63 protein-coding genes and 1 riboswitch (1 of these 64 only partly in view) are annotated in these 56580 nt (G+C 45.5%); of the genes, 46 read left to right on the forward strand and 17 right to left on the reverse strand.

What is annotated here, in order from left to right; all coding sequences use genetic code 11:
- Positions 1-168 precede the first annotated feature (168 nt).
- A complete protein-coding gene (locus A8708_RS21580; protein ID WP_068667252.1) occupies positions 169-486 on the reverse strand; it encodes a hypothetical protein in 318 nt (105 codons plus the stop codon).
- A gap of 319 nt (positions 487-805) precedes the next feature.
- On the opposite strand from A8708_RS21580, the gene A8708_RS21585 reads away from it, so the two are divergent.
- The 13 genes from A8708_RS21585 (at position 806) to A8708_RS21640 (ending at position 14344) form a co-directional block, all read left to right on the forward strand.
- Positions 806-1186, forward strand: coding sequence for a hypothetical protein (locus A8708_RS21585; RefSeq protein ID WP_068667254.1), 381 nt, complete (start codon positions 806-808; stop codon positions 1184-1186).
- 8 nt (positions 1187-1194) lie between these two features.
- Complete coding sequence (locus tag A8708_RS21590) at positions 1195-2733, forward strand: sensor histidine kinase (RefSeq protein ID WP_068667256.1); 1539 nt, start codon at positions 1195-1197, stop codon at positions 2731-2733.
- On the forward strand, positions 2730-4298 hold the full coding sequence (locus A8708_RS21595) for a DUF3369 domain-containing protein (RefSeq protein ID WP_068667258.1): 1569 nt from the start codon (positions 2730-2732) through the stop codon (positions 4296-4298). Before A8708_RS21590 ends, A8708_RS21595 begins: the two co-directional genes overlap by 4 nt.
- 81 nt (positions 4299-4379) lie before the next feature.
- Entirely contained in the window at positions 4380-4520 is a 141-nt protein-coding gene (locus A8708_RS35910) for a hypothetical protein (protein WP_167355910.1), read from the forward strand.
- A gap of 270 nt (positions 4521-4790) precedes the next feature.
- Positions 4791-5642: a patatin-like phospholipase family protein gene (locus A8708_RS21600; RefSeq protein ID WP_068667260.1), complete on the forward strand. Its 852-nt coding sequence runs from the start codon at positions 4791-4793 to the stop codon at positions 5640-5642.
- A gap of 351 nt (positions 5643-5993) precedes the next feature.
- A complete protein-coding gene (locus A8708_RS21605) occupies positions 5994-7544 on the forward strand; it encodes an ABC transporter ATP-binding protein (RefSeq protein WP_167355911.1) in 1551 nt (516 codons plus the stop codon).
- Positions 7541-8590, forward strand: a complete 1050-nt coding sequence (locus tag A8708_RS21610; protein WP_082927687.1) for an ABC transporter permease — start codon at positions 7541-7543, stop codon at positions 8588-8590. Before A8708_RS21605 ends, A8708_RS21610 begins: the two co-directional genes overlap by 4 nt.
- On the forward strand, positions 8587-9501 hold the full coding sequence (locus A8708_RS21615; RefSeq protein ID WP_068667264.1) for an ABC transporter permease: 915 nt from the start codon (positions 8587-8589) through the stop codon (positions 9499-9501). Before A8708_RS21610 ends, A8708_RS21615 begins: the two co-directional genes overlap by 4 nt.
- 70 nt (positions 9502-9571) lie before the next feature.
- Complete coding sequence (locus A8708_RS21620) at positions 9572-10711, forward strand: BMP family ABC transporter substrate-binding protein (protein ID WP_068667266.1); 1140 nt, start codon at positions 9572-9574, stop codon at positions 10709-10711.
- 38 nt (positions 10712-10749) lie between these two features.
- Positions 10750-11433 (forward strand): biuret amidohydrolase, encoded by a 684-nt coding sequence (gene biuH / locus A8708_RS21625; RefSeq protein WP_068667268.1) that lies wholly within the window; start codon positions 10750-10752, stop codon positions 11431-11433.
- Positions 11434-11523: 90 nt separating this feature from the next.
- Positions 11524-11979 carry a cupin domain-containing protein gene (locus tag A8708_RS21630; protein ID WP_068667270.1) on the forward strand — a complete coding sequence of 152 codons (456 nt, stop codon included), beginning with the start codon at positions 11524-11526 and terminating at the stop codon, positions 11977-11979.
- The gene (locus A8708_RS21635) at positions 11972-12652 is read left to right on the forward strand and encodes a cysteine hydrolase family protein (RefSeq protein ID WP_068667272.1); all 681 of its coding nucleotides are present in this window, start codon (positions 11972-11974) and stop codon (positions 12650-12652) included. Before A8708_RS21630 ends, A8708_RS21635 begins: the two co-directional genes overlap by 8 nt.
- Positions 12653-12667: 15 nt before the next feature.
- Positions 12668-14344 (forward strand): PucR family transcriptional regulator, encoded by a 1677-nt coding sequence (locus A8708_RS21640; protein WP_082927688.1) that lies wholly within the window; start codon positions 12668-12670, stop codon positions 14342-14344.
- 18 nt (positions 14345-14362) lie between these two features.
- Here the strand turns inward: A8708_RS21640 and A8708_RS21645 are convergent, their stop codons facing one another.
- The 3 genes from A8708_RS21645 to A8708_RS21655 are packed head-to-tail and all read right to left on the reverse strand — an operon-like array spanning position 14363 to position 17982.
- On the reverse strand, positions 14363-15451 hold the full coding sequence (locus tag A8708_RS21645; RefSeq protein ID WP_068667277.1) for a GerAB/ArcD/ProY family transporter: 1089 nt from the start codon (positions 15449-15451) through the stop codon (positions 14363-14365).
- Positions 15451-16509: a Ger(x)C family spore germination protein gene (locus tag A8708_RS21650; RefSeq protein ID WP_068667279.1), complete on the reverse strand. Its 1059-nt coding sequence runs from the start codon at positions 16507-16509 to the stop codon at positions 15451-15453. Before A8708_RS21650 ends, A8708_RS21645 begins: the two co-directional genes overlap by 1 nt.
- Positions 16510-16533: 24 nt before the next feature.
- A complete protein-coding gene (locus A8708_RS21655) occupies positions 16534-17982 on the reverse strand; it encodes a spore germination protein (RefSeq protein WP_239696789.1) in 1449 nt (482 codons plus the stop codon).
- Positions 17983-18137: 155 nt separating this feature from the next.
- Positions 18138-18246: riboswitch (TPP riboswitch) on the forward strand.
- Between the two features lie 182 nt (positions 18247-18428).
- Here A8708_RS21655 and A8708_RS21660 point away from each other — a divergent pair.
- The 6 genes from A8708_RS21660 (at position 18429) to A8708_RS21685 (ending at position 22756) form a co-directional block, all read left to right on the forward strand.
- Positions 18429-19445, forward strand: a complete 1017-nt coding sequence (locus A8708_RS21660; protein ID WP_068667282.1) for an ABC transporter substrate-binding protein — start codon at positions 18429-18431, stop codon at positions 19443-19445.
- Between the two features lie 29 nt (positions 19446-19474).
- Positions 19475-19765, forward strand: a complete 291-nt coding sequence (locus tag A8708_RS21665) for a thiamine-binding protein (RefSeq protein ID WP_068667284.1) — start codon at positions 19475-19477, stop codon at positions 19763-19765.
- Positions 19765-20532, forward strand: a complete 768-nt coding sequence (locus A8708_RS21670; protein WP_068667286.1) for an ABC transporter permease — start codon at positions 19765-19767, stop codon at positions 20530-20532. The genes A8708_RS21665 and A8708_RS21670 overlap by 1 nt, the downstream gene beginning before the upstream one ends.
- An 18-nt stretch (positions 20533-20550) precedes the next feature.
- Entirely contained in the window at positions 20551-21327 is a 777-nt protein-coding gene (locus tag A8708_RS21675) for an ABC transporter ATP-binding protein (protein ID WP_068667288.1), read from the forward strand.
- Positions 21314-22114 carry a TatD family hydrolase gene (locus A8708_RS21680; protein WP_068667290.1) on the forward strand — a complete coding sequence of 267 codons (801 nt, stop codon included), beginning with the start codon at positions 21314-21316 and terminating at the stop codon, positions 22112-22114. The genes A8708_RS21675 and A8708_RS21680 overlap by 14 nt, the downstream gene beginning before the upstream one ends.
- 81 nt (positions 22115-22195) lie before the next feature.
- Positions 22196-22756: a DNA-3-methyladenine glycosylase I gene (locus A8708_RS21685; protein ID WP_068667291.1), complete on the forward strand. Its 561-nt coding sequence runs from the start codon at positions 22196-22198 to the stop codon at positions 22754-22756.
- Positions 22757-22820: 64 nt separating this feature from the next.
- On the opposite strand, the gene A8708_RS21690 is transcribed toward A8708_RS21685, so the two are convergent.
- The 3 genes from A8708_RS21690 to A8708_RS21700 form a co-directional block, all read right to left on the reverse strand.
- A complete protein-coding gene (locus A8708_RS21690) occupies positions 22821-23126 on the reverse strand; it encodes a hypothetical protein (RefSeq protein ID WP_239696790.1) in 306 nt (101 codons plus the stop codon).
- 134 nt (positions 23127-23260) lie between these two features.
- Positions 23261-24247 (reverse strand): YpdA family putative bacillithiol disulfide reductase, encoded by a 987-nt coding sequence (locus A8708_RS21695; protein WP_068667293.1) that lies wholly within the window; start codon positions 24245-24247, stop codon positions 23261-23263.
- 163 nt (positions 24248-24410) lie between these two features.
- The gene (locus A8708_RS21700; RefSeq protein ID WP_068667294.1) at positions 24411-24590 is read right to left on the reverse strand and encodes a hypothetical protein; all 180 of its coding nucleotides are present in this window, start codon (positions 24588-24590) and stop codon (positions 24411-24413) included.
- A gap of 170 nt (positions 24591-24760) precedes the next feature.
- Here A8708_RS21700 and A8708_RS21705 point away from each other — a divergent pair, with 170 nt between their 5' ends.
- Genes A8708_RS21705 through A8708_RS21715 form a run of 3 tightly spaced genes read left to right on the forward strand, consistent with a single transcriptional unit; the run spans position 24761 to position 26018 of the window.
- Positions 24761-25069, forward strand: coding sequence for a Dabb family protein (locus tag A8708_RS21705; protein WP_068667296.1), 309 nt, complete (start codon positions 24761-24763; stop codon positions 25067-25069).
- 15 nt (positions 25070-25084) lie between these two features.
- Positions 25085-25339, forward strand: coding sequence for a DUF2164 family protein (locus tag A8708_RS21710; protein WP_068667298.1), 255 nt, complete (start codon positions 25085-25087; stop codon positions 25337-25339).
- Between the two features lie 40 nt (positions 25340-25379).
- Entirely contained in the window at positions 25380-26018 is a 639-nt protein-coding gene (locus A8708_RS21715) for an NUDIX hydrolase (protein WP_068667300.1), read from the forward strand.
- Positions 26019-26073: 55 nt separating this feature from the next.
- Here A8708_RS21715 and A8708_RS35570 read toward each other — a convergent pair whose 3' ends face one another.
- The gene (locus A8708_RS35570) at positions 26074-26238 is read right to left on the reverse strand and encodes a hypothetical protein (RefSeq protein WP_157264941.1); all 165 of its coding nucleotides are present in this window, start codon (positions 26236-26238) and stop codon (positions 26074-26076) included.
- A 14-nt stretch (positions 26239-26252) separates the two neighbouring features.
- On the reverse strand, positions 26253-26507 hold the full coding sequence (locus A8708_RS21720) for a YpbS family protein (RefSeq protein WP_068667302.1): 255 nt from the start codon (positions 26505-26507) through the stop codon (positions 26253-26255).
- 162 nt (positions 26508-26669) lie between these two features.
- Between A8708_RS21720 and hrpB the strand changes: the two genes are divergently transcribed.
- Genes hrpB through A8708_RS21735 form a run of 3 tightly spaced genes read left to right on the forward strand, consistent with a single transcriptional unit; the run spans position 26670 to position 30165 of the window.
- Positions 26670-29156, forward strand: coding sequence for an ATP-dependent helicase HrpB (gene hrpB / locus A8708_RS21725; protein WP_068667304.1), 2487 nt, complete (start codon positions 26670-26672; stop codon positions 29154-29156).
- A gap of 33 nt (positions 29157-29189) precedes the next feature.
- Positions 29190-29909 (forward strand): hypothetical protein, encoded by a 720-nt coding sequence (locus A8708_RS21730; protein ID WP_068667306.1) that lies wholly within the window; start codon positions 29190-29192, stop codon positions 29907-29909.
- Positions 29902-30165 carry a hypothetical protein gene (locus A8708_RS21735; protein WP_157264943.1) on the forward strand — a complete coding sequence of 88 codons (264 nt, stop codon included), beginning with the start codon at positions 29902-29904 and terminating at the stop codon, positions 30163-30165. Before A8708_RS21730 ends, A8708_RS21735 begins: the two co-directional genes overlap by 8 nt.
- 321 nt (positions 30166-30486) lie before the next feature.
- On the opposite strand, the gene fabF is transcribed toward A8708_RS21735, so the two are convergent.
- Entirely contained in the window at positions 30487-31722 is a 1236-nt protein-coding gene (gene fabF, locus A8708_RS21740) for a beta-ketoacyl-ACP synthase II (RefSeq protein WP_068667310.1), read from the reverse strand.
- A gap of 112 nt (positions 31723-31834) precedes the next feature.
- On the opposite strand from fabF, the gene A8708_RS21745 reads away from it, so the two are divergent.
- From A8708_RS21745 to A8708_RS21760, 5 genes are all read left to right on the forward strand, one after another.
- On the forward strand, positions 31835-32677 hold the full coding sequence (locus A8708_RS21745; protein WP_068667312.1) for a helix-turn-helix transcriptional regulator: 843 nt from the start codon (positions 31835-31837) through the stop codon (positions 32675-32677).
- Between the two features lie 220 nt (positions 32678-32897).
- Positions 32898-33896 (forward strand): aldose 1-epimerase, encoded by a 999-nt coding sequence (locus A8708_RS21750; protein ID WP_068667314.1) that lies wholly within the window; start codon positions 32898-32900, stop codon positions 33894-33896.
- A gap of 111 nt (positions 33897-34007) precedes the next feature.
- Complete coding sequence (locus A8708_RS35575) at positions 34008-34181, forward strand: hypothetical protein (protein ID WP_157264945.1); 174 nt, start codon at positions 34008-34010, stop codon at positions 34179-34181.
- 88 nt (positions 34182-34269) lie between these two features.
- The gene (locus A8708_RS21755) at positions 34270-34617 is read left to right on the forward strand and encodes an ASCH domain-containing protein (protein ID WP_068667316.1); all 348 of its coding nucleotides are present in this window, start codon (positions 34270-34272) and stop codon (positions 34615-34617) included.
- 89 nt (positions 34618-34706) lie between these two features.
- Complete coding sequence (locus A8708_RS21760) at positions 34707-35126, forward strand: DUF2269 family protein (protein WP_239696791.1); 420 nt, start codon at positions 34707-34709, stop codon at positions 35124-35126.
- A 49-nt stretch (positions 35127-35175) separates the two neighbouring features.
- Here A8708_RS21760 and A8708_RS21765 read toward each other — a convergent pair whose 3' ends face one another.
- The 3 genes from A8708_RS21765 to A8708_RS21775 all read right to left on the reverse strand — a co-directional run bounded on the left by A8708_RS21765 (position 35176) and on the right by A8708_RS21775 (position 37230).
- The gene (locus A8708_RS21765) at positions 35176-35871 is read right to left on the reverse strand and encodes a class I SAM-dependent methyltransferase (protein ID WP_068667320.1); all 696 of its coding nucleotides are present in this window, start codon (positions 35869-35871) and stop codon (positions 35176-35178) included.
- Positions 35872-36020: 149 nt separating this feature from the next.
- Positions 36021-36452 (reverse strand): threonine/serine exporter family protein, encoded by a 432-nt coding sequence (locus tag A8708_RS21770; RefSeq protein ID WP_204787610.1) that lies wholly within the window; start codon positions 36450-36452, stop codon positions 36021-36023.
- Position 36453: 1 nt separating this feature from the next.
- The gene (locus tag A8708_RS21775; RefSeq protein ID WP_068667321.1) at positions 36454-37230 is read right to left on the reverse strand and encodes a threonine/serine exporter family protein; all 777 of its coding nucleotides are present in this window, start codon (positions 37228-37230) and stop codon (positions 36454-36456) included.
- A 212-nt stretch (positions 37231-37442) separates the two neighbouring features.
- On the opposite strand from A8708_RS21775, the gene A8708_RS21780 reads away from it, so the two are divergent.
- From A8708_RS21780 to thrS, 6 genes are all read left to right on the forward strand, one after another.
- Positions 37443-38297 carry an HAD family hydrolase gene (locus A8708_RS21780; RefSeq protein ID WP_068667323.1) on the forward strand — a complete coding sequence of 285 codons (855 nt, stop codon included), beginning with the start codon at positions 37443-37445 and terminating at the stop codon, positions 38295-38297.
- Between the two features lie 60 nt (positions 38298-38357).
- A complete protein-coding gene (locus tag A8708_RS21785) occupies positions 38358-38915 on the forward strand; it encodes a DUF1697 domain-containing protein (protein ID WP_068667325.1) in 558 nt (185 codons plus the stop codon).
- Positions 38916-39165: 250 nt separating this feature from the next.
- A complete protein-coding gene (locus A8708_RS21790; RefSeq protein WP_068667327.1) occupies positions 39166-39918 on the forward strand; it encodes a polysaccharide deacetylase family protein in 753 nt (250 codons plus the stop codon).
- Between the two features lie 173 nt (positions 39919-40091).
- The gene (locus A8708_RS21795; protein WP_068667329.1) at positions 40092-41024 is read left to right on the forward strand and encodes a manganese-dependent inorganic pyrophosphatase; all 933 of its coding nucleotides are present in this window, start codon (positions 40092-40094) and stop codon (positions 41022-41024) included.
- 115 nt (positions 41025-41139) lie between these two features.
- Positions 41140-42123 carry a peptide-methionine (R)-S-oxide reductase MsrB gene (gene msrB, locus A8708_RS21800; RefSeq protein WP_068667331.1) on the forward strand — a complete coding sequence of 328 codons (984 nt, stop codon included), beginning with the start codon at positions 41140-41142 and terminating at the stop codon, positions 42121-42123.
- 402 nt (positions 42124-42525) lie between these two features.
- The gene (thrS, locus tag A8708_RS21805) at positions 42526-44439 is read left to right on the forward strand and encodes a threonine--tRNA ligase (RefSeq protein ID WP_068667333.1); all 1914 of its coding nucleotides are present in this window, start codon (positions 42526-42528) and stop codon (positions 44437-44439) included.
- A gap of 5 nt (positions 44440-44444) precedes the next feature.
- Here thrS and A8708_RS21810 read toward each other — a convergent pair whose 3' ends face one another.
- Positions 44445-45335, reverse strand: a complete 891-nt coding sequence (locus tag A8708_RS21810) for a cation diffusion facilitator family transporter (protein ID WP_068667335.1) — start codon at positions 45333-45335, stop codon at positions 44445-44447.
- A 208-nt stretch (positions 45336-45543) separates the two neighbouring features.
- Here A8708_RS21810 and A8708_RS21815 point away from each other — a divergent pair, with 208 nt between their 5' ends.
- Both A8708_RS21815 and A8708_RS21820 read left to right on the forward strand, forming a co-directional pair.
- A complete protein-coding gene (locus tag A8708_RS21815; RefSeq protein ID WP_068667337.1) occupies positions 45544-45807 on the forward strand; it encodes an HPr family phosphocarrier protein in 264 nt (87 codons plus the stop codon).
- A gap of 148 nt (positions 45808-45955) precedes the next feature.
- Positions 45956-46993: a Gfo/Idh/MocA family protein gene (locus A8708_RS21820; RefSeq protein WP_068667340.1), complete on the forward strand. Its 1038-nt coding sequence runs from the start codon at positions 45956-45958 to the stop codon at positions 46991-46993.
- A gap of 355 nt (positions 46994-47348) precedes the next feature.
- Here the strand turns inward: A8708_RS21820 and A8708_RS21825 are convergent, their stop codons facing one another.
- Together A8708_RS21825 and A8708_RS21830 are read right to left on the reverse strand one after the other, a co-directional pair.
- Entirely contained in the window at positions 47349-48248 is a 900-nt protein-coding gene (locus A8708_RS21825) for a YitT family protein (protein WP_068667342.1), read from the reverse strand.
- Positions 48249-48287: 39 nt separating this feature from the next.
- Positions 48288-48650 (reverse strand): hypothetical protein, encoded by a 363-nt coding sequence (locus A8708_RS21830; protein WP_068667348.1) that lies wholly within the window; start codon positions 48648-48650, stop codon positions 48288-48290.
- A gap of 179 nt (positions 48651-48829) precedes the next feature.
- Between A8708_RS21830 and A8708_RS21835 the strand changes: the two genes are divergently transcribed.
- The 6 genes from A8708_RS21835 (at position 48830) to A8708_RS21860 (ending at position 53430) form a co-directional block, all read left to right on the forward strand.
- Positions 48830-49879, forward strand: coding sequence for a YheC/YheD family protein (locus tag A8708_RS21835; protein WP_068667350.1), 1050 nt, complete (start codon positions 48830-48832; stop codon positions 49877-49879).
- A gap of 57 nt (positions 49880-49936) precedes the next feature.
- Complete coding sequence (locus tag A8708_RS21840; RefSeq protein WP_068667353.1) at positions 49937-50128, forward strand: hypothetical protein; 192 nt, start codon at positions 49937-49939, stop codon at positions 50126-50128.
- A 228-nt stretch (positions 50129-50356) separates the two neighbouring features.
- Positions 50357-50665: a hypothetical protein gene (locus tag A8708_RS21845; protein ID WP_056621264.1), complete on the forward strand. Its 309-nt coding sequence runs from the start codon at positions 50357-50359 to the stop codon at positions 50663-50665.
- Between the two features lie 15 nt (positions 50666-50680).
- On the forward strand, positions 50681-51169 hold the full coding sequence (locus A8708_RS21850; RefSeq protein ID WP_068667355.1) for a hypothetical protein: 489 nt from the start codon (positions 50681-50683) through the stop codon (positions 51167-51169).
- A 95-nt stretch (positions 51170-51264) separates the two neighbouring features.
- Complete coding sequence (gene hisA, locus A8708_RS21855; protein ID WP_068667356.1) at positions 51265-52026, forward strand: phosphoribosylformimino-5-aminoimidazole carboxamide ribotide isomerase; 762 nt, start codon at positions 51265-51267, stop codon at positions 52024-52026.
- Positions 52027-52056: 30 nt separating this feature from the next.
- Positions 52057-53430, forward strand: a complete 1374-nt coding sequence (locus A8708_RS21860) for a PDZ domain-containing protein (RefSeq protein ID WP_068667358.1) — start codon at positions 52057-52059, stop codon at positions 53428-53430.
- 10 nt (positions 53431-53440) lie between these two features.
- On the opposite strand, the gene A8708_RS21865 is transcribed toward A8708_RS21860, so the two are convergent.
- Positions 53441-54319, reverse strand: a complete 879-nt coding sequence (locus tag A8708_RS21865; RefSeq protein WP_239696792.1) for an alpha/beta hydrolase — start codon at positions 54317-54319, stop codon at positions 53441-53443.
- A 93-nt stretch (positions 54320-54412) separates the two neighbouring features.
- Here A8708_RS21865 and A8708_RS21870 point away from each other — a divergent pair, with 93 nt between their 5' ends.
- Positions 54413-55966 carry a tetratricopeptide repeat protein gene (locus A8708_RS21870; protein ID WP_068667360.1) on the forward strand — a complete coding sequence of 518 codons (1554 nt, stop codon included), beginning with the start codon at positions 54413-54415 and terminating at the stop codon, positions 55964-55966.
- 103 nt (positions 55967-56069) lie between these two features.
- Positions 56070-56580, forward strand: the 5' portion of a protein-coding gene (locus A8708_RS21875) for an S-layer homology domain-containing protein (protein ID WP_068667362.1). The gene runs 395 nt beyond the window's last position; the window shows 511 of its 906 coding nt (coding positions 1-511); its start codon is at positions 56070-56072; its stop codon lies beyond the right edge, outside the window.

Consider the following 56580-nt stretch of genomic DNA (forward strand, 5'->3'; position numbering starts at 1 on the left):
CAGAACCAGAACCAGAACCAGAACCAGAACCAGAACCAGAACCAGAACCCCACCCCCGAACCTCCAACCTGAACCCGGATCCCGCCCCCAAAAAAAAAATGAAACAAAAGAGCTAAACGCAATCACGACGCTTAGCTCCTCTGTATAGAAATATTGGGTAATTACGTCTTACCTCACCTGTTTAGGTGTATGAAACTTTACTTGATTGGCTTCAATATCCTGAGCGGCCTGATTGAGTTGCTCGAACGTCTGTTGGATTTGCTGACCAAATTGTTCGTTTGCAAATTCGGCTAGTTGCCTTTGTGCTTGCGTAACTTGTTGATCTGCTTGAACAAGTGCCGCTTGAGCGGATTGAATCGCATGAGGGTTGGCTTCGGTTATGGCGACTTGCAGCTTATGCTGGGCGTCTTGTGCTTGTAGAATGGCGTGATCAGCGGCATCGATGGCATGCTGAACTGGCTGTTGATGCTGATTGGTTCCTGTCATGGGAAACCTCCTTAAGGTTCGTAAAGAGAAGGGAGTAGCAATGAAAAGCGACTTTACTACATTGCACCAATCGTGGGGAAATGATGCGGATTCGGGAAATGAAATTATTTCCTGGGTAAGCGCAAAAAGTGAGCGTTATCATGCGAATTCGACATAAATTGTCAGACAATTTTGAATAAATTAACTATTCTTATGAAAGTTCTTTTATTACACATGTTTCCAAAATAAAAGTGGACAAATTAACTTATTATTCTTAAGCTAAGGAAGATAACTATTTTTTGGCATTAGAGACTAAAAACATCTTCACGGGGGATGACAAATGAACAAAATCAAAGGTTTTTATTTGTTAGCGGCATTAACGATTGCAATTACGGGCTGTGGTAAAGCCAAATCGACAACGTCCAACACATCTTCTTTTACACCTACGTTAGAGGTGGCTTACGTTGTGAAAGATGATGCTGTCACTTTAAGTTTTACGACCGATCTGAAGATATCGAAGGAACACTATGATCAACAACGTGTCGAAGGCGAAGGTCATATTCATATATCGCTAGACAAAGGTGATAAGATTGTTGTTACGGAGAAGCAGAAAGTATTGGATCATTTGAGTAAAGGAACACATGAAGTGAAGATCTCCTTACATAACAATGACCACACGCCTTATGATGTAAGTAAAACAGTCACGTTCGATGTGAAGTAGGTGTGGTAATGGCTTTTCGTCAAAAGAAAATAAGCTTACAGAAACGGATTGTTTTCCTCGTCACAGCTGTAACGGCTGGCATGATTTCGACAATGATGGTGTTCGATACATTTAGCCTCAATCAATCGATTCGCGAAGCCTATGTGAGTCAAATCAGCGGGATGACGATTGCTATTAACGGGCGTTACGAAGAATCGAGATCAATCGCAGATATCCAGCAGATATTCGATTACATTCAATATAAGAATGCTCGTGTTCTGGATATGAAACTGTATGACAAGCAAGGGAAAGTGTTAGCCTCCTCGAACCGTCAAGAAGTTGGGACAATTCTGAATGCAGCAAGAGTTGTGATCCCCAAACAAGACAATACGATTGTAGATCGTGTCCCTATGGCTGAAAATGATAGGCCGATCGTTCGATTAACGGCACCCCTGCAAGAAGACGGCTCGGTTGTCGGGGCGGTTGAAGTTATTTTCGACTCATCGGAAGAAGAACTGCTGCTCAAACATAGAACAAAGCTGATTTTGTTCGTCGGACTTAGTATTGCGATTATACTTTCAATTTTATTATGGTTAATTCTAAGAGTTATTGTTATCCGGCCACTAAGCCGGTTGCGTGAAGCGGCTGTTATTGTGAAGCAAGGTGGAGAACTGCCTAAATTGCAGTTCAAAGCTTCGCCTGAAATTGCTGAAGTTTCAGAAGCCTTCAATGATATGGTCAGTAACTTGGATGATCGCTATCATGAGTTGCAGCAAGCCTTGACTACCTTGCAGGTTACACAAGATCAGCTTGTACATTCAGAGAAAATGGGAGCTCTAGGTAGTTTAGTTGCAGGCGTGTCGCATGAAATCAACACCCCGATTGGGATTGGCGTAACGGCTATAAGCTACTTGGATCAGAAAGCGAAACAATTTCAGGCACTGTATGAAGCGGGGAAAATGAAGAAATCCGATTTGGAGCAATTTCTATCGGTGTCCCATGAGAGTATTGCGATGGTCCAATCTAATTTGGAGCGAGCTTCTTCTTTAGTTAAAAGTTTCAAACAAATCTCAGTGGATCAAAGTGTAGAGATCAAACGAACGTTTCTATTTAAAGAATATGTGGAAGGGATTATCGCGAGTCTGAAGCCTGTGCTCAAGAAAACATATATTAAAATAGACGTTCAATGCGATGATCAACTGCAATTGTATACATACCCTGGTGCCCTATCTCAAATTATTACGAATCTCGTTATGAATTCTCTGAATCACGCTTACGATACGGATGACGATGACGGATGTTTATGTATCCGAGTTCTAGACAATCCCGATCATGTCATGCTTGCCTACTCAGACGATGGGAAAGGGATGTCTGAGGAAGTGTTGGATCATATATTTGATCCATTCTTTACAACCAGCCGTGGACAAGGTGGGACAGGCTTAGGGATGAATATTGTATATAACCTTGTGACAGATTCGTTAAATGGTACGATTCAATGTTCAAGTGTACAAGGACAGGGCAGTTTATTTGTAATTACAATCCCCAAAGAGGAGGAAGCTGAGATATGACAAATGAAGTGGAGTCTGTCGATCAGGATGAGCTTCTTTTTGCCGCTGAGGAAGATAACGTTGCAGCAGCAAATCTAAGGACTGTGGAACACGACCCGTGGATCGTACTAATTGTCGATGATGAGAAGCAAATACATCAAGTAACGAAAATGGTGTTACAAGATCTAGAATTTGCTGGTCGCAAACTGGAGTTTCATAGTGCTTATTCTGCTTTGGAAGCGAAACAACTTCTGAAACAGCAGCCGCAAACGGCTCTTATATTATTAGATGTTGTTATGGAAAATGAAGACGCTGGACTGCATGTCGTCAAGTTCATTCGGGAAGAACTGAATAACCAAGCTGTACGTATTATTTTGCGGACGGGCCAGCCGGGACAAGCTCCTGAACGAACGGTTATCATGGATTATGACATTAATGATTATAAAGAAAAGACGGAGTTAACATCGCAGAAATTGTTTACTACGGTAGTCACGGCACTGCGCTCGTTTCGAGATATCAAAACGATTGAGAAAAGTAGAATTGGCCTAGAAGAAATTATTAAGTCTTCGGCGACCTTGTTTGAATTACAGTCCATGAAGAAATTTGCGTCTGGCGTTCTAACCCAAATGACCTCCATCGTAAATTTACATAAGAATGCGATACATTTCAGTTTTGCAGTCACGAAGGGAATCGAGGACATCTATATTCTTGCAGCTAGCGGCGATTATGCGCAAAATCAAGATGCAAGAGCACGCGATGTGGTTCCTGCCGATGTGCTTGAGGAAATTGAAGCAGCTTTCCATACTCGCAAAAGCAGCTTTGCTGCGGATCGTTTCATCATCTACTTCCAGAGTAAGATGGGCATGGAGAACGTCATATATATAAACGGGTTCAATGCCCTTAGTGAATGGGAGCATTATTTGATTGATATTTATTGTGCGAACGTTTCAGTAGCTTTCGAGAATATTTATTTAAACAATGAGCTCGAGAGTACGCAGCAGGAAATCATTTATACAATGGGCGAGATCACAGAAACCCGCTCACAGGAAACAGGTCATCACGTTAAGCGAGTTGCCGAGTATTCACGCCTACTGGCTCTGAAATACGGCTTGTCTGAGCAGGAAGCTGAAACGATTCGGCTGGCAACGCCGATGCACGATGTAGGCAAAGTTGGGATCCCAGATGCCATCCTCAATAAACCGGGTTCCTTATCCCAAGAAGAATTCGATATCATGAAAACACATTCTAACTTAGGCTACGAAATGCTTAAGCATTCGAATAAAAAGGTGCTGCACGCCGCGGCGATTATCGCTCATCAGCATCATGAGCGATATGATGGGACGGGTTATCCACAAGGGCTAAGTGGGGAAAACATTCACTTGTATGGTCGGATAACAGCCCTAGCTGATGTATTTGATGCGCTGTGTAGTGATCGCGTATATAAGAAAGCATGGGAATTAGATCGCGTTTTGGATTTATTGAAATCTGAACGTGGCAAGCATTTTGACCCTGTCATTGTTGATCTCTTTCTAAGCAATCTGGATGAGTTTATGGTTATCAAGGAATTGTACAAAGAAAATCGTTAATAACCTTAATGATTTCGATTAATTGGCATAAGATAAGGATCTCCTTCTCATACTACGGTTGAGATGATGGAGGTGAAAGGAATGCCAAAAGTAAATCGACCTGATAAAAAAAATAACCAACAAAACGCTGCTCACTTTACCGAAGAGGCAGAGACTCTAAAGAAGCAGAATGCGGCTGAGTTTCCTCCTAGCCTAAATAACATTAGTAAAAACAAATCATAATTATTTCAAAGCTTGTCAACCCTTGTTCTTCGGAGCAGGGGTTTTTGGTAATTATATGAAGATAAATGGGGATTGAGTTTCAGAAAGTTGACGTACACGTTATATTTCGGCAAAAATACGGTTGAACGGTCATTTTCCCTAATTTGACTGAGGAAGTAGGATGAAATCTTCGTCTTCGTCTCATTTTCGAAGAAGGAAGCCCGTTTCTTTTAATTTACAATTCCTGTATGCTAGAAAGGGGCTTGAGACAGACAGAAAGAAGGTGTCACCATGGAAGAGATTGGACTCGTACTGGAAGGCGGAGGTATGCGAGGGGTATACACCGCGGGAGTCTTGGAATACTTTATGGAGCAGAATTTATATTTCCCCTATGTGGTGGGTGTTTCAGCAGGCGCATGCAATGCGGTTTCTTACATTTCTAAACAACCTGGGCGGAATAAGAAAGTCACGATTGACTATGTTGCGGATCACCGTTACTTAAGCTATCGCAATTTATTGCGCAGTAAAAGCATATTTGGTATGGATTTCATTTTTAATGAGCTGCCGAACAGGCTTGTGCCATTCGACTATGACACGTTCTATGCCTCTTCACAGCAATTTGCAATAGGTACAACAGACGCACATACAGGGGAACCGATTTATTTCACGAAACATCAGCTTCAGCAGCAAACAATGCCTATCGTACAAGCTTCAAGTTCGTTGCCGTTTGTAGCTACGCCGATTCATTTTGAAGGTAGAACCTTATTTGATGGCGGATTGGTCGATCCGATTCCTGTTCAGAAATCAGTTGCTGACGGTAATAAGAAGCATATCATTGTATTAACTAAGGAGCTAGGCTACCGTAAACGGCCGTTCAAGCAGCGCTGGTTGGCGAAGAGCTTTTATCCGAAATATAACGGCTTAGTGAATGTGCTTGTGAATCGCAGTGAAATTTATAATAACACCCTAGAAACAATCGAACGTATGGAAGCAGATGGCAGTGCGATCATTATTCGACCTTCAACCAAAGTTGAAGTTGGACGTATGGAGAAGGACCCGCGTAAGCTCGAGAAATTGCATGAACTTGGCTACGAAGATGCGAAGAAGATGGGATCGCAATTAAAGGATTGGTTACTTCATTAGAGGGTGTATACGCGGTGAGCAAAGGTAAACTGAAAGCGACAGTCTTGTTAAACATACGTTTCCTTTACCTCGCTTCGGTGTAACTTGGCAGTTGAGTTTCAAGTAATAGTTTATCCTTTTCCAAATAAATAGACTCGTAATGAATACCACTTTCCGATCATGGAAGGTGGTTTTTTTTGTGTTATATAATATAACGCGTAATTCATCATTCTAGTGCTTTTAACCAATGGAAACCTTATATAATTGGTTTTTCCTACTAACGACATCCATAAATCCATGTAATATAATAAGAAACAACAGAGAAACAGATAAATTATGTTATAAAATATAACACGAATGAAGAGGTGTCGGATGGAGACCAACTTGGAATCAGTTCCTGATGTGCTTTTACTAGAAGCTACGAAATTGGTCAAACGCTTCGGAGAGTTAGTTGCGAGCAATGAGGTCGATCTTCAGGTTATGACAGGGGAAGTGCATGCCATTCTAGGTGAAAATGGGGCTGGAAAGAGTACCTTAATGAAAATGATTTCTGGTGTGTACGAGGTAGACGAAGGGACGATCAAATGGCTTGGTGAAGACGTTAAACTTCATCCGCCAGCGAAAGCGAAGTCTCAGGGCATCGGCATGGTTTACCAGGATTTTCGCCTTGTACCCGCGCTAAGCGTACTTGAGAACATTGCTTTGGCTATTACGGAGAAGGGTATCTTTATGAATCACACGAAAATACGTCAGCAAATTATTGATGTATCAGCACGCTATGGTATTTCAGTAGATCCCGATGCATGGGTGTGGCAGCTGGACTTAGGGGAACGACAACGTGTTGAAATTCTCAAAGTGCTGTTGATGAAAGGAACGCGGCTGATTATTTTTGATGAACCAACAAGTGTATTGACACCAGTTGAGGTGGATGCGTTCTTGCAAATGTTGGATCGCTTACGTAAGGATCAATACGCGGTTTTATTAATCACTCATAAAATTAATGAGGTTATGACCATTGCAGATCGCGTGACGGTTCTTCGTCAGGGATCTGTGCATTTTACAGCAACCAGAGCAGCGAACTTTACAGGTGATCAGCTTGTGGCCAGTATGATGGGGACGAAACAGCTTGTGGAGCTTGAACAGCGGACACCGTTCATAGCCGATGATCAGAAGCTAGACCCTGCGTTGCTTGCACATCAAATGACGATTCAAGATGATCATGGTCAGATGATCGTGGATGGGATGGATATGTCAATTGCGAAAGGAAAGATTGTAGGTATTGCCGGCATTTCTGGAAACGGTCAAAAGGAACTGATTGAGGCACTTTTTGGTCTGAGAGCCCCCACTTCAGGCTCAATCATGGTAAACGGCATTATTCTTACGCATGCACCTGTCAAGGCATATCTCGATGCAGGTATTGCCCTAGTTTCTGAAGATCCGTTGACGGATTCCGTCATTAGCGGATTTACCATTCTAGAGCATATGGTTCTTGCAGGGCTTCCAATGAAACCTAGGGGCTTGGGCATGGACTGGTCGTACATTCGTGCTCAACTGCAAGGGAGAAAAGAAGTGCAAGTACTAGGACTTGCAGATCCTTCGAGGCGGGCTGACCGGTTATCGGGAGGGAACGTGCAACGAATGATCTTGTCCAGAGCGCTTTTGAAGGAGCCTAGCATTCTTCTGGTTAGCTATCCTAGTCGCGGGTTAGATATAGGGACAACACGTTCGATTCAGAATATGCTGATTGAGCTTGCGGATAGTGGAGCTGCGATACTGCTGATTTCGGAAGATCTAGGGGAACTATTTGCACTTTCGGATGAGCTGCTCGTGTTATCCAATGCGAAGATGCATGGGCCGTTTATACCTTCGGAAACCGATGCCTATACGATAGGTCAAATCATGTTGAAGGGGGAGACGGCATGAGTGTGATTTTGCCGCTGAAACAACGATCCTTAAAGGTGAAATGGGGAGTTATTCTTACTCCAACCTTGGTCGTCATTGCACCGCTTTTAGCTTTTGCGATATTTCTGCTTGCTTCAGGTGTTAACCCCATCATGCTGTACGGTACAATGCTTCGTTCGACATTCGGCGATATGTATGGGTTTGGGGAAGTGGTAATCAAAGCCACGCCATTCATTCTAACAGCTCTCGCAGCAGCTCTGCCAGCGAAAGCAGGAATGATCAATGTAGGAGGTGAGGGACAGTTAGCCATAGGCGCACTCACTGTTACCGCGGTTGGCGTGTACCTACTGCCTTCCGTTCCTGGGTGGATTGGCGTCCCTATCCTCGTCATCGTTGGCGCGCTAGGCGGTGCATGTTGGGCTGCGATTGCGGCTGTGGGCAAAGTAAAAGGTAAAATGAATGAAACGATTACAACGTTGCTGTTGAATTATGTGGCTTACTTCACGATTGGTTTCTTCGTGCATAGTCTCCTCAAGGACCCTGCCTCTTTCAATTGGCCATTCTCCAAAGAACTTGCAGGTCAACTTCGTTTATTGACGTTCTCAAGCTCCAGCCGCGTTCATTTTGGCATCGGTATCGCATTCATTCTAGCAGCTGTTGTATGGTTCCTCATTACCCATACCCGGTTAGGGTTCCGAATTCGTGTCGTCGGTGGTAATGTTCTGGCGGCAAGGCGTGCCGGGTTGCAAGATACGAGCATCCAATTCTGGGTTTTGATCGCTGCAGGCGCTTTGGCCGGTATTGCAGGAATGATTGAAATAACTGGGATTGAAGGACGTCTTCGCCCGACCACGGGTGTGAATTACGGCTATCTAGGCTTCTTGGCCTCATGGATGGCTTGGAATCACCCGTTATGGCTGGTTGCCACTTCATTTATCATCGGAATGATTAGTGTTGCTGGCAATTCGCTTGAAATGAATAGTGGACTGCCAGCCTCCTCCGTGCAGATCCTTATGGCCTTTGTCCTATTCGCTATTCTGGCTGTAGGCAGGAGGAAGCAAGCATGAATGTAGTGGATATTGGAACTGGAGCTATTCGAGCAGGAACATCTGTGCTTTATGCGAGCTTAGGCGAATTGATTGCGGAGCGAGCTGGTGTCGTGAACCTTGGAACGGAGGGGTCAATGTTAGGCGGTGCTTTGGGTGCTTTTGCAGTAACCGTATGGAGCGGGAATCCGTGGCTGGGAGCACTAGCAGGTGGACTCTTTGGAGCTGCTCTTGCCCTTATTCACGCCTTTCTGGTTATTTCCCGCAAAGCAAATGCGTTGGCTAGCGGTTTGACTGTCATGTTCTTCGCTATCGGTTTAACCTCCTTCTTGGGGAGGGGCTTCGTGAACAAACAAATCAATGGTTTCGAGCCTATTGCGATTCCGTTTCTATCCAAGATCCCGTTCGTAGGACCGCTCCTATTCCAGCATGATGGGTTAACTTACATCTCGATAATCCTCGTACCTACACTTTGGTATCTCATTTTTAAAACTAGGATCGGTGTTATTCTTCGAGCCACTGGTGAGAGGGAGGAAGTCGTCTACACCTATGGTTTCTCACCAAAGTTAATCCGGTATTGTGCTGTGATGGCAGGGGGCTTTCTTGCAGGGATAGGAGGTGCGCAGCTGTCTACAGCCTACACGCATACCTGGGTTGAGAATATGACCCAAGGAAAGGGAATCGTAGCCGTTGCCCTTGTAATCTTCGCGGCATGGAGGCCAGCCAAAGCGCTGTTGGGAGCCTATTTATTTGGTGGAGCGCAAGCGTTGCAGCTCGTTATTCAACAACAGGGCTATGATATTTCTCCATTTTTGTTATTCATGACACCTTATGTGATAACGTTGCTGGCGTTGTATTTGGTTGCCCGTAAGCAGCGAAGTCAGATGCCAGAAGGTTTGTCCAAAGTATTCACAGGTGCTGGGGGTGGTTGAGCAGCAAGAGTGGCGGGGGCAGGAACAAGTTCCAATAGATAAAAAAATAGAATAGTGGAGGTCTTTAACCATGCGATTATTTGGAAAAAAGTGGGGAATCATGGCTAGTTCACTTGTTGTATCATTGACCCTTGCGGCCTGTAGTTCAACTTCCTCTCCTGCTTCAACAGCAGTGAGCGGGGGAGCGGCAGGTACAGGCGGGAAGGCTGTTGGTTTTATCTTCGTTGGTGCGAAAGATGATTATGGATATAACCAAGCGGCCTATATTGGCAGCCAAGGTGTAGAGAAAGCTTTTCCGGATTTAAAGGTGCTGCGCAGTGAAAATGTCCCCGAAACGGCAGAGGCCGAGCGCGTAATGGAAGAGATGATACGGAACGGAGCGAAAATTATTTTTCCAACCTCGTATGGTCATTTAGATCCGGCTTTGAATGTAGCGAAGCGGCATCCAGACGTGCTGTTCTATCATCAGGGTGGTTTGAAAACAGCTGCTAACCTAGGAACTTACTTTGGGACGATCTGGGAGCCTGTCTATTTAGCAGGGATTGCGGCTGGCAAAATGTCCAAAACCGGCAAGTTGGGCTATATCGTTTCGGTGCCGATTCCTCAGGTATTGCTGAACGTTAACGCCTTTGAGCTCGGTGCGAAATCGGTTAATCCAAGTGCCACCACGACTGTCGTATTCACGGGTAGCTGGTGTGATCCCGCACAGCAAGCGAATGCAGCGAACAGTATGATCGATCAAGGCATTGATGTGTTGTCGCAGCATCAGGATTGTACCAAAACGGTCATTGAAACCGCGGAAAGACGCGGTGCGCTCTCCGTCGGTTATCATGCAGAAGCCTCTGTTCTAGCACCCAAAGGTTGGATTACAGGCTCGATATGGAATTGGTCCGATCTCTATGTGGATATGGTGAAAACAGGTATAGCAGGTACGTTTAAAGGGAGTAAATATGATGGGAAATATCGCGGACAACTCAAAGATAACGTCGTTCAGCTGACCCCTTACGGAAGTGCGGTGCCTGAAGATGTGAAGAAGCTCGTGGACAAAGGCAAAGCGGATCTTGTTGCTGGCACGCTGAATCCATTCAGTGGACCTATTAAAGATCAGAAGGGCGTAGTCAAAATTGAAGCGGGTGCCAAGCTTGAACTTGATAAACTCGAAGCGACGGACTATTTCGTCGAAGGTGTTATTGGCAGTATTCCTAAATAAACAAATCTCTAGAAATTTATGACTAAGGAGTCGATCCCATGAATATTGAAGCCGTACCGTACGCATGGCCCTATGATAATGAGCTGATTCCAGCCCAAATGGCCCTCCTTATCATTGATATGCAGATTGATTTCTGCGGGAAAGGCGGCTATGTGGATCGTATGGGGTACGATCTTTCTTTGACAGCTCGGACGATTGGACCGATCAAAAGGCTGCTAGCTGAAGTACGTGCTATACCTGGTTTCACAGTTATTCATACGAGAGAGGGTCATCGACCTGATCTCTCGGATTTGCCGGCGAATAAGCGCTGGCGAAGCAAGCAAATTGGCGCGGAAATCGGCTCGTCGGGACCTGCAGGAAGAATCCTCATTCGGGGTGAACCTGGGTGGCAAATCATTGATGAGCTTGCTCCTATGGACGGCGAGGTGATCATTGATAAACCGGGCAAAGGGAGCTTCTATGCGACGGATTTGGATTTGATTCTGCGAACCAAAGGTATAACGCACCTAATTTTAACGGGTATTACGACGGATGTGTGTGTACATACGACGATGCGGGATGCGAATGATCGAGGATACGAATGTTTGCTAGTCTCGGATTGCACAGGAGCAACAGACCCTGGGAACCATGAGGCGGCTTTGAAAATGATTACGATGCAAGGCGGCGTATTTGGCGCTGTTGCGCATTCGGAGCAGTTGATAGATGTTTTGAAGAGGCTGTAAGTTGTGTAGATGAATAACGCTAACTGCTCATAGCTAGTTAAATAGAGAAAAAGATAAAAATAATGATGCAACTACGAATGGAGGATATCAATGTTATCACAAGAAACAACGGTTTTACGAGGTGAACCATTGCCATGGACACCGATTGCAGCGCACCCAGAGCTCTATCATCGGGAAATTATGGATGCGGAGATGGCAGATGCTTTAGGCGTCAGAGTTAGCTCCATCTTATGGGAGCGGATTGGTGTAGGCGGTCAAGTGCTGCCTCACTACCATGATGTCGTGGAAGTGATCCATATCACAGTCGGGAAGGTGAAACTGCTGTGTAACGGAGAGTGGGTCAGCTATCAGGCGGGGGATACATTCCATGTTCCAGCGCTAACCATTCATTCTGTAGCCAATGACGATACGCAACCAACGGAGCAAATCAGCATCTTCCTACCCGCAGATGCGAATGTGCCGAGCAATAGCTTTTTTCAAACCTACTTGGTGGATGCCACGGTATATGGTCATCCAACAGTCGCCGAAGCGAAACCGAATGTCTGAGAATGTGAATCTTCCAGCTAAACCATTCTCCTTCCAATGCGACAAGCGCACGACTGCGCTTGTCGTTATTGACATGCAGAATGACTTTTGCTCACCGGGCGGGTTCGGTGAGCTGCTGGGCAATGATATTTCCCAGACACGGGCCATCATCCCGAAGCTGCAGCAGGTGCTGGCAGCTTGTCGCCAACATGGCGTGCTGGTCGTACACACCCGAGAGGGGCATCAGCCCGACCTCTCGGATTGTCCGCCGACGAAGCTGCGGCGCAGCCAGCTTCAAGGAGCAGGCATCGGCGACACGGGGCCGATGGGACGTATCCTCGTGCGCGGCGAGCGCGGGCACGAGATTGTCAGTGAGCTCGCGCCCGCCGAGGGCGAGCTCGTCATTGACAAGTCCGGTAAAGGGGCCTTTTACCGGACGGAACTTGATGCGCTGCTGCAGGCAAGGGGCATCGCATCGCTTGTGCTGACGGGCGTGACCACGCACGTCTGTGTACATACGACGCTTCGCGAAGCGAACGATCGCGGGTATGAGTGTCTCGTCCTGGAGGACGGGACAGCGGCTTTTGATCCCGCGGACCAAGAGGCCGCGATCCGTATGGTGCACCAGCAAGGCGGTATTTTCGGCTGGGTTGGTTGGGCTGATGATTGGATCGTGGCCCTTGAATCAAAGTAAAGGAGGCGGATAAGGATGAGTGCGCAGCAAGCGGGACATGGGTTGGTTTGCCGAGATTTGCTTAGTATGCCGCATCTGGCTGGCGCTAAAGTACTTGCGGGGCATCTTGGCTTACACACGGCGGTTATTCGTGTCAATGTCATGGAAGTTCCTGATGTGATTGACTGGGTCATGCCAGGCGAATTTCTGATCTCAACGGGGTATCCGTTTCGTGATGACCCGAGCGCTTTCGCAGATTTAATTCCTCAACTTGTGGAGAAAGGTGTCGCAGCTTTAGGTATTAAAACTAAACGATTTCTAGATGTCATTCCACCACACGTTCTCGAAGTGGCCGAGCGATACCAATTTCCTATCATTGAATTGCCGCCAAGTACAGTTTTCTCGGAAGTCGTGCGTGAAGTCATGGAACGTGTTCTCGTGCATGAAGCTGCCCAGTTGGCGCTCTTGCAGCAGCGATTCCAGCGATTTTCAGAGCTCCTTTTGGAAGGAAAAGGATTAGAAGAATTGTTAGGACATGTGGAAGTGGAACTTGCGAACCCGATTTTGTTGCTTAGCTCCGTAGGTAAACTTCATGTATCTCTTTCAACTGCGCAGCTAATACAGGAAATGGGTTTGAATAAGCGATCGACGCTGGAACAGCTGCAGCAAATTGGCAAGCAAGGTATGTATTCACTCATGATCGGAGAGCGAGAAGTAAAGATAACTGTAACGAAGATTAAAGAACAGTTAGGTGCAGAATCCTTCCTTTTGCTGCTGGAATGGAACCAGAAATTATCTCCGATTGACACCCTGACATTAGAACGGGTAGGGGTGCTGATTCATTTAGAGATGATGAATATTTACGCAAGGCGAGAAGTAGAAGCGAAATATATAGATCAGTTTCTACAAGACTGGCTCGTTGGCCGTATAGGTACGCGAAGGGATTTGGATATACGTGCGGAAGCATGCGGATGCCCAATTGATCATCAGGGCAATTTCCATGTTGTTCTCGTTCGATGGCTGTCGGCTGCTCCAAACGCGCTCCAACTCAAGCGAATCGTACAACAATTGCGTCAGCAAGAATCGCTGCGGAGCCGTGATTTGCTATACTCGATCATCGATGATCGATTAGTTGTGCTATTAAACTCAGAGATAAGCCTACAGGATAAAGAGCTTAAACAGCGTTTAAGAGCAGCACTGCAAGAAGTGCACAGCACACATTCTCCTTTTGCGTTCTCTTTTTGCTTAGGGAAAATGGTAACATCCGCTGAGGAAGTGAATGAAAGTTATCTACAAGCTTCTAATGTGTATACGATTAGTCATATTTGCGGCATGGCGCAAGAGTGGATTAGTTACGATGATTTGGGGATTTATAAAATCTTGTACCTGCTCCCGCAGGGGCGTGAGTTAACGAAGTTTCGAGAGGAGTGGATTGCTCCTCTAGAAACGTATGATTGGAAGCATCAAAGCTCGTTGATTCATACGCTCTTGACGTATTTTGAACAACATGAAAACGTCCGTAAAACGGCGCAAAAGTTATATACGCATCACAATACGGTTATTTATAGGTTAGAACGGGTGAAAGAACTGCTTGGTGTGGATTTGCAAGATGCAGACGATCGGTTACAATTGCAAATTGCCTTGAAGCTTTATGCCATGGACAATGACATTTTGCTCAGTGATAGGGAAGGATTCAGTATCCAAAAGGTATAGGTTAACTATTCGCTTCAATTAATTATGTACCGTTTTCCTGCGAAACAGATAAAGAATAAAAAGTAAGGGAATATATCCATAGATAAAATAAAATCCAATTTCAGCCACATGTTTTCCTAACCAGTTAATTCTAATGCGATCATGAACGGGTAGCGAGGCCGCATAGAGTGCTATCAATATGAATATGAGTGAGTAGGTTGGTTTGAGCGTGGTGACTCTTTTCATAATTCGGGTACAACTCCAAATGGAGAGACAAAGCGTTGGAATGATAATAAAGAGCCAAACACTAATGAAAATGAATTCAACTCTTGCAACTAGAGAGAACTCAATGACTTTTATCATCACCAAAGTTGGCCAATAGGTGTGCAATAATAGTCCTTGGCTATAATACATGAGCGTGACTATGGTTAATACGGCATATTTAAGCGTACTCATACCGACAGCGGTTTGCGCCCACTTCAAGCTTTTGTCAGGAAATTTTAGAAAAGGGAAATAGATCAGTAACGTTTCGAATCCCATAAACATGATGCCTTGGTATTTAATTGAGGTGAATAACTCTTTACTACTATGCTTGAAAATGGGCAATAGATTATTGATATGTCCGTATTTGATATTAAAATACATAAGTAGTGGTAATAACGATGAGAAAATAACACCGAAAAAACAATAGCCAGCCAAAACTCGAAATCCACCAGAAACGATGTAATAGACGATGAATAGCAGGATAAGGGCCAAAATCCAAGTTCGAAGTGTTGGAAACATCCAAACCTGGAGGATTTCAATATAGCTGCGAAACAACGTAAGTGCCATAATGAAATAGTATCCGACCATCACGAGTGAAACCGCATTTCCTACGTATTTACCAAGTAAGATGCGGTGTAAATCTATGACATCTCTGGCTGGGTTCCCAAGCATCTTAAATATCATCCAGATGATGGCGTGCAAACTAATTCCCGTAACAAGAACGGATATCCAAGTATCGTTTCCGGCAGTTTCAAAAATGAAATGTTGAAAACTTAATACACCAACCCCCACTAGAGAACCATAGATGAGGAAAAATATAAAGAAACCGGAAATCATGTGATTTTCCTTCACTGCATTTTGCACTAATGTCCCACCCCTAGAAATTGGATGTTGATCTCGGTTTGTATTTTAAATTTCAATCTTGGGTACATGTGATCATAAAAATCGTTCTCATTCCAATTCCTCTGATGACTTTCTGTAAGATGTCCGAATCCAATCGGATCTACCCGATTTTTTTGAAAGTTCTCTAGTAGGAGTTTCAGTTCGCTTGTTAAGTGTTTCTCGAATTGCTTTTTCAAATCATGCATATCGTTATTGTTCTCGAATACGTTTAAAGCTGTTGGATAATCTCGAAGTTCAATATTGAGTTTAACCGAGATCATGGCCGTGTCACTTTGCACACTCACTTTTCGTTGCGAGTTTATTATTTTAAAAGAAATTCGTTTGTTTTGATCATCGATGAAGTTGTATGTGCTTGTCATAGCGTTGGTTTTATCATCTTTAAGCAGCTTAATTAGTAATCCTTCTTTACTTGATATCTTAAGTTTTAATTTATCTTGATGAAATACACCTACACCATCCATTTGTAGAATGCCTTTGGGGCTAATAAATAGGATAGGCAAATAAACATCTTGACCATCTCCAAAGTACTGATCTAGAAATAAATGAGCATTGGTAATAGGGGTGTTTCCACTCAACATGTTTTGTTTTATGAGATCGGATAGATAACTAGGTGGATATTTTAAAGTTTCAGATAAAACTTCGCTTGCGTGATCATTCGTAAGAACGATGACAGCGTTATTACTCATAAGGGGATCTCGAATGACGGTACTTGCCAGATTTGAAATGCCATTTATTGCCATGTCGTCACTCATCACGATTGTCCGTAATTGACCGATGGCAATCGGATAATCCGATTGGGCAGTAAATAGGGTTAGCACTTCATTAAATGATTTTGCTTCTCCATTGAGCAGCGATAGACCGACTTTATTGTTATAAGCGTAGTACGTACCACTCACCTTAAACGTATCCTCTTGCAAGTCAAAGCCGATACTCTGAATGAGTTTAATCCGATCGACAATTTGAACTTTTGCACACCCAGATAGGACGAAACATAAGAAGAGAATGAGATATTTATACATGTATGCTAGTTCCTAACTTCTGATTTATTCGTTATTGTAATCATCGCTAATATCGTTAGTTTTGTTAACCTTAAATCGTTTGGCCGAAAGAGGTCGTATATACCCTGGACGGTTAGTCGTTATGTTGAGGGAGGAACGAATAAAGCTATCTCTGTAGTCGTGAGAACGAAATGGGAATACAGGAACGAGATAGGGGGTACCTAAGGATCTTAAGCGCAATAAATGGCCCAGAAGAAGCACCAACCCAATTATCACACCTAACCCTCCCCAAGCTGCAGCTAGGCACATGAAAGGGAATCTCAGAAATCGTATCGTGTTCGCCATTTTGAAGATGGGTGTGGCAAAGGAGGACAATGCTGAAAGCGATACGATGATAATTAAAATAGTACTGGTAAGACCTGCTTGCACGGCTGCTTCACCAAGTACGATACCACCTACAATCCCTAGCGTCTGTCCGACTTTGGTTGGTAATCTAGCCCCAGCTTCTCTTAGCAATTCGACCGTCAATTCCAACAGCAAGACTTCAAAGATCGGTGCGAAGGGGACGTTAGCTCTAGATTCAATAATTGGAGCTAGAAGTGATTGTGGGATAACGGAATAATGAAAAGTTAACACCGCAACATAGACGGGAGAAGCAAGGATGGAAAAGGCAACTCCGAAATATCGTATGCATCGGAAAAAGGAGCCTAAGACCCAGGGCAAGTAATAATCTTCTGGTGAAATGAAGAAATCGAACACAGTGGTAGGTCCAGAGATGACATAAGGAGAACCATTGCTTAAAAGTGCCACTTGGCCATTTAAGAGGTTGAATTTGGTCCTGTCCACGCGTTCGGAAGACATAAATAAGGGAAAGGGTGAATTTGCGTTATCGGTTATGATTTGGTCAATAATAGAACTATCGAATATCACATCGAAATCCAGATCCAAAAGTCTCTGTCTGACCGTATGGACATGCTGAGGGTTGCAAATATCTTCGATGTATACAATCATAACTCTAGTTTGCGATAGTGAGCCTAAGGTATGTTCTTCAAAAAGCAACTTGTCGGATATAATCTCTTTGCGGAGTAGATTGAGGTTCGTATCTATATCTTCGACAAAGCCAACTTTGGGGCCGATTACGCTATATTCATTATCCGCTTCGTTATTACTGCGATAGCCCAATTTAAGATCTGCAAGATGGACTAGAAGCCCTTCATTTAAGTCGGATTCCAACTGAATAAACAGGGAACCTTTGATCAAACATTGTGTAACTTCCTCCAAATTCGATGATACGCTGATCTTCTCTAGTGGAATAAGTTGTTGTAACACAGATAGATTCGTAATTTCTGTTGTTGAGATTTGAAGACGGTGTAAGACTTCTTGTTGGAGTCGATTCTGGTCAACAATAGCATTGCAATACGTGAAATAAATACGTTTACCGTGGATCAAATGAACAGATTGTATCAAATCATGGGATTTAATGGTATCCTTCAAAATAGTGTGTATATGTTGTGGAATTATGAGCATCTCCTCACCATAAAGTACTTCGCCCTTATTATGCTTCTGAATATGGAAAGTATACCCAAAGGGCGGTAAATAGGGATAACTTGCTTATTTATTTAACTAGGGTTATAGTAATGTAAATTGAATAGTAACCATCCGGGAGCTTGAGTAGTCAGGCTGAGAGTGCGGGATATACCGCTGACCGTTCGATCTGATCTAGATAATGCTAGTGCAGAGAATGATTGTACACGACACAAGTGTATGAATGTCAACGTATACGCCGCGAGAGACCATTGGTCCTTAGCGGCTTTTTAGTTTTCTATTAACTCCTGGGGTAATGCCAGCGTAGAATTTGATAGAATTGCACTGGCGCTCCCGGATAACGGGGGCTTTTTCGCATGGTTACATCAAGATCCACAGAGAAGGGGTAGAAGAAGATGAAATGGAACAAAATTGCACCATTGTTGTTAGTTAGCTTTACTGTAGTAATGGCAGGTTGCGGCAACGACACAGGAAAGTCAGTTCAACCGACAGAAGGAAGTAAAAAGCTAACTGACGTAAAGGTTGTCCTAGATTGGACGCCGAATACGAACCACACGGGGTTGTATGTCGCGAAAGATCAAGGATTTTTTGAGCAAGAGGGCTTGAATGTGCAAATTATTGCCCCTGGTGAAAGTGGAGCGGATACGATGATCGCTTCTGGCGCAGCAGAGTTTGGTGTGAGTTATCAAGAGAGCATCACGCAAGGCCGTATTCAAGGCGTACCGTTAGTCTCGATTGCAGCAGTTATTCAACATAATACATCTGGTTTTGCTTCACCGGTTGCGAAGAACATCAAATCACCGAAGGACTTCGAGAACAAATCGTATGGCGGTTGGGGCGCCCCTTCTGAAAGTGCTATGATTGAATCCCTGATGCAATCAGAGAAAGCGGATGCGACAAAGGTGAAAATGGTTAATATCGGTGACGCGGATTATTTTACAGCGGTCAAACGCGATATTGACTTTGCATGGATTTACTATGCTTGGACGGGTGTAGATGCGGAACTGCGTGGTGAGCCGATGAACATGATTTATTTGAACAAATATTCAGATAAACTGGATTATTATACACCCGTATTGGCGACAAATGAGAAGATGATCTCATCGAAGCCAGAAATCGTGAAGGCATTCGTTGCAGCCGCGGCCAAAGGGTATCAATTTGCCATTTCCAAACCTGAAGATGCGGCCAACATATTGATTAAGGCTGTTCCAGATCTAGATCCTAAGCTTGTCGTTGCTAGTCAAAAGTGGTTAAGCCCACGTTATCAGGATGATGCGACACGTTGGGGTGAGCAAAAGAAATCCGTGTGGGAGAACTACGCCACGTGGATGTTGGATCACAAGCTACTAGAGAAAAAGCTGGATGTGGATGCGGCATTTACGAATTCATTTTTACCTGAAAGCAAGAAATAATTCCTAACTCGAAGAGGAGATTGTCAATCATGGCTAATGCACTTGTAAGTATTCAAATTATACCGAAAACAGTAAATGGCGAAGACGTCATTCCCTATGTAGATCGAGCAATTGAAGTGATTGCAAAGTCTGGTGTTAAATATTTCGTTTCGCCTCTGGAAACGACGATGGAAGGTGAGTTGGATCAACTCCTTCTCATTATTCAAGATATGAATACGGCCATGATTGACATGGGCAGCCCGAAAGTCATTTCGCAAGTGAAAATTTATTTCAATCCGTCAGGTGCTTCAATGGACAAATTAACGGAGAAGTACAGATAATGAACATCCGTCGCTGGATTCAAGCAGGATGGCCGCCACTTGTGGTAGTCATCCTTCTGTTGTTTATTTGGCAGTTGGCTGTCTCTTGGGCAGGAACCGCAGATTGGCTGCTTCCAAGTCCGCTGAAAATATGGCGAGACGGTACCACAGATATGTCGCGCGTGTGGATGCATATGTGGGCTACCGTGCGTTTGATGTGCATGGGTTTTAGTATCGGAGCTATTGGCGGTGTTCTAGTTGCCAGCTTACTGCATAGGCTTCCTTTCGTTAAGGCCGGTTTCTATCCGCTGCTGATCTTATCTCAAAATATCCCAGTTATCGCACTGGGACCGCTGTTAATTATTTTATTTGGTTTTGGCCTATTACCTAAGCTTATATTGATCTCACTTGTCTGTTTCTTCCCTGTGACGATGTCGACGTTAGATGGCTTCATGCAGACCGATCGCAGCATGTATAATTACATGCAAATGATTGGTGCATCGAAACGCCAAATTTTCTATAAATTAGAGCTGCCTCATGCTTTGCCATTTCTATTTACGGGGCTCAAAATATCCGCTACTTATAGTGTGATGGGGGCAGTTATTGCTGAATGGCTAGGCGGAAATGTGGGTCTTGGCTATTATATGATCTTACAAAAATCAGCCTTCCGTGCGGATCGGGAATTTGTGGCAATCGGGATCATCGTGATTCTGAGTCTACTCTTTTTCTGGCTCATAGCTGGGCTTGAGAAGCTCATCATTCGTTGGAACGTCAAACGTTCCTCGTAGGAGAGGAAGGCTGTAACTATGAGCAAATTAAAGCTTACAGGGATTCACCATATGTTTCCGAATAAAAAAGGGCAAGTCTCCGTGCTTGCAGATATCCATCTTCATGTCGAGCAAGGTGAGTTCGTGTCCATCATTGGCCCCTCTGGCAGTGGTAAGAGCACTTTATTTCATATCATAGGTGGACTCGTTCAGCCGACTTCGGGTGAAGTGTGGCTGGATAACGAGCAGGTAACAGGGAAAAAAGGGCTTATTTCTTACATGCCGCAGCAACCGGCATTGTTTCCATGGCGCTCTATTGAAGAAAATGTAGCACTAGGTCAGGAAGTAGCCGGCGAGTCGCGCACTGCGGCGATCGCCAAAGCTAGAGAATGGCTGCCTAAAGTTGGACTGGGAGGTTATGAACGAGAATTTCCACATGTCCTGTCAGGTGGGATGCAGCAACGTGTTTCGTTCTTACGCGCCTTGTTAAGTCCGCAGGAGCTTATGTGTTTAGATGAGCCTTTCGGCTCATTAGATGCGTTAACAAGACTTGATATGCAGGCGTGGCTTCTTAACATTTGGGAGCACAATAAACGCTCCATCTTATTTGTCACTCATAGTATCGAGGAGGCACTATTCTTGTCTGATCGTATCTATGTACTCTCCAATAAGCCTGCAAGCATCTTGGAAGAGTTGAAAGTACCATGGGCAAGACCTCGTCAGGAAGCTGTCATGCAAGAATCGGCGTTTATTGCACTAAGACAGCATATACAAGGACTACTGCGACGGGAGAAAACAAACAATGTCAGCTATTGATGCGCATATTCATCTCGATATGTACGACGAAACGTCAGCGAAATTGATACTAGCAGAAATGAAAGCCTCGCAGGTGCTGGCCTTAATCGCGGTATCCCGTCATCTAGATTCCTGTAAAATAACGAATCATTTGAAGTCGCTTGCTCCAGATCGTATATTTGCTGCTTACGGATTTCATCCAGAGCAGGAATTGCCCACGACAGATCAGTTGGAGGCTTTAATTGATTGGATGCATGAGCACATAGATGACATGATCGCAGTTGGTGAAATAGGACTTCCATATTACACACGCCACGAAGTAGAAGCGGCGGGACAATCGTTTGACGTAACATCTTATATTAGGCTGCTGGAGCGTTTCTTGCAGCTTGCTGCCCAGTGGGATAAGCCAGTTGTCCTGCATGCCGTATACGAGGATGCGGATATCGCTTGTGCATTACTAGCCAAATACGGAATTAAGAGGGCGCATTTCCATTGGTTTAAAGGATCTAATGAAACCGTAGAGCGTATGATAGGCGCAGGTTATTATATCTCTATCACGCCAGATGTTCTCTATGAAGAAGAAATTAGAACATTAGTTCGTAATTATCCTTTGGAGCTCATGATGGTAGAAACAGATGGACCTTGGCCATTTGAAGGACCGTTCGCAGGTGAGGAGACACATCCGCGTATGATTCACGCAGTCATTGAACAAATCGCTGAACTGAAGGGGAAAAGCGTGCAAGATACGGCTGCTATTCTATTCCAAAACACCAATCACTTCTACAATCTGCCTGGTGAACTTAAATAAATCCAACTGGACAAGTGTTCGTATAGGATCTATAATGAAATAGAACACATGTTCGATATTTGGATGAGGTGAAGGAATATCATGACAAATCGTTGCGGTTGGGTCAACGAAGACCCTTTATATCAAGATTACCATGACCATGAATGGGGAGTTCCCGTGCATGATGACCGCGTCTTGTTTGAGATGCTGAATTTGGAAGGTGCTCAAGCTGGGTTAAGTTGGTATACGATTTTGAAGAAGCGAGAAAGCTATAGGGAAGCGTTCGATGGTTTTGACCCGCACGTAATTGTGAATTATGATGAGGCGAAGCTGCAGGAATTGCTCTTGAATCCTGGCATCGTGCGTAATCGTTTGAAAATAGCTTCCGTCGTCCAGAATGCCAAAGCCTTTCTTAAGGTGCAAGGCGAGTTCGGCACATTTGATTCGTACATTTGGAGCTTCGTAGGTGGCAAAACCATCAAGAATAACTGGGAAGACAGTCGTCAGTTGCCTGCCAAAACGGATATCTCTGATCGTATGAGTAAGGATTTAAAGAAGCGTGGGTTCAAATTCGTCGGTTCGACGATTTGTTATGCTTATATGCAGGCTGTAGGTATGGTGAATGATCACACGCAAACTTGTTTCTGTTATCAAAGGGACTAGCATGAGGTAAACATAAGGCCATCTGAAGGACGGAAGCGTCCGAATCAGATGGCCTTATTGTGCTTCAATTGGCATGTTGGAGTTGTTTCTCTATTAGATTAACCTTGATCATATGAATCCGTTTGCGGATGTAGAAATCATAGATGGCACCTGTCAATTCCTTTGGTTTAATGCGGTTGTTCGTATCGTTATCTATGATCGTTACCGATCCATCGTCATAAAACTTGAACGTGTAATCGGCATAGTAGGTGTGGGTTTCATCAAGCATCTCATCAATCTGTTCAGGCAAAAGATGGTCAGTGTCACACAATGCCTTATGGTACCAATAATCTCTCTCGATAAAACGAAAATTGTGACTGGGGTTCATCATGTTAACTACCTCCTCATCTAATTGGAACATTTGTTCTTGTTTTCATTATAGCAAACAAGTGTTCGCAATGGAAGAGGAATCTCTGAAAAAAAGGAAATATTTTCATAGAAAGAATGAAAAAAAGCCGTCAATCTCTAAGATTGAAGGCTCTGATCGTTAACAATATGTGCTGTAATGGAAAGTCCGTGCAAGCGGCCGCTTTCAATGAAGATCTCGTTCGCATCATATTTGGAAGAAGCGACTACACCTGCGACATATAGCCCGGGAATGTTCGTTTCCATCGTGTCTGGATTGACCAGGGGTGCGTTCGTTTCTTCATGAAACTGAACACCAATATCCGTAAGCAGCTGTCGATCTGGACGAAATCCGGTTAAGGCAAGTACAAAGTCATTATCCAAAGTGACGTGTTCGCTTCCTTTTCGGACGAGAATAGCTTGTTCGTCTATTCGTTCTACCTGCGAGTCAAACCACATGCGGATGCGTCCTTTATTCACCATGCTTTCAAACAATGGGCGAACCCATGGTTTAATATTGGCTGAAAAATCTTTGCCTCGGTAGACAACAGTTACCTCAGCACCTACGCGGAGTAAATCCATAGCTGCATCCACGGCTGAATTGTTTCCGCCGATAATCGCAACTTTGGCTCCAGCATACGGATGTGCTTCCCTGTAGTAATGCGTCGTTTTGGGAAGTTCCTCACCTGGAATGCCCAGCAAATTAGGGTGATCGAAGTAGCCAGTAGCAACAACGACCTTGTGCGTATTGTAAGTGGCTTTGTTACCAAATTGATCGGACGTAAGGACCTTAAATCCAGAGGCTACTTGCTCAATCCGAACAGCTTCTTCATAAGAGTGTATACGCAACTGCTCTCTGCGAGCGACCTCACGATAATAAACAAGCGCTTCCTGACGGTAGGGTTTGTCGTGTGGAGTCGTAAAGGAATAACCGCCAATCTCTAATAATTCCGGTGTACTGAAAAATTGCAAATACGTAGGATATAAATAAATGGCATTCACGATACAACTTTTTTCTATGAGTAATGGTGACAGACCAGCGCGTTCTAAAGCAACTGCTGCCGATAATCCGCATGGGCCTGCCCCGATGACAATGACTTGTTCCAAATGTGGCAACCTCCTTCAATTCAAGCCTATTAGTCTATAGTAGCTCACGAAATAAGAGATGCCAAGTTTGAATCATCCCGAAAATAAGTCGAATTAACGAAAATAGAGCAGCCTCCGCCTCCTGGAAAGGTACGGAATAACTGCTCTAAACGTATGAAGACGACTATTTTTGATTCAGTTGATTTTCTTCATTATCTTCACTAATATCGTCTTTGGCAAGATTAATGGAAGATGTGCTTGGTGCGTTCTCCAACGTATCATTGACGAAAGCCATATCTTGATTCTCTGCATTCGTATTCGTAGTACCTGTATAGTTGCCTTCATGTTTGTTATTTTCTACCATGGGAGCACTTCCTTTTCATCTGATTTACAGTACTCGGTTAATCTGCGCATAAGAGGAGGATTATATTCCCTTTTTTTAACGTGGTGAGTGAGCAGTGAGAGTCTGTATAGTTCCTTGGGACAAAATCCGCTATAATAAGCGAAGATGAAGAAAAAGGAGAGATGTCAAAGATGAATACGTCTAACATTAAACATATGGTTGTTTTTAAACTCCATGGGGGTAAAAATAACGCAAATGCTGAGCAATTCCTCAAAATCAGCGAGGAAGAGCTAACGACAATACCTGGTGTTGAGCAATTTGAGGTGCTGCGTCAAGTGAGTGCTAAGGCGGATTACGACTATGGTTTCTCTATGGTTTTTGCAAATCAGGCTGCGTACGAAGCTTATAACAATCACCCGGTACATACCCAGTATGTGGCTGAGCGTTGGATGAAAGAAGTCAGCTCCTTCCAAGAAATCGATTTCCAAATTTTCGAGTAAAAGGGAGACGTACAGATGAAAGTACTGAAATTACCCAGGGAAGAGAAAGACGAGCTAATTAGTGATTTGCAGGAACATTTAGATGTCGAGCTAGGGGTAACGGTAGGTCAGATTGCTGCCGAGCAATTAATCGATTACATGATTCAGCAGCTTACAGCTCCTATTTATAATCTTGCCATTGAAGATGCACTGAAAGGTGTTAGAGACCGAATGGCTGTGCTAGAGGACGATCTCTACGCGATGAAAGTTACCAAGCTTACTCGGAGATAACGAAAATTTCTTTGAGCAAGAGCTGCAGATGAGGGAGCGTATGATGAAGAAGTCGGAAGAACAGTTTGATGTGTTTGATGAAAAAAGGAATTGGCTCGGCGTGGCGCCTCGCTCCGAAGTTCATGCCAAGGGACTATGGCATCAGACCTTTCAATGCTGGATTGTCACCTTGAATGACAACGTACCGAAGCTCCTGCTTCAGTTGCGGCATCCTGACAAAGATTTGTTCCCAGATCTTCTGGATATTTCTTGTGCAGGGCATCTCGCTGCTGGTGAAACAGTCGAAGAGGGGACTCGCGAACTCGAGGAAGAGTTAGGGCTCTCCGTTTCATTCGAGGATTTAATCCCCTGTGGTGTATTTGCCGAAGAGGATCTGATTTCGGATACGCTGATAGATCGCGAGTTCTGTCATGTGTTCCTATATCGCTGCGATCAGGCTCTTCGGAGTTATGAACTACAGCCAGATGAGGTGACAGGATTATTCGCTGTGGCTGTTTCGGATTTGAAACAACTCGTTAACGGCGTACGGGCAGAGATTACAGCGACTGGTTTTAAAAGAGGAGTCAATAATGAGTATGAAGATATCGAATGGCCAATTTCGTTAAAAGAAGTGGTACCTCATCCCTCAGCATATTTTGAGCTTCTTTTTCAAAAGTTGAGGGAACAGGGTTGGGAATGAATGAAAAAGAACCGAATCAGTTGATCTGATCGGTTCTTGTCGTGCGTGATGTCCTTTAAGCGAAATAGGCATTCGCAACATAGACATACGCGATGTAACACACGATGGAGAGCCCAATACAGGTGATTCCCCATGCGATTTTTTGCTTAAACAAGAGTAAGAATCCTGCACTGAAAGCGGATCCCATGATAAGCATTGAAATAAAAGTTAGCACACCCATGGAAATGTATCTCCTTACCCTTTGTTTACGTAATCACGAACCATATCCTCAGTAACAAGGGAACGGAGTGGAGAGATACCTTTTTGGGCATGGGCGATAATTTGGGTTGTAACTGCGTTGATGGCATCAACGTTAAATGGCAACCCGCGTTTGCACAGATCAACAGCCGCTTCGATGGCGTGCTCACGCTGTGCATCAAGCTCAGCAAATCGAACGAGATGCAAATGCTGTGCATTCGAATGTTTGGAAATCGCTTCATGTACATTCATGTTAAAGTTCTCCTTTAGTGACTAGATTGTCTTCTAGTATACACGATTGAAAAGCGAAGGAACAGGTTTCCGAACAGAAAACAGATGAACAAATCGTGATCTTTCATTCATTGTGCTAACAATTAATGGCATTAATAAGATAGAGAACTCGGAGTGAACCCCATGAATGTGCTACCTATTACGGCAATACTCCCACAACTAATACATACTTTACAAGAACGCACCTGTGCCATCCTAGTCGCGCAGCCTGGTGCGGGCAAAACAACACAAGTTCCATTAGCCTTATTGGAGGAGGCGTGGTTGCAAGGGCAGAAGATTCTCATGCTCGAGCCAAGAAGACTTGCAGCACGCGCAGCAGCACGATACATGGCTAACCTGTTAGGAGAAGTGGTCGGTCAAACGGTTGGTTATCGGGTGAAAAATGATACACGTGTTGGACCGACTACGCGCATTGAAGTTATTACGGAAGGTGTTTTAACCCGTATGCTGCAGCAGGATCCTGCGCTGGATGGGGTCGGCATCGTCATTTTTGATGAATTTCATGAGCGCAGCTTGCATGCAGACATTGGGCTGGCTTTGAGTCGTCAATCACAAACGCTGCTTCGGGATGACTTAAGGATTCTACTGATGTCAGCAACCTTGGAAGCGCAAGAGATTTCAGCGCTTTTGGACGATGCTCCGATTATTGAGAGTGAAGGGCGAATCTATCCAGTTGATACTCGCTATCTACAACAGAAAGTGATAGGGAGAATAGAACCCGCAGTAGTCGCAAGTATTGGGCAAGCTTTGCAAGCGCATGCTGGAAGTATTCTAGTATTCCTGCCAGGTGCAGCAGAAATCCATCGTGTAGCGAATGGACTGGCAGCGTTGCGATTAGGAGAAGCGGTGCATGTTGCGCCTCTATACGCGAATCTCTCGTTGGAGGATCAAGACCAAGCGCTGGCGGCTGTTCGCACGCCTGGTCATCGCAAGGTCGTGCTCGCTACCTCGATCGCTGAAACCAGCTTGACGGTCGAGGGGATCACGGTCGTAATCGACTGCGGGCTCATGCGTGTACCGCGATTCTCGCCCCGCACCGGTATGACGCGTCTGACGACGGTGCCCGTATCCGTTGCCTCTGCCGATCAACGCAGAGGCAGAGCAGGGCGTCTCGGTCCAGGCGTGTGTTACCGCCTATGGACCGAGACCGAGCAGCGGCAGCTCCCGCCGAGCTCAACGCCCGAGATCCGCGAAGCGGATCTCGCCCCGTTGGCGCTGGATCTCGCCGCCTGGGGCGCGCCAGACCCCGCTGCGCTGGTCTGGCTAGACCCACCGCCTGCCCCTGCGTATCAGCAGGCGCGGGAACTGCTCGTGCAGCTAGGCGCGCTGCACGAGAACGGGGGCCTAACGCCGCACGGCAAGCGTGTCGCGGCGTTAGGCCTGCACCCGCGGCTTGCGCACATGGTGCTGCAAGCCATCCCGCTTGAGCTCGGCGCGCTGGCGTGCGAGCTCGCGGTCATGCTCAGCGAGCGCGATTTCATGCGCGCCGCCGAGAAGGATGCGGATGTGCGCACCCGCATCGAAGAGCTCTGGCGCGCGCTGCGAGGCGACGCGCGCGAGGGTGTGGACCTTGGCTTTTGCCGCCGTATCGCGACGGAGGCCAAGGTCTTGATGCAGTCGCTCGGCGTGCAGCCGAGCGTGAGCTCTGCGGCGGCGAGCGGACTGCTGCTCGCCTTCGCTTACCCCGACCGCGTCGCGCAGCGGCGGTCGGCGGGGCGGTTTACGCTCGCGAACGGCCGCGGGGCCGTGCTGCCGGAGCTGCAGCCTCTCTCGAACGAGCGATATATCGTCGCAGCAGAGCTGGACGATAGCGGAACAGAGAGCCGCATCTATCTTGCGGCTCCTCTACAAGAGGAGGAGCTGTTCACTGCATTTGAAAACCATATCCGCAAGGAGCAAGTGGTAGAATGGGACAGTGCAGTAGGCTCTGTACGAGTGAGAGAGCGGTGGCAGCTAGGTGCGATTACACTCAAAGATAAACCGCTGCATGACCCCGATCCAGACCTAGTTCTTCATACTTTGCTAGAAGGAATACGTTCGGAATCCTTAGATGTCTTGCCCTGGACACGATCAGCGCGTCAATTTCAGGAACGAAGCATCTTTCTACACCATTTTATAGAAAATTGGCCTGATCTTCGGGAAGAAACGTTGCTGACAACCATTGAAACATGGCTAGGTCCACAACTGTACGGGGTCAAAAGTAAAGGCGCATTGAGCCGTCTTAACTTGACAAGCCTATTAGAAGGAATGCTAACATGGGAGCAAAGACGTTCGTTAGACGAATGGGCGCCTACGCACATTCAAGTGCCAAGTGGGTCACGAATTCCCGTTGACTATAGCAACATAGAATCACCGACACTATCTGTCCGGTTGCAAGAGATGTTCGGATTAGCGGATACGCCTCGTATTGCAAAAGGAAGGGTGCCTGTCACGTTGCACTTGTTATCGCCCGCACAGCGGCCGATGCAGGTGACGAAGGATTTGGCTAGCTTTTGGCGGGATGCCTACTTCGAAGTAAAGAAAGATCTCAAGGGCCGTTATCCCAAGCACTACTGGCCGGATGATCCCATGGCAGCCATTCCGACGAACCGTGCAAAACCTAGAACCTGAACCCATGCATACTAGAAAGGAACGGAAGGAGTCATGACCATTCACGATGATACTGCTGAGATCGTTATCTATATGTCAGCTGGTTTTGCAACTGCGTCTAACTTCCTGGATGACTTTGCAGCGAAACTTGTTTGGCGATATGAGCAAGCAGGCAGACGTGTGCGTGTTCATGTGCACTTTCCATACGGTGACTGGGACCGATCAAAGCAAGGTCAGTTGAGCGAGATTGTGCGTGACATGTGGCATAATGCCCATCGCAAGAAATCGGTTCATGGGGGTGAAAGTTTGCTCCAATTGGTCGTTTCTACAATGAGGCAGGGGGAAAAACTGCTTTTCATCGGTCATAGCGCTGGTGCCATAGCCTCTATCTTGGCAGCAAAAGAACTGGAACATCACGGCTGCGATATCCTTGGAGTCATTCAAGTTGGTTCACCGAGATGTGCGATTCCAGCCTCTTTGAAAAACAAAGTGTTATACCTGCATGCTAGGAATCCGCAGAATCAATCTCGCGATCCTATTCCTAGACTGGGAACATGGGGGGGATGGAGCCGAACACGGTTAGGCATCTACGGTTGGAACCGCTCGAAACATGCACCGATTCACCAGCGCATGCTCCCGATCGTCGGGAGTCATGCTGATTATTTTAGAGATCACAATCCCTATATATGGGAACAAGCATCGAATTTACAGACCACCATGAACGCAATTTGGACATGGCTACAAACAATAGAAAAGGATGTTGAACATGATTGAAATTTTGAAAGCAAGTATGGTACATAGCAAAGAAGATGGCTACCTCGGTCATGTGGAATTCAAAGTGGAAGGCCATGAGCATCCTTATGAAATCACGCTTCAAAGCCCAAAAGGCAAAAACGACTGGAGCTATGCCCTTCATTTCCTGCGCGAATCTGGCAAAGAAGAGGATATCGAAGCGGTTGAGGAATTATTAGAGGAAGACGAGTGGTTTGATCTGCTTGTCAACGCTGCGCGAGAAACTGTGGCGAAGTAAATTCACGTTATTGTAGTATGAATAGCAAACAAACAACCGTGCGATCGCACGGTTGTTTGTTTTTGAAACTGCTTTTGCAATGCAACAAAGTGTCCCCCAGATTGATTTCACTGAGACCTCACGGACACCGAGCTAATAATCCTGCTCGACTGCCATACTCCTAACCTCTGGAGTACACTTCACCACATAGCCATGTGACATATTTCAACTAACAATATTTGAAAATTGTCATTTCACATTTGCTGAAAAGAGATTTGCTGTGCGTTCCCTAGTTTCCAGAGCCAGTTTCCTGTTTTCCGTTTCCAATGCCTGTTCATCTCCTCATCCGAACTTCTTGAATAGCAACACGGCATTATGCCCACCGAATCCAAATGAGCTCGACAAGCCGTACTGCAGCTCTGCACGTCGTGCTGCATGAGGTACATAATCCAGATCACACTGTGGATCAGGGTTGTCCAGATTGATGGTTGGAGGGATGAGGTTGTCCTGTAAGGTCTTGATTAGGGCGACGGCCTCGACACCGCCGGCGGCGCCTAGCATGTGGCCGATCATGGATTTGTTGGCGCTGATCGGCACGTTGTATGCGTTACTTCCAAGTAAACGCTTGATGGCCAGTGTCTCGGAGAGATCACCTGCGACGGTGCTTGTCGCATGTGCGTTGATGGTGCTGATCTCCGAGGCGTCGATCCCCGCATCGACCAGCGCTTCGCGCATGGCTCGGTAAGCCCCCGAGCCCTCAGGATCGGTCGCCACGATGTGGTAGGCGTCCGAGGTGGATCCATAGCCGACGATCTCGGCATGGATCCGTGCCCCGCGTCGCTCTGCATGCTCGAGCGACTCCAAGACCAACACGCCGGCTCCTTCGGCGGCGACGAATCCGTCGCGCTGCGCATCGAACGGGCGACTCGCCTGCTCCGGCGCGTCGCAGCGCGTCGACAACGCGGTTGCGTTGCCGAAGCCAGCGAGCGCGAGGTCGGTGACCGTCGCTTCGGCGCCGCCGGCAATCACAGCATCTGCGCCTCCGCGCTGGATGAGCTTAAAGGCCTCGCCAATGGCGTTATTGCCCGTTGCGCAAGCGGTAACGGGAGCCAAGGAAGGCCCTTTGGCGCCGTACAATATGCTAACCTGAGCAGCAGCCATGTTCGCGATCATCATCGGAACAACGGTCGGACTGACTCGGCTTGGCCCTCGCTCAAGCAAAGTCCGATAGTTGTCTAGAATCGTCTGAATGCCGCCGATGCCCGAGCCGATATAGACGCCAATTCGCTCCTCGTTGGAGGCATCAATCACGAGATTAGCGTCTTCGAGGGCTTGCTTAGCAGCTGCAACGGCAAACTGGCAGTAGCGATCCATGCGTCGTACCTCGCGACGTCCAACGGCGGCTTCGGCATCGAAATCCCGAACAACGCCAGCGAAATTCGTTTTGTAATGGGATGTGTCGAAATGCTCAATCGCCGTAATACCAGATTGCCCCTTCGTCAGATTCCCCCAGAATGTATCCACCTGATTTCCTATTGGCGTAATGACGCCCATACCTGTAATAACCACACGATTCATCGCAACGTCCTCCTTTTTTTAATAGAATGTCACACTGCGTATCCTATTACAAGTTACCGTTTATACTGGTATAATGGCTTCTATGATACTAGGTTAAGGAGGAATCACGAGCATGAACACGAAGGAGCGGCTTCAAGAATTATCTAACTTTCTCACGGCACATCGGTCACGTATCCAACCGCAAGAAGTAGGATTATTGGGAGGGAGCAGGCGCCGTACGCCTGGTTTGCGCCGCGAGGAAGTCGCGACAATTGCTGGTGTCAGTACGACATGGTATACCTGGCTGGAACAAGGGAGAGACATCAAAATGTCCGTACAAGTTCTTGATCGCATAGCAATGGCTTTACAACTCAACGAGGATGAGCGGCAGTATTTGTTCAGTTTAGCGTTGGAACAACCAGCGCCAGCAACTTTTGTTGATCAAATACCGACGATAAGTCCAGCTTTGAACCGGATTTTGACGGAGCTACATGATTGTCCCACGATTGTTTCTGATCGCCGGTGTCACATTGTTGGTTGGAATCAAGCTGCTGCGGCTGTCTTTCTAGACTTTGCTAAGCTCCCGGAACTAGAACGTAATATGATTTGGCTACTTTTTACCCGCAAAGAACTGAAATCATTGGCTGTCAATTGGAGTGACTTTGCCAAAGGATTCTTGTCGATGTTTCGTTCATATTATGGTCAATATGTAGGAGATAACTGGTATAGTGAGTTTATTGAGGAATTGAGTGAGCGGAGCAAAGATTTCCGAGCTTTCTGGAATGAAAGTGATGTTAGCACGGCACCAGAAGTTTTCATTGAGTTCCGACACGCCAAGGTTGGGAAAATGTTGTTTGATCTCACAACCTTGCAAGTACAAGGAAGAACGGATCTGAGATGCAGTGTGTACACACCTTCGATCGGATCTGATACGGATACGAAGATTAGGCTCCTGATGAGTAAATTAGGCGAATAACAACTTCACAAGACACGGATATACCGACGGCCTTCGTAGGTTACAATGAGGAGCTTGCGCTGCATCTGTTTGAAGCTGTTGAACGAAATGTCACATTTGTCTATATAAAAGCAATTTACGTCCATTGACTTTTTTTGCTCACATGGGCTAAAGTGAAATCATTGTGTCCGTCCATATTTTGGACAGAGGATAAGCAGTTATTTAGGAGGAGAATGAAGAGATGTCTACCAAAGCATATGAGGGTACGTACAACGGTGAACAAGCGATTTGGCTGCAAGCTGGGCGTTATGAAGCAGTAGTTTTGCCAGATGTTGGGGCAAATCTGATTGCTTTCCGTGATATAGAGAAGGAATACCGTTTCTTGCGTGAGCCTGCACTTGAAGAAATGGAAGCGTTTAAAGAACGTCCAATCATTCATGGGATTCCTGTCTTATTCCCGCCGAATCGTTATGAAGATGGCAAGTTTCCGTGGAAAGGGAACGTATTCCAATTCCCAGTCAATGAACCTAAGACAGGTAATCATTTGCACGGATTTGTACACAATATTCCATGGGTAGTTGAGCATTTCAGCAGTGATGGCCATGAAAGTCACGTTGCATTAGCTCTGCAAGTACGCAAAGGACATTCTGTTCATGAATTTTTGCCATTTGATTTTACAATTCGCTTAGTCTATACCTTGAATGAGCAAGGTTTGCACCAACAGATTTCTGTACATAATGAAGGCAATGTAGCAATGCCGTGCTTGTTGGCGTTCCACACAACGATTAACGCACCATTCGCTGTGAATAGTCAGCCTTCGGATTATACGTTCCAAATGACGATCGGTGAGCGTTGGGCGTTGAACGACCGTATGCTGCCAACGGGTGAGTACCAAGCGCTATCCGCGGATGAAGAGAAAATGAAGACCGGTGGACTGTCGCCATTCTTTGAAAGCATGGATAATCATTATACGAGTGTTCCGCAAAATAGCCGCAATTTCATGGCATTGACCGATGCACGTGAAGGCATCAAGCTCGTGTATGATGTTGGGACTTCTTACAAGCAATGGATGATTTGGAATAATGGCAAAACAGAAGGTTTCTTCTGTCCTGAGCCGCAAATGAATTTGGTTAATGCGCCGAATGTGGATCTGCCCGCAGATCAAATCGGACTTGTTTCCTTGGAACCAGGAGAAGTTTGGGAAGAAACTGCACGTTTATATGCAATCAAAACTACATAATAATCGTGAACGAATTAGGTAGAGGAAGCGCCCCCTTTGAAGCATAGCGTGAATCCGATGGGATGATCAATTTGCTAGGAGGGGGTATTTGCGAGTTGAGGAGTGATAAGGATGGGGAAGTGGGATCATTTAGATCGTGAGCAGATGATTGCCAAAGTCGAGGCATTATTGACTGAGAATGAGAGATTAAAAGCTGAAATTGCGCGTCTGCGCGGTGTTAAGCCTCCTGCATTGGGCTCCATGGAGAGCATGTCAACAAAGCTGAAGGAAGCTTTAAGAGAGTAATTCATACGGTTGAACTAGGTAGTATGTGTCAGTTCGACAAAGTGAAGCAGATTCGCTATAATGAAAACTGGCAAAAGGAGGGAACAACATGAGTGAGATGAACGTAAACGAGACATTACCGGCGAAAACCTGTTCCATCGACCGATTGGTAACGAAGGAAGCGGAGGTAAGCAAAGTTCTTGCGGGACAAAAAACAGCTTGCCGTCGAAATGGACGCTATGCGGATATTGGTGAAACCATGGATCTGCAAGGAACGAGCTTTACAGTAACCAATGTATATCAGCAAGCTCTGGGTGAACTGACAGCTGAACATGCGAAACAAGAAGGTCACGAAACCGTTGATGAGTATCGCGACAGTATTCTGGCTATGCATCCTGGTATGCCTTGGCTGCCACAGATGAAAGTATGGGTACACGAATTTAAAAAAGCCGAATAAAACAAAACCGTGTGGATCCTCGGATTCACACGGTTTATTCACATTACTTACTGATAGAATGGATGATCACATTGTCTTGGTATATTATTATGCTCTATATTCATATTTTCAGCGTTGTACTCAGTATCGGCCCTTATTTCGTCCTATTTCCTCTATTAGCTCTTATTCGTAGAGCGCCATTCGAGTCGCTGCCTGATTATTTAGAGCCGTTTCGGATAACCGTTCGACTGACGAAGCATGCAGGACATGTGTTGGTCGCAACGGGCATTATTCTTACTTGGATTACCGCCTGGAGTTGGAAAACCTCTTGGATTGTCGCGACGGTCCTGATTATGGTTGCTTCGCTTTACTTCATTGCACGTGCCTTCTCACCGCTGTTGCGCCAGCTTAAAGCTCCTCATGAAGATCGCAATACGCTCGTAAACAAGCTGCGTAAAGCACTAATCTGGTATGTGATCATTACACTGGCGATGATGTGGTTCATGGTGTCGAAGCCGACAATTTGGTAAAATACCAAGAAGCAACGTGGTATCCTTCAGAGAAAGATCTCTGGCTAACTTACATTTTTCTAGCTAACATAACGACAAAATTATAAGACTTGTAAACACAGTCGACATCAATAAAGCCAGCGTCGCGAAGCCAGTCAAGCTGCGTATCTAATGGAGCCATTCTGTCCAGCTTCGTACGCTCATAGGCGGCTTGCAGCGCTTCGGGAGATAGATCTGTGGCCTCAATCTTAGCGACCCAATCCGATCGGTATAAGCTATCAAGAAAGGGAGTCTTGCCTAAGACTTGATCGGCATTAACGAAAACTCCGCCTGGCTTTAGTAGGTGGAAAATTTGAGCATACAGGGCTTTCTTAGCCTCATCCTCCAAATGATGAATGGAGAGGGAAGAGACAATGGCATCATAAGGCTCTGCATCCGCAAAGGTTGAATAATCCCCAACAAGGTAAGTCACTTCTGAAGCGCCAGCATCTGCAAATCTATCCTTGGCAATATCCAGCATGCCTGGCGACAGGTCAATCAAAGTTAACCTCGCTTCTGGGTACCTACGTAGCATATACGATGAGAATAATCCCGTTCCAGCACCTAAATCAAGGATACGTGGCGCTTTCTGCTCTACTTGGACCAAAGAAGCGGCTGTATTGTAAAAATCATCAAAGCTAGGAATCAATTTTCTGCGTTGGCTGTCGTACTTTTGAGCAATTTCATCGAATTTAGTTAAAATATGATGGTTAGTGTTGTCGGTCATGCGCCTTCAGCTCCATTTCCAATACTTGGTTAAGGTGATCTATACCCTTAGTGTATAGGGCATCCGGAAAAAAATCCAAGATGTAAAAGCACTGGAGTTATAGGTAAAAACTATTAAGGTTTAGTTTCTTATTTGTTTATTTGGTTGAATTATGCTCTAATTCGTCTCAACAGTACGTTAATGACCTCGGAGAACACCAGCCCAATAGCAATTGCGCCAGACAGTAAAAAAGCTTTTGCAGCGAGCTGCACAGCGACATCATAATGATTTTGAACGACATTGCGCATGGCGTCATAAGCTAGACCGCCTGGGACCAGCGGGATAATGCCAGAGACACTGAATACGATGACGGGTGTTTTATATATTTTCGCAAAAAATTGAGAAATAATCGTGACCACAAAGGATGCAATGAGGGTGGCTACGATGGGATCCAGATACGCCTTTTGAAAAGAGAAATAGAGCATCCAACCGATCATCCCAACAAACCCGCATTGGACAAGCGTTCTGCGAGGTACATTGAAAATGATGCCGAATGCGGACGTCGAAATGAAGCTAGTAACGAGCTGCTCCAACATGTCCATGCTAGAACCCCTTTCCTGGATAAAGTGTCAGTACAAAAGCAATGCCTGCACCGATGGCAAATGCGGTTAAGAAGGCTTCTGCTCCTTTGGAGACACCGGATACGAAATGACCTGCCATTAAATCACGTACCGCATTGGTGATAAGCAGACCTGGCACAAGGGGCATGACCGAGCCAATAATAATCTTATCGAGATTATGACCGAGTCCTGTTGTGACGGTTACATAGGCAATAATGCCAATGATTAAGGATGCAAGAAATTCAGCGAAAAATTTGATGGGAACTAATCGGTGGAAAAAAGTGAGTGAAATCGTACCCGCACCACCAGCAAGGAACGCTGGGAAGAAATCGGACCACGTACCTTGAAACATGATAAGAAAACAACCGCTAGCCATCGCAGCGGCTAATGCCTGCAACCATGCGGGATATCTACGTGTATCGGCACTTAAAGCTTCAAGTTCCTGATACGCATCTGTCGGTGATAGCTCTCCTCGACTGATTCTGCGCGAAATGGCATTCACCACCGTGACTTTCCGTAAATCGGTCGATCGAGAAGAGATGCGAATGAGGCGGGTCGTCTGCTCAGGACCATCAATGGAGAAAATGATGCCAGTCGGCGTGACAAAGCAATGCGAATTCGGAATACCAAAAGCTTCGGCCACATGAGTCATCGTATCTTCAACCCGATAAGTCTCGCCGCCATTTTCCAACATGATTTTACCAGCGAGTAAACACACTTGTGCGATTTCATAATTCGTCGCTGCAGGGGGCTGCGCCATGTAATCCGTATCCTTTCCAACTAGCCAATAATTGACCTAAGTATAAATCAAATTGGCTGCGAATGAAAATGAGTGAAGGGCGCGTCGGTGATGAGATTAGAAAGTGAAAAGAATGAGAACAGGATGAGATAGGGGCAAATTTTTGTTTGTTTATGATATAATGCTGGGATAAAAAGGAAGGCATACTTGAAACAGAGACTTGGGGGCTACAAATGGTTGCAAGCTATTTCTTAACCGATTTGGATGGAACCTTGCTGAGTTCCCATGCCAAGCCATCAGACCTTACGATTGATGTCATCACATCAGCACTAGAGCAAGGGATAGTCATTAGTTATGCCACAGCACGGAGTTACCAGAGTTCGCAGGCCGTCATATCAGCAATCCCGTGGCGATATCCGCTCGTACTGTACAATGGGGCAATGTTGTTTGATCCCATAGAGAAGCGGGTTATTGGTGGTCGTTGGCTGGATTGCGAGCGAAGTAACGCGATTATTGGGATGGGAAAAAGATATGGTATCACACCACTGCTGTTTGCACTAGATGAGCAGGACAATGAGCGGGTACATCATGAAAAGTTGGGACGTACAGGGGACCTTCAATTCTGGAATAGTCGCCCCAATGATCCGAGATTTCGAGAGGTAGACGAGCTCTGCAGTACGGAAGCACTTCGAACGCTAATGCTGACGTATATCGGTCAGTTGGAGGAGCTTGTACCTTTGAAAAATGCCGTCCAAGACGTGATGGGGTCAGAGGTTCACATTCATTTGGTAAAGGATAACTACATTGCCGATCACTATTTCCTGGAGTTCAGTCATCCAGAAGCAAATAAGGGAATGGGCTTGCGGTTATGGGCTGATCTTGTTGGTTGTACGACGAAGGATGTGACGGTGTTCGGCGATAATTTGAACGATACCGGCATGTTCCTTGAGGCAGGTCGTAAAGTTGCAGTGGCGAATGCGCATCCTGATCTTTTGCTGCTTGCGGATGAGATCGTCTTAAGTAATGACGAGGATGGTGTGGCTTTATATCTAGCTGCTGCTCGATCGCGAGTGGGCACCTCTGAATGAGATTGGGCAAGTTGCAGATGAATTGGTAGTCCGAGTGTACATGTAAAGGGAGTGAATTCTATGGCTAGGTACATCGCTATGTTGCGTGGAATCAATGTGAGTGGTCAGAAAATTATTAAAATGGACAGGCTTAGACAGCTATTCGAATCGATGGCTTTTAGAAATGTAAGTACCTATATTCAGAGTGGTAATGTGATTTTTGATGGGGATGAGTTGGATGCTGCAATCCTACGTGATCGGATCGTTCATGAGTTGAAGGAGCAGCTGACGTTTGACATTTCGGTAATTATTCGTACCCCTGAAGAGCTGCAAGAAGTTGTTCAGAACACACCGTATGCGACTATCAAAGCAGATGAGAATGAACAAAGGTATGTTACCTTTCTATCGCAAGTTCCGTCAGAAGCGGCACTTGCCAAGCTAGCTGCGGCGCAGAATGAAGTAGACGAATATACGGTTAAGGGATTAACTGTGTATCTACTCATTCGCAAGAACTATGGCGACTCCAAATTCAGCAACAATTTTATTGAGAAAAAGCTTGGAGTGGCTGCGACCACTAGGAATTGGGAGACGGTGAATAAGTTGATTCAGTTAGCGGATTACTCACCAAGTACCAAATAGTCAGGAAAAGTCGACTCAATTTCGCATAAACGCTCGTTAAAACTTATATAGTCCGATTTAATCGATCTAAATCGCCCAGAATCACCCTCACAAGAGGAAGTTGGCTAATTAGTTGGGTTAAATCGGACTAACGCTACTCATAAGAGGTTCATGCATGTTGGGATATATTGCATATTTGACGAGTTGATAGGGGAGGCTTAGGAGATCAATCCGTGAACATCCGTGTTCAGTTAGAGGTAGGCGACCTAAGATGAACCTTTGGAAGAATAAACTAGTTGTGCTATTCGCTGCACTCACCCTGGCGTGCTTCGCCACGCCAGTGAAGGCCAAGCACGGGGTCTCCATCCCCGTGCTGAACTACCACAGCATCGGGGTGGCCCCGGGGAACACGTACGTGCTCCACCCCGATACGTTCGCGCGCCAAATGGACTATTTGGCAGCGCATCACTACACCCCGCTGACGCTGGCCGAATTCGCCAGCGTCCTCTCACAGAAGATGCCGTCACCTGCTCACCCCGTGCTGCTCACGTTCGATGACGGCTATGCCAACAATGCGGAGGTGGCGTTGCCCATCCTCCAGCAACACGGCTTTCCGGCGACGATCTATGTGTCGACGGGTCTAGTCAACACGCCAGGTTATCTGACCTGGCCGCAAGTTCGGCAACTGAGCGCAGCAGGGTGGGATATTGCGTCGCATACCGTGACGCACCCGCATCTGCCCCAGCTCAGCAAGAAAGCCCAGCGCGAGGAGATACTCGCCGCGCGCGCTAGAATTGAACAAGAGCTGGGGAAACCAGCGGATACGTTTGCTTTTCCATATGGCGAGTACAACCGTACGACTATGCGTATTTTACGAGGGGCGAAATTTCGCTACGCCTTCACCACGCAGCCCGGCAGGGCCTCGTCCGATCAACCTCCCTTGGAGCTGCATCGCATCGTTGTCGACAGCCAGAAACCATTTGAAGATTGGGTGGAACAATTGTCAGAACCCATACCACACTAGATGATCTTTTCCAGTATCGGTAGGATAGATTGGAATTACTCCTATGTTCCAGTGGATAGGTATTGGATTTATGACGATTCGAGTTTACTAGTGAATTTACCCAGAATTTTGAGTATAATCGTATACAGAGTAATTACTGCTCTCACTAAAATATGTCGTTTAAGGAGTCTACAATGTCAAAAACACTTATTTTCGGACATAAAAATCCGGACACTGATTCGATCACATCCGCAATTGCGTATGCTGCACTGAAAACTAAACTAGGTCAAGAAGTAGAAGCAGTTCGTCTTGGTTCCGTAAACGGCGAAACGCAATTCGCGCTTGATACTTTTAAAGTAGCCGCTCCACGAGAAGTTCAAACCGTTGCTAACGAAGCAACTCAAGTTATCTTAGTTGACCACGTTGAGCGCCAACAAAGTGCTAGCGATATCGATCAAGTACGTGTAGTGGAAGTCATTGACCACCACCGTATCGCTAACTTCGAGACTAGCCATCCGCTTTACTACCGTGCGGAGCCGGTTGGTTGCACAGCAACGATTTTAAATAAATTGTACAAAGAAAACGGTGTTGCCATTGATGCCGACATCGCTGGTTTGATGCTTTCTGCTATCATTTCTGATTCCTTGTTATTCAAATCCCCGACTTGCACAGAGCAAGACGTTGCTGCAGCACGTGAACTTGCTGCTATCGCAGGTGTTGACGCTGAAGTGTATGGTCTGAACATGCTGAAAGCTGGTGCAGATCTAAGCGACAAAACGGTCGCGCAATTGATTTCATTGGACGCCAAAGAGTTCCAAATGGGTAGCTACAAAGTAGAAATCGCACAAGTTAATGCAGTTGATGTGAACGATGTTATTTCTGGGCAAGGGGAAATTGAAACGGCGCTTCAGGCTATCATCGCCGAGAAAAATCTAGACTTGTTCTTGTTCGTTGTAACGGATATTTTGAACAACGACTCCGTAGGTCTTGCGCTTGGACGTAAAGCAGATGCTGTTGAGAAAGCTTACAACGTAACGCTTGTTGATAACAAAGCCGTACTTAAAGGCGTTGTTTCCCGTAAATCGCAAATCGTACCTGTACTTACTGATGTTTTCAATAATCTGTAGGATACATATCTAAGGTAAATTCAAGCACCGTTCATGTTGATGGACGGTGCTTTTGGCTATATCCTCAACTTTTGGTATGATAAGAGGATACTTTGAGAAAGAGGTGGCATTCCACATGACAAATAACAATCAAGCCGTACATTCAGATAAAGCGACGTTTGCAGGGGGATGTTTCTGGTGCATGGTGACACCATTTGAGTCCCTGCCTGGCATTATTTCTGTGGTATCCGGTTATATTGGCGGGCACACAAGCAATCCGACGTATGAAGAAGTTTGCTCCGAGACGACGGGCCATGCAGAGGCTGTGCAAATTACATTTGACCCTGAACTGTATCCGTACGAGAAACTGCTGGAAACATACTGGCGCCAGATTGATCCAACCGATGCAGGTGGACAATTTCATGATCGCGGATCTTCCTATCGTACGTCGATTTTTGCCCATAGCGATGAGCAGTTAGCCAAAGCGGAAGCATCCAAACAAGCGCTGCAGGATAGCGGCCGATTCGACCGTCCAATCGTTACCGAAATCGTGCGCATAGATGCTGAAGCCTTTTATCCAGGCGAAGACTACCATCAGGACTATCATCACAAAAATCCACTTCGCTATAAAGCATACCGCAAAGGTTCAGGGCGCGATGCGTATATATCACAATATTGGAATACGGCCAAGGATAAAGAAGAGCGTAAGAAAAAGCTCACGCCAATCCAGTATGAGGTGACACAAAATAACGCGACAGAACGACCTTTCCAGAATGAATTTCACGACCACAAAGAGGAAGGTCTCTATGTCGATATCGTTTCTGGAGAGCCGTTGTTCACATCCATCGATAAATTCGATTCTGGCTGCGGTTGGCCGAGTTTCACTAAGCCATTATTCGAAGGACATGTGAAAGAAGTAAGTGATACGAGTCATTTCATGATACGGACAGAGGTTCGCAGTACTGAGGCGGATTCGCATTTGGGTCACGTTTTCAATGATGGTCCGGGTCCCAATGGTCTTCGTTACTGCATCAATTCGGCTTCGTTGCGATTCATTCCACTGGCTGACTTGGAGAAGGAAGGCTACGGGGCATACCTGCGATTCTTCGAGCAGAAGTAAGGCAATACAGGTAAGTAGGAGAGAATGATTATAGTTATTTTATCCTCGGATGCCCCTTGACGTTAACCTGCTTCAGTGGGTATTATGAGTTCCATAATCACATATGAAGTTATGATCAAAGACATGATTTTCTTCACGAACTGCCCAGAGAGAGAAGTATTAGCTGAAATCTTCTCCTGTTACCGGTTGGAAATTACCCCTTTGTAGCTGTGACGCTGAACCCACTGTATGGGTATACATGGAAGTAAGTGGCACCGATTTATCCCCGATATCGGATACTAATAAGGACTTGCACGTTGGAGTCGAATTAGGGTGGAACCACGAGCTGAACGCACTCGTCCCTTTCTGGGTGAGATGCGTTTTTTTGCGTTCACAACTACATGGAAAGGGAGGTAATCAGAGATGGATATTGCAGTAATTTTGCCAGATGGAAGTAGTAGGAGGTATGTCCAAGGAACGACGATTGAACAAGTTGCCCAATCGATTAGCGCGGGGCTAAGGAAACAAGCGATCGCGGGTGTAATGAATGGCCAATTGGTCGAATTACAAGGGCAGATTGAAGCGGATAGTCAAGTGAAGATCGTCATATTGGAAAGTGAAGAAGGATTAGAGGTGTATCGACACACCACTGCCCATGTCCTAGCTCAAGCACTTAAGCGTATATATGGCAATCAGGCAATCAAACTTGGTATTGGACCTGTTATCGAAGATGGTTTCTATTACGATATTGAGATTGAGAAACCATTATCAAGTGACGATCTCAGAGCGATAGAAGATGTGATGAGTCAAATCATTCAGGAGAACATTCCGATTGTTCGACGAATCGTTTCCCGAGAGGATGCCTTGGACATTTTTGCGAGTTTAAATGAGTCTTATAAAGTTGAACTTATTCGAAATTTGCCCGCAGATGTGTTGATTTCGATCTATGATCAAGGTGAATTCTTCGACTTGTGCCGTGGACCTCACCTCCCTTCAACAGGAGGGATCAAAGCATTCAGACTGCTCCATGTAGCAGGGGCGTATTGGCGGGGTGATGCTAAGAATCCCATGCTGCAGCGAATTTACGGTACGGCGTTTCTGAAGAAAGCGCAGCTTGAAGACCATCTGTACAGGCTCGAAGAAGCGAAGAAACGCGACCATCGTAAACTCGGGAAAGAGCTTGAACTTTTTATGTTCTCAGAGGAAGCGCCTGGTATGCCTTTCTATTTGCCGAAGGGGATGATCCTGCGCAATGAGCTGGAGAACTTCGCTCGCGAACTGCAGCGCCTTAGAGAATATGACGAAGTGCGTACACCGCTGATGATGAATAATCGCATTTGGGAAGAGTCAGGGCACTGGGATCATTATAAGGACAATATGTACTTCACGCAGGTAGACGAGACGAAATTCGCGCTGAAACCGATGAATTGCCCAGGTCACATGCTGATTTATAAAAATAGCTTGCATTCTTACAGGGAATTGCCGATTCGCCTTGCAGAATTTGGTCAGGTTCATCGCCATGAATTTTCGGGAGCCTTGAATGGGATAATGCGTGTCCGTACGTTCTGTCAGGATGATGCTCATCTATTCGTTTTGCCAGAACAAATTCAAGATGAAATCGGACGTGTCATTGAGCTGATCTCGCATGTCTATCACGTATTTGGTTTCGACTATCGGATTGAGCTTTCGACAAGACCGAGTGATTATATGGGTTCAAGTGAGCTCTGGGATCAAGCGGAGCAAGCGTTGCAGCATGTTTTGGATAGGAGAGGGATCTCGTACCGCATTAATGAGGGAGATGGTGCTTTCTATGGGCCCAAAATTGATTTTCACATCTTAGATGCCTTAAAGCGGAGTTGGCAATGCGGAACGATCCAGTTGGATTTCCAAATGCCTGAGAAATTCGATTTAACTTATGTTGGAGATGACAGTCTCAAGCATCGGCCAGTCGTGATTCATCGGGCTGTATATGGCTCGATTGATCGCTTTATCGGGATATTAACTGAGCATTATGCGGGAGCATTTCCGATATGGCTGGCACCGACTCAAGTGAAACTGCTGCCTGTTTCCGAGCATTATTTGGATTATGCGTTTCAAGTGAAAAAAGCACTTGAAGAAGCGGGAATTCGTGTGGAGTTGGATGCGCGGTCAGAGAAACTAGGGTATAAGATTCGCGAAGCACAGCTAGATAAAGTGCCATACATGTTCATCCTAGGTGAAAAAGAACAAATCTCCGGCGGTGTCTCCGTCCGAAAACGGGGAGAGGGTGATCTTGGAATGAGATCGTTGCCGGAGATAGTAGAGCAAATTGTTGGAGAAATTGCTTCAAAGCAATAACAGGATTATTGGTCATACCACGGATTCAAATGTATTAGAACCTCATCTACGTCACTGTGGTGATCCATAATGGATTTCTTGATGGCACGTGAGATGTCATGACCTTGTTGAATGGTAATTTCGCCAGGTACTGATATTCGCGCATCTACCAAAATGTAATGGCCGTGCTCTCTTGCTCGTACACGATCAATACGTTTCACGCCTGGAACCGCTTCGATCAACGCCGTATATTGCGAAAGCATGTGTTGATCGACGGTTTTTTCCATGAGGATATCGAAAGACTCTTTGGCCATTTCGATGCCTAGCTTCAGAACTAAGAGGGAGACAATAACACCTGCCGCTGCATCGCCATAGGCTAACCAGTGAATGTCATAAGCTTTACCGATGAAAGCCAAACCAATCCCGATTACAGCTGCAAGCGAAGCATACACGTCGGCTATATGATCGTGAGCTGTTGCGATTAAGCTCTTGCTGTTCGTACTGCGTCCGATCCGCATGGTGTATACATAAAGTAGATATTTCCAGACCACAGAAACAGCCGATGCAATCAAAGCGATTAAGCTTGGCGCACTCGGTTCATGGAACAATGCCGCAACCGCATGGTACCCGATATATAACGCAGCTGTTACAAGAACAAAAGCAACGAACCCGGAGCCAAGTACCTCCGCTTTGCCGTGACCGTAAGGATGATCTTCATCCGCGGGGAGTTTGGAAATGCGCATAGCGCTAAGTGCTGCAACGGTTGCAATAATGTCTCCCGCATTATGAACACCATCTGCGAGCAGAACTTCGCTGTGGAAAATGAGGCCGATAATAATTTTGATAATCGTTAATAAAATGTTACTGATGAGGGAGAGCCAGATGGCCCAAACGGATGACTTGTTGTTGATGTGCATGAATGATGACCTCCTACAGAAGTGTTTCCCGAAGGAAAAAAAATCCCTCGACCTAAGGTCGGGGGATTGGGCTGTTTTTATAGAAAACTACTAAACTATCAAAATTAGTCATATTCAACACTTCACTTTTCACAAATATCTTTGTATAATACCACACATAATGAGAAATAACAAACCTCCAAATGTCATGGAAAGGAAGTCGAGCAGCATGCGCGTGCATGAATTTAAGGTTACGAAGGATCTAGAGCGAAGCGACTTATCTGGTATTTCTGTGAAATCATCTCATTTCATATCCGATATCACGCTCGACTTTCAGTGGGATGATCAGCACCACAAAGTTGATGTGAAAAGTGTATTAGGCATGCTGATAGTTCCCATCAAGGCAGGCACAACATTGCGTTTGCTCACGAGAGGGAAGGATGAGGAAGAGGCTATGCATTTTATGTTTGATTTATTCCGAATCTTTTGTTAGCCGTAAATTCGTATGCGCTTTCAACAAGCAGAATCGAACAGAGATGGGACAGGATTGGATAGCGCAATGACACGATAAAAGAGGTAAAATAGCAGATATAATAAGCGTGGAGACACGCTAATACAGGCTGTTGGAGGTCATTTTATCGATGAGTAGCTATCGAGTGGTTGTTGTAGGGTGCGGCGGTATGTCCAATATGTGGATAGAAAATGTGAAGCAAAGACATGAGTGCGAAATCGTAGCACTAGTTGATATTAAGGCGGAATTCGCGCAAGCAATGGCTGAGCGTCATGGGCTGGCTTGTGGCGTATATACAGATGTAGAGGCAGCCATTCGTGAGAATGAGGCTAATCTGGTACTAGATATTACAATACCTGCGAGTCACTTCCAAGTCGGAACTACAGCGCTTCGGCATGGCTGCGATGTGCTCGGCGAGAAGCCGATGGCAGCTACGATGGATGAGGCTAGGGAGCTTATTCAGAGGGCAGATGAAGCAGGGAAATCACTAGCTGTTATGCAAAATCGGCGATATGACGCGAATATCCGCGCCTTACGGGACTTGATCCAATCGGGAACGATTGGTCGAGTCGGATATGTCGGCGCGGACTTCTTCCTGGGTCCGCATTTTGGGGGCTTTCGCGAAGCGATGGAAAGCCCGCTCATTCTAGATATGGCGATCCATACGTTCGATCAGGCTCGTTTTATTACCGGGGCAGACCCCGTGTCGGTGTACTGCCAGGAGTGGAACCCGCCCGGCTCCTGGTATGCCGGGAATGCCTCTGCGATCTGCATCTATGAGATGTCAGACGGCTCTGTGTTCTGCTACCGCGGTTCCTGGTGCGCGGAAGGTGCGCCGACCTCATGGGAGGCTGCTTGGCGCGTGACGGGCGAGCAGGGCACTGCTCTGTGGGACGGCGCGGGTGCGCCGTACGCGGAGGTTGTCGCTGCTGGCGCTGATCAGAGCGGCAAGTTTCTTCGTGAGTTCACGCGCGTGGACGCGGAAGTGAACTGGTCTGGCCGCAGCGGCCATGCCGGCTGCTTGGACGAGATGTTCGCGGCGCTGGCCGAAGGCCGGCGCGCGGAGACCGACTGCCGCGACAATATCAAGAGCATGGCGATGGTATTGGGCGCACTGGACAGCGCGAAGCTAGGCCAGAAGGTCGATCTTCGCTCGTACTGGAGTTAAGCAGCCTAACTGCATGATAAAAAGCCAACAATTCACACTTTGTGCGGAATTGTTGGCTTTTTCTGTGTGCAGCAGGTACTTCAATTTCCATTTCACCCGTTCTACCTGATCTGACTAAATGTAAAAAATACAGCTAATTTCACTCCATCCTTCCGGAAAAACACTTTAGATGTATTTCCTACAGCTAATTATGCCAATTTCGACGTTATTGGAGAAATCGAGGCTAATTAGCTGCATGAAATCCAGTTATTTGTTATTTCCGCAAGATATGCGTGAAATTAGCTGTATGAAATCCAGTTATTCGTTACGACGGGCAGTTGGTAGCAGCCCTCTATGACTTGCAGCGAATCCCCGATTAATGGATATCTTTCTTCTTAAACCGTCCGCCTTTAACATCATGGATATTCCCGATGGCTAGGAAAGCTTTGGGATCCAAGTCGTCGACAATGGATTTGAGTTTCGCTTCTTCGAGTCGAGTAATGACGCTGAAGATGACCTTTTTATCATCACCAGTAAAGGCGCCTTCACCATTGAGATACGTAACTCCCCGACCAAGTCGATTCGTAATCGAATCCCCAATTTTGACATACTCATCGCTGATAATCCAAACGGACTTGGACTGATCAAGACCTTCAATCGTGATATCAATCATTTTATAAGCAATGAAATAGGCAATCAGAGAATACATCGCACGATCCCAACCGAAGACAAAGCCTGCGCTGGCAAGAATGAACAAGTTGAAGAACATGACGATTTCGCCTACCGAGAAGGCAGTCTTTTTACTAAACAAAATAGCTACAATTTCCGTGCCGTCTAGCGATCCACCTGATCGAATAACGAGCCCGACGCCAATCCCAAGGATAATTCCGCCGAATACAGCAGCTAACAAAGGATCCATGGTGATGGCTTTAACTGGGTGAAGTAAAGATGTGCCAATCGACATGATAATAACAGAGAAGGTAGTTGATATAGCAAAGGTTTTGCCGATTTGCTTATATCCGAGTAAGACGAAAGGCAAGTTGAGCAGAACGAGAAATATACCGAGAGGGAAGCCAGATAAATGAGATGCAATAATGGAAATCCCTACGATACCACCATCAATAATATGATTTGGAACTAAGAAAATTTCTAATCCAATGGATACGAGAGCGGCACCAATGATCATAAAAAAGATTCTGCGTGCAAATTTCAATCGTGTTATTTTTTGATGTTGGGCATGAGCATGTGCTTGAGCTTGAGCTTGTGAATTAGCCATGAAAGTTTCCCCTTTTCCTCAATCATTCAATTTCGTTACTTATGAGTAAGAAGGAATGAGGCCTGTATAACGTGAGGTGAATTTGAGGAAAGCAAGAAGAATAACTTTCAGCTTTTTCCAGATTACATGTGCCAAGAAAACGATGAATACAACAAAAACAGTTATTTCATAATGCTTGTGAAACTGATCATGCAATTGAATTTTATTTTCGTAAACATGGATGAATTCCTTATTAGGCTGTTGCTGTTGACTAGTCAAGACCTGCGTGGTGTTGGCTGAAATGAGAACATCGGTATCGGCTGAAGCATGATAAGATATTGGAGGCGTTAATGGGAAGACGAAAAGTCCGAGAATCAGCCAGACCATGATTGTCCAACAGCATCTGCGTGTTAAAGGGTTCACGTACATCCCCCCCAGACAATATGAATCCAAATTTGCTTGAATTGTAGCATTTCATTTTCATGGAGTCAAACATAGCTCGATTATAATTTGATTGTCACGATTTCTTGGTGTGAAATTGGACCATTTTATGCCAATTGTGCATACAATATTAGGATGAACCTAGCAGGAGAGGTGTAAGTGTGAGTAATGTAATCGGCATTCTCCTAGACCGGAAAACCTATCTCGGCATCCTTCGCAAGCAAACTGGATATGAGCATATCGACTACTACAATCAAGCTGCAGTAGAGCTTGGTATGACACCATTTTACATGTGTTTAAAACATATGACTATGAAATCAGCCCTGGGCTTGAGTTATGAGAATAATAAGTATACGCTGAAGCGCCTGCCAATTCCTAAAGTTATTCATAACCGAGCGATGACACTTTCGGCGGTATCACTTAAGAAATTAAAGGATATTGCCAAGATCAGCCAAGTTTTCAATGGTCAAAATAGACATGATAAGCTTCTCATTCATCGCATGTTGCGAGCGAGCGCGAATAGCTCTGCCTTTCTTCCTCCAGCTATGCGCTATACATCTGATAATCTTGGAAAAGCTATGAATCGCTATGAGTCCTTTTTCGTAAAACCTACGAATAGTTCTGTTGGGAAAGGTGTACTTAAGGTATCCGTGATCGGAAATCTACTATGGCAGGTGTGGTGGGGAAAACAACCACCTAGGCAGTTAGATGAACAACAAGCCATTGCTTTTATAGATGAGAAAGTTAACGGGCAATCCTATCTGATTCAAAAAACGATACCGCTCGCGATGTATAAAGGACGCCCTTATGATTTACGTGTATCCGTACAGCGTGGTGCTAAGGGATTATGGGGGGTTACAGGAATTGCCGGGAAAGTTGCTGCGAATGGTCGACATGTCACCAATTTGGCAAGGGGCGGCGAAGCTGTCATTTGTGAGAAGCTGTTTTATAGCAATGGCTTTGATCCGTTAGTAAAAAGAGCACAAGTGGAAGAAGCGGCTTTACAGATCGCCGAAAGCCTAGGTCAACAAATTCCCTCTCTATCAGATGTAGGGATGGATATCGGGATTGATCATCACGGTGAGATTTGGTTAATTGAAGTGAATGGCCGAGATCAGCGATATCAATACAAGCATTTGAAATTGAATAAGACTTTCTATCGTACGTATGAAACACCGATGCTTTATGCCAAATACTTATTAAGCAAATGAGTTCAATTAAACGCAAAATCATATAGTAAACCTACGTGGAAAAGGTGGAGTGGGGATGTGAGTGAGCGTGTACTCGTCATTAAAATGAATTTATTACCATGGTATAACGAGCTTGATGATCGTTTGGAAGTTCATCATCCAACTTTTCCTGAAGCTGTTCGTCTACGAATCGAGACATTTGGCGAATTTCGTATCCTCTCGATTAATCGCCTTCAGACGCGGATAAGGCGAATTCCGGAAAAAGCTTAATGGCAATTATGCGTAGAAATTAGGTAAATGTGGCATAATTAGTAAAGAAGCAATACTCGTAGAAGCAGGAAAATACCTGCTTCTTTTTGTGTACAGAAAATGAATTTGGCTTTAGTGTTGCTTCATACCCCTATAAACAAGTAAAATAGAAGTGAAGCATTAATCGTTCGATGTAGGCTTTTACCCACAAGCAAATACAGGGTGTACAGGAAAAGGGGACATTTAAAAGTGAACGTTCATTTAAATTTTACAAACAAGGGCAAAGTGGTCATTGAAAATTTCAATAACGAGGAGCTTATTGAAATTTTTAGCCGTTATATTAACACGTTAACGAAGAAGTACGCAGTTGATATTACGGTGCCTGCTGAAGCAAATCAGAATATCGTCCAAGATGGTTCATTTAAAGTTGTTCTTTCTAATGTACAATGTGATGTTGAGACTTTTTTCAAAGAGCTCGGAAGAGATATTAAAGTACCTCTGAAGAAGAGAGCGGACGGCAAGCTTGAGAACGTGTTTAAAATTCAAGTGATTGATTAAGTGACGGGGGCTTGTATGCTTAGTTTAGACGAGAAGTTAGCAATAGCAGCATCCTTTCCGGAACTTGCGCGCAAGGATGTTTCACTGGGACGAATTAATTTCCATTACGTAGAGAGTGACTATGAGAAGACAACTGTGCTCTATCATCTTCACCCTAATGGCAATGGATTCGTGTATGCCGAATACATACCAGGTTGTAAGGCAGATAGCAAAGGGTTAATTAACATTCGGGATTATGGGGAAGACGAGCTTCGTGAGATTATTGCGAAGTCGATTCAGTCTTTAACGCGCAGCGGTAGTCCTAAGAGCTCGAAGGTTGAGGAATTGGCAGAAGTTCAAGACCAACAAGAAGAACTGTGGATTGACGAGGATGGCAACACGTTGAGTGTTACTTTCGTTGAAGATTTGTGGTATATCTACGCGGGCGAGAACCTCGATTGTGCCTTTGAGACATATGAAGAAGTACAAGAGTATTTGGCAGAAGAAGGTTTCGATAAGAAGTAACTGTGCATGAGCGCCCTCCTTGGAGGGCTTTTTTACTAATTTAAACGTGGAAATTCATTCAAGAATTTTGACTATCAAAGGGGAAACATAACGCTATGAAATTTAGACCATGCATCGATCTACATAATGGAAAAGTGAAACAAATTGTCGGTGAAACCTTAGGTGGCGAGGGGCAAGCTGTCGTTGAGAATTTCGTATCAGCACATGACTCCACTTATTACGCAGATATGTTCAAAAGAGATCGTTTAACTGGCGGGCATGTGATCATGCTTGGCGATGGGAACAAAGATGAAGCGATAAAAGCACTTAACGCGTATCCGGGAGGCTTGCAAATCGGTGGTGGCATACAGGCAGACAACGCTAGCTTTTACCTGGAGCAAGGGGCATCCCACGTCATTGTAACGTCGTATATTTTCCGCGATGGGCAGCTGAATATGGATAATCTAACACGGATCGTTGAAGCGATTGGGAAAGATAAATTAGTGATTGATCTAAGCTGTAAGGAAAAAGATGGCAAGTGGTATGTGGCGACGAATCAATGGAAACAGTTAAGTGATGTAGAACTGAACCAAGAGACGATACGATTCTTTGAGCAGTATTGTGATGAATTTCTGATCCATGCGGTTGATGTGGAAGGGAAGCAGAGTGGTATTCAACAAAGCCTCGTAAGTTCTTTGGCTGCGTGGGTCACCATTCCAACGACCTATGCGGGCGGTGCTAGATCATTTGAGGATTTGTCGTTATTTCGACAGCTTTCCCAAGGGAAATTGGATATTACGGTAGGTAGTGCCCTTGATATTTTCGGTGGAAAGCTCTCGTATGATGAAGTTGTGGAGCAGTTAAGCAACCCCGTGTAGCGTTAGTTTTTCGCAAAAAGGATGTGTGCGATGGCACTTTGGCACAAGCTGTATGTGTGGGGAATTGTCATTATTCTCCTGTTAATTATGATTGGAGAACTGGTCTGGCTGCCAGATCCGTTACGATGGGGGACTCGCTTTTATTGGATAGATGTTATCGATGGGCTGATTTACGCAATTGCCATTGTGCCTTTGATCTGGATGATCGCTGCATTTCTGCATCTTACACAGACACATACAAGGCGGATGAAGGTATTTCTTGGCCTGGTTGCCTTCGTATGTTTGCTTAGTGCTGTTATTGTCGTTGTCGTACCCAAGAAGTTGGAGTTCTCTGCTTCGGCTATGATTCTTAGTCTCTTGCTAGTCGCAACAGATATTATCTTGCAAGAGGGAAAGAAACGCAAAGTGCCACACCGAAGTATGATCTTTTTCGGTGTGACACTCGGATTATTGGCCGTGTTGTTGTGGCCAACCCCCTATTTAGTGACCTATCCAGGAATCACACTGAACATGAATCGATATGCACATGCCGAAAGTGGAACTAAGCATGGTGATATTTCGGGGGTTCTTATTTTCGAACGTCCAGCGTTTCCTATGGACTGGTTGTATGCGAAGCTTTTTAAAGATTACACCTTTGAGAAGATTGAGACTTTAGGAATGTCACTTGGCGAGTACAATCAGGAAGTTCGTACGATGAAGGAAGACGCGAACGCCGCGGGTAGTGCAATTGCCTTCCACAAAGTGGGAATGGGTAAAGGAATCCTAGCTGATGGGGTTCGGATTACGGCCGTTTTGCAAAATACCAAAGCAGCAGAAGTGTTGCAACCAAGTGATGTCATTATAGCATTGAACGGTCGACCTATTACCATGACGCAGGAGTTAACGGAGAGAATGCAGGTAATCAAACCAGGTGAATCCATTCAACTGTCCGTGATGCGTAATAAAGCGAAGATGGAGTTGACGGTTGCGACACGAGCAAGTACAGACAACCCAGCCCGTGCATCGATTGGAATTATGATCGCCAATGAGGTGCGATATGATATCCCTGATCTCGTTACGTATCATAACTATTTATTGCATGAAGGTGGACCGTCTCATGGGGCTATGCTGGCTTTAACGCTAATTGATCAACTAACACCGTGTGGCGTGACATATGGTCATCACGTTGCAGGAACGGGAACGATTGAACCAGATGGTTCCGTCGGCCCTGTCGGCGGACTCGTTCAGAAAGCTTATACGGTGAGCCGTACGAATGCGGATGTGTTTTTCGTTCCGGTGTCGAATGAAGCAGATGCGAGAAAAGGTGCCGGTGATTTACGAATCGTACCTGTGCAAACATTAGATGATATCTTGAATTGGTTGAAGGCACATCCCAAAACAGGTGCTCCCGCTTGCTCATCGTGATGCATTGGAGTTAGTCTCGTGACGCCTCATATAACTTATCCGCGACTAGCTTGGGTTCATATTGCGGAGTCGTCATATGATCGCCATGGAGTTGCAAGAAGCGGAAGATGCCTAGTCGACTCGACATATGTGGATGCCAGCCATAGTTGGGATCGCCGAATGGAATCACATTATCTTCCATGATGTGTACGTAGCTTTTGGGAATAGGAAGACTATAGAATTTCTTCAAGTCTAACTTTTCAAATAACGGGCCAGCTGGCTCAGGTGATGCTTTACTATAAATGCGTTTGGCCTGGTCCAGGGTTGCCAAATTCGTGAATGTTTCTCTGAACAGCTCAAAAGGCAGCATTAGTGTGTTGTTCTTGGAGCTTGCAACGAGTTGTTTGAACTGTTCCGTGACCTGAGGAGGGAATTCATCGGCAGCCATTCCGCCGTCTTTGAGGACGAAGGCATTCAGAAATACCAGCCGCTTCAAGCGATCAGGAACGAGTTCTGCTACTTTCTGAATTAATGTTCCTCCGAAGCTGTGTGCGACTAGGATTACATTATGCAGGTTATGAGAGATGATGAAGTCAGCGATCGATTTGGACATCATTGCATGCGTCACATTTTTATTCGGGTCAGCGCCATGTCCTGGAAACTCAGGGACGTAGACGGTATGACCTTTTTTGCTTAATTCAGAGGCAATGCCAGCCCAGAAGCTGGTATCTGCCCAAGAACCGTGGACAAGGACGAACGTAAGCGGCTGCTCCTTAGAACGATAAGAGGAGTCATCCCCTTGGTACCAAGGGGTTGGCATATAAGGCCAGTTCGTAGGGATGGGACTGGATGAATATGGGGATGGCCATGATGAGCCTGGATGATGGTAATTCTCATTGAGATACGTCATTGTGGTCTTCCTCTCGCGTAGTGATGTATTACTATATGCCCAGATGACGTTTGTGCGATAAGAATTTAAAGTAGAAGGGAATTGGATCTCATCATGATGCACGGGGAGCAAAAGACGTACCGGTTTAGTGAAGCACCGATTTGGGAGCTGCAACGAGCCTACTACGAGGAACAGGGTATTACGGCTTGGCAGAGCGGAGAAGTCCCCCAATACATAACGAGTAATCGGGTAATGGCCATATCATATGCGGAAATGGTATTTGGTTTCTTGCAGGATCGAGCCAGAATGGGGCAGTTAAGGGCACAAGTCATGATTCTCGAACTTGGAGCGGGTTCAGGCCAATTTGCCTTCTATGTGCTGCAAGAGTTAACGAAACGTATCCAACAGGCGAGAATTCCGCTCCCGCCATTTCGCTATGTGATGAGCGATTTGGCAGAGAAGAACATTGCCTTCTGGCGGCAACATGCTAGTTTAATGCCATTCGTGGAGCAGGGGGTATTGGACTTTGCCAAGTTTGATGCCGTGAATGATGACGTTCTATATTTGCAACATGCAGGTGAACGCATTGGAGCTGGCGATCTTGCGCAGCCGTTAGTTATAATGGCGAATTACTTTTTCGATAGTCTGCCACAAGAATTATTGTATATCGAAGATGGGCAGGTCTATGATTGCCGAATCTCGTTGCAATTTCCAGATGAAGCTCATGCAATGAGTGCTTCCCAGCTCTTGAAAGAGGTTGAAGCGAGCTATCAGTACCAACGGGAACATACGTATGATGAGGAGTCCTATCCGTATCGTGAACTATTAGAGGTATATCGTCGGCACATTTCTGATTCCCATATTCTGATGCCTGAAGTAAGCTTGATCTGCTTAAACCGGTTGAAAGCACTATCTCAGGAGGGGTTCCTGCTGCTCACGGCGGATAAAGGCGATCATCGCTTAGAAAGTTGGGAGTTTAACGAGCCTCCGAAGCTCATTCATCACGGCAGCATTTCATTAACGGCGAATTATCATGCGATTAGCTATGTGTGCGAAGCACAAGGGGCTCAAACTCTGTTCACTAACCATCCCTATACGTACTTAAACATCGGTTGTATGCTCAATCTATCTGAACCGCACACGTATGGACTGACGAGATTAGCGTATGATAGTTTTGTGGAAGGATTTGGTCCTGATGATTTTTTCAATCTGAAGGAAGCTTTCGACGCGCAGTTGGAGGAGAAGACGATGCCTCAGTTGTTGGCTTTGTGGCGTTTGAGCGGTTATGATACGCAGTTTCTACTTCCCTGTACGAAACGTCTGATTGAACTGATCCCTGATAGTAAGGACCATGAATGGATCGCGCTTCAGCAAGGAATAGATCACATGTGGGCACATTATTATCCGATGGACGACAATACGGATGTTGCTCTCGCTTGTGGAATTCTCTTATATCAAATGGACATGTATTCCGAAGCAATTCCGTATTTCGAACGCACACAGCCTAAGCTTGCGAATGATACGACTGTACTCTATGAGATGGCGGTGTGTTACTATGAGTTAGGCCAAGATGATGCGGCCAAGCGGTATGTAGATCGATCGCTTCTGCAATCCCCTGAACATGAGGAAGCGATCGCTTTACAGGCGTTATTAATTTCAATGGCATAACCAAATGGCATAAACTGCAACAATTTTAGTGCTCCTGTCGTTAGGAAAGTATCCATAACCTATAAGGGTGCTAAATACCAACCGAAATGAGAGGAGCTTTCGCATGAAAAAAATAGCAGCATTAAGTTTAACCTTACTTTTGGGCAGCAGTTTGACGTTTGGTTCTGCCTACGCATTCTCAGACGTAGATGAAGGACAAGCAACTGCCGTTCTAGCACTGAAAAATCGCGGGATTGTCAGTGGATTTGATAATGAGCATTTTGTGCCAAAGGGTAAAATCAGCTATGCCCAAAGTGTCCAAATGATCGTGAAAGGTTTGGACCTTAATTTGGACCATTTGCGATTCATTAAGCAACCGCTAGCATCGGATAGTTATTCCAATATCCCGAATGATGCGTGGTATGCAGATGCGTTCATTATTGCGCATTACCATAACCTAGACATTCCGAAGGATGTCAATCCGAATGCAACGATCACACGTGAGCAATTCGGGAATCTGTTGGTTAAAGCGCTTGAAACCAAAGGTCAATTTCCAATGGTGAAAATGTTTATCAACATGAATGATGAAGATCAGCTTAATGTGGCGTATCAAGGCACCATTCAAAGGTTGTTGC

This window comes from Paenibacillus oryzisoli (assembly GCF_001653565.1).
GTDB classification, from domain to species: domain Bacteria; phylum Bacillota; class Bacilli; order Paenibacillales; family NBRC-103111; genus Paenibacillus_E; species Paenibacillus_E oryzisoli.

Coding starts and splice junctions, on each gene's coding strand:
- A8708_RS21580 (WP_068667252.1), bottom strand. CDS start 486: ATGACAGGAACCAATCAGCATCAACAGCCAGTTCAGCATGCCATCGAT.
- A8708_RS21585 (WP_068667254.1), top strand. CDS start 806: ATGAACAAAATCAAAGGTTTTTATTTGTTAGCGGCATTAACGATTGCA.
- A8708_RS21590 (WP_068667256.1), top strand. CDS start 1,195: ATGGCTTTTCGTCAAAAGAAAATAAGCTTACAGAAACGGATTGTTTTC.
- A8708_RS21595 (WP_068667258.1), top strand. CDS start 2,730: ATGACAAATGAAGTGGAGTCTGTCGATCAGGATGAGCTTCTTTTTGCC.
- A8708_RS35910 (WP_167355910.1), top strand. CDS start 4,380: ATGCCAAAAGTAAATCGACCTGATAAAAAAAATAACCAACAAAACGCT.
- A8708_RS21600 (WP_068667260.1), top strand. CDS start 4,791: ATGGAAGAGATTGGACTCGTACTGGAAGGCGGAGGTATGCGAGGGGTA.
- A8708_RS21605 (WP_167355911.1), top strand. CDS start 5,994: ATGGAGACCAACTTGGAATCAGTTCCTGATGTGCTTTTACTAGAAGCT.
- A8708_RS21610 (WP_082927687.1), top strand. CDS start 7,541: ATGAGTGTGATTTTGCCGCTGAAACAACGATCCTTAAAGGTGAAATGG.
- A8708_RS21615 (WP_068667264.1), top strand. CDS start 8,587: ATGAATGTAGTGGATATTGGAACTGGAGCTATTCGAGCAGGAACATCT.
- A8708_RS21620 (WP_068667266.1), top strand. CDS start 9,572: ATGCGATTATTTGGAAAAAAGTGGGGAATCATGGCTAGTTCACTTGTT.
- biuH (WP_068667268.1), top strand. CDS start 10,750: ATGAATATTGAAGCCGTACCGTACGCATGGCCCTATGATAATGAGCTG.
- A8708_RS21630 (WP_068667270.1), top strand. CDS start 11,524: ATGTTATCACAAGAAACAACGGTTTTACGAGGTGAACCATTGCCATGG.
- A8708_RS21635 (WP_068667272.1), top strand. CDS start 11,972: ATGTCTGAGAATGTGAATCTTCCAGCTAAACCATTCTCCTTCCAATGC.
- A8708_RS21640 (WP_082927688.1), top strand. CDS start 12,668: ATGAGTGCGCAGCAAGCGGGACATGGGTTGGTTTGCCGAGATTTGCTT.
- A8708_RS21650 (WP_068667279.1), bottom strand. CDS start 16,509: ATGTATAAATATCTCATTCTCTTCTTATGTTTCGTCCTATCTGGGTGT.
- A8708_RS21660 (WP_068667282.1), top strand. CDS start 18,429: ATGAAATGGAACAAAATTGCACCATTGTTGTTAGTTAGCTTTACTGTA.
- A8708_RS21665 (WP_068667284.1), top strand. CDS start 19,475: ATGGCTAATGCACTTGTAAGTATTCAAATTATACCGAAAACAGTAAAT.
- A8708_RS21670 (WP_068667286.1), top strand. CDS start 19,765: ATGAACATCCGTCGCTGGATTCAAGCAGGATGGCCGCCACTTGTGGTA.
- A8708_RS21675 (WP_068667288.1), top strand. CDS start 20,551: ATGAGCAAATTAAAGCTTACAGGGATTCACCATATGTTTCCGAATAAA.
- A8708_RS21680 (WP_068667290.1), top strand. CDS start 21,314: ATGTCAGCTATTGATGCGCATATTCATCTCGATATGTACGACGAAACG.
- A8708_RS21685 (WP_068667291.1), top strand. CDS start 22,196: ATGACAAATCGTTGCGGTTGGGTCAACGAAGACCCTTTATATCAAGAT.
- A8708_RS21690 (WP_239696790.1), bottom strand. CDS start 23,126: ATGATGAACCCCAGTCACAATTTTCGTTTTATCGAGAGAGATTATTGG.
- A8708_RS21700 (WP_068667294.1), bottom strand. CDS start 24,590: ATGGTAGAAAATAACAAACATGAAGGCAACTATACAGGTACTACGAAT.
- A8708_RS21705 (WP_068667296.1), top strand. CDS start 24,761: ATGAATACGTCTAACATTAAACATATGGTTGTTTTTAAACTCCATGGG.
- A8708_RS21710 (WP_068667298.1), top strand. CDS start 25,085: ATGAAAGTACTGAAATTACCCAGGGAAGAGAAAGACGAGCTAATTAGT.
- A8708_RS21715 (WP_068667300.1), top strand. CDS start 25,380: ATGATGAAGAAGTCGGAAGAACAGTTTGATGTGTTTGATGAAAAAAGG.
- A8708_RS35570 (WP_157264941.1), bottom strand. CDS start 26,238: ATGGGTGTGCTAACTTTTATTTCAATGCTTATCATGGGATCCGCTTTC.
- A8708_RS21720 (WP_068667302.1), bottom strand. CDS start 26,507: ATGAATGTACATGAAGCGATTTCCAAACATTCGAATGCACAGCATTTG.
- hrpB (WP_068667304.1), top strand. CDS start 26,670: ATGAATGTGCTACCTATTACGGCAATACTCCCACAACTAATACATACT.
- A8708_RS21730 (WP_068667306.1), top strand. CDS start 29,190: ATGACCATTCACGATGATACTGCTGAGATCGTTATCTATATGTCAGCT.
- A8708_RS21735 (WP_157264943.1), top strand. CDS start 29,902: ATGATTGAAATTTTGAAAGCAAGTATGGTACATAGCAAAGAAGATGGC.
- fabF (WP_068667310.1), bottom strand. CDS start 31,722: ATGAATCGTGTGGTTATTACAGGTATGGGCGTCATTACGCCAATAGGA.
- A8708_RS21745 (WP_068667312.1), top strand. CDS start 31,835: ATGAACACGAAGGAGCGGCTTCAAGAATTATCTAACTTTCTCACGGCA.
- A8708_RS21750 (WP_068667314.1), top strand. CDS start 32,898: ATGTCTACCAAAGCATATGAGGGTACGTACAACGGTGAACAAGCGATT.
- A8708_RS35575 (WP_157264945.1), top strand. CDS start 34,008: ATGGGGAAGTGGGATCATTTAGATCGTGAGCAGATGATTGCCAAAGTC.
- A8708_RS21755 (WP_068667316.1), top strand. CDS start 34,270: ATGAGTGAGATGAACGTAAACGAGACATTACCGGCGAAAACCTGTTCC.
- A8708_RS21760 (WP_239696791.1), top strand. CDS start 34,707: ATGCTCTATATTCATATTTTCAGCGTTGTACTCAGTATCGGCCCTTAT.
- A8708_RS21765 (WP_068667320.1), bottom strand. CDS start 35,871: ATGACCGACAACACTAACCATCATATTTTAACTAAATTCGATGAAATT.
- A8708_RS21770 (WP_204787610.1), bottom strand. CDS start 36,452: ATGGACATGTTGGAGCAGCTCGTTACTAGCTTCATTTCGACGTCCGCA.
- A8708_RS21775 (WP_068667321.1), bottom strand. CDS start 37,230: ATGGCGCAGCCCCCTGCAGCGACGAATTATGAAATCGCACAAGTGTGT.
- A8708_RS21780 (WP_068667323.1), top strand. CDS start 37,443: ATGGTTGCAAGCTATTTCTTAACCGATTTGGATGGAACCTTGCTGAGT.
- A8708_RS21785 (WP_068667325.1), top strand. CDS start 38,358: ATGGCTAGGTACATCGCTATGTTGCGTGGAATCAATGTGAGTGGTCAG.
- A8708_RS21790 (WP_068667327.1), top strand. CDS start 39,166: ATGAACCTTTGGAAGAATAAACTAGTTGTGCTATTCGCTGCACTCACC.
- A8708_RS21795 (WP_068667329.1), top strand. CDS start 40,092: ATGTCAAAAACACTTATTTTCGGACATAAAAATCCGGACACTGATTCG.
- msrB (WP_068667331.1), top strand. CDS start 41,140: ATGACAAATAACAATCAAGCCGTACATTCAGATAAAGCGACGTTTGCA.
- thrS (WP_068667333.1), top strand. CDS start 42,526: ATGGATATTGCAGTAATTTTGCCAGATGGAAGTAGTAGGAGGTATGTC.
- A8708_RS21810 (WP_068667335.1), bottom strand. CDS start 45,335: ATGCACATCAACAACAAGTCATCCGTTTGGGCCATCTGGCTCTCCCTC.
- A8708_RS21815 (WP_068667337.1), top strand. CDS start 45,544: ATGCGCGTGCATGAATTTAAGGTTACGAAGGATCTAGAGCGAAGCGAC.
- A8708_RS21820 (WP_068667340.1), top strand. CDS start 45,956: ATGAGTAGCTATCGAGTGGTTGTTGTAGGGTGCGGCGGTATGTCCAAT.
- A8708_RS21825 (WP_068667342.1), bottom strand. CDS start 48,248: ATGGCTAATTCACAAGCTCAAGCTCAAGCACATGCTCATGCCCAACAT.
- A8708_RS21850 (WP_068667355.1), top strand. CDS start 50,681: ATGCTTAGTTTAGACGAGAAGTTAGCAATAGCAGCATCCTTTCCGGAA.
- hisA (WP_068667356.1), top strand. CDS start 51,265: ATGAAATTTAGACCATGCATCGATCTACATAATGGAAAAGTGAAACAA.
- A8708_RS21860 (WP_068667358.1), top strand. CDS start 52,057: ATGGCACTTTGGCACAAGCTGTATGTGTGGGGAATTGTCATTATTCTC.
- A8708_RS21865 (WP_239696792.1), bottom strand. CDS start 54,319: ATGACGTATCTCAATGAGAATTACCATCATCCAGGCTCATCATGGCCA.
- A8708_RS21870 (WP_068667360.1), top strand. CDS start 54,413: ATGATGCACGGGGAGCAAAAGACGTACCGGTTTAGTGAAGCACCGATT.